The sequence below is a fragment of the Paenibacillus liaoningensis genome (genome assembly GCF_059609455.1).
In genome coordinates, this window is record NZ_JCAALU010000004.1 from 230687 (window position 1) to 287908 (window position 57222).

Genomic DNA, 57222 nt, shown 5'->3' on the forward strand with positions numbered 1-57222 from the left:
GCACAATATACCGTTACTGGCGCTGGAGCCGGACTCGTTGCCGCTTCGGGGGACGGTCCGACCATCGAATGCGCGACGATCGGGAAAATCGTCGATCTCGGGATCACCGATCCATTTAATATGGGCGCTGCGATGGCACCTGCGGCTGTCGATACGATTCAAGCGCATTTTAACGATACAGGACGTTCCCCAAAAGATTATGACTTAATCGTAACAGGCGACCTTGCTGGTGTCGGGCATCCGCTTGCCAATGAGCTGCTGCTGCAAAATGGCGTGCCGATGGATGACACGGTTTTTGGCGATTGCGGCCTAATGGTGTACGATGTGAACCGCCAGAAGGTGCAGGCGGGCGGCAGTGGCTGCGGCTGCTCGGCAGTTGTCACCTATGGCCATTTGCTTAAGCGGCTCGCAAGGGGCGAGCTGAAGCGGATATTAGTCGTTGCGACGGGAGCGCTGCTGTCACCGCTGTCATTCCAGCAGGGCGAGAGCATTCCCGGCATTGCGCATGCTGTCGCGATTTGCGGAAAGGAAGGGTAAGGCGATGATTTTTTTATGGGCATTTCTAGTAGGCGGCGCTATTTGCGTCCTAGGGCAAATTATGTTTGATGTGTTTAAGCTGACCCCGGGGCATACGATGGCGACGCTGGTCGTTATTGGGGCAGTGGTGGATGGCATCGGCTTATACGAGCCGCTCGTTGCCTTCGCCGGAGCGGGAGCGACGGTCCCGATTACGAGCTTCGGCAATGCGCTTGTGCACGGGGCTCTGACCGAGCTGCATGACCAAGGCTGGATTGGCGTTATTTCCGGCATCTTTAAAGTGACGAGCTCGGGCATATCGGCTGCGATCATCTTTTCGTTCCTGGCGGCATTGGTTATTCGGCCTAAGGGGTAATATAGGGGAAATAGATTGGAAAACTGGAGGGTCCTGTGGGATCCTCCAGTTTTTTTTGGAAATTGATGCATTTGTACTTACTTGCTGGACTACTGTAAAATGGAACTATATGCCTTTATTCATCTTGATACGCTGCGGGAGGTTATTCATATGGAAACGCGACAGGTTGACATGCAATTATGCGCATCTATTCTTACTAATCTAAATTATAGTATTTTGGGAAAACAAGAGCAAATCGAAAGACTGATGATTGCAGTGATCGGCGGCGGGCATGTACTGTTAGAGGATGTTCCCGGCACGGGAAAGACGCAGCTCGTAAAGGCGCTGGCTCGTTCAATCGGCGGCCAGTTCAGGCGCATTCAGTGCAATCCGGATTTGCTGCCTACTGATATAACAGGCGTGTCCATTTATCATCCGAAGCAGGAGGAGTTTTTGTTCAGGCCGGGTCCGGTCATGACCAATTTGCTGCTGGCTGACGAGATCAATCGGGCGACGACCAAAACCCAATCTGCGCTGCTGGAGGCGATGGAGGAGGGCCATGTGACGGTAGACGGCGACACCTACGCGCTGCCTCATCCGTTTATGCTGCTTGCCACGCAAAATCCAATCGAATTCGAGGGCACTTATTTGCTGCCGGAAGCGCAGCTTGACCGTTTTATGATGAAGCTTTCGCTCGGCTATCCTAGCGAGGAAGATGAGCAGAAGATGATTATGGGCGGCGAAGTTCGGCTGCAGCCGGAGAGCCAAATTGCCCAAATCGCCGATGTGGACGATATTATCCGCATTCAGCAGCAGGTGCAGGCTGTTCATATGGATGAGGCGGTGGCCAAATATTTGGTCAGCATTGTCAGAGCTACACGCGAGCATCCCGGTATCCAGCTTGGCGCCAGCCCGCGTGCTGCCCTTTCGTTTGCCCGGGCGGCCAAAGCAGCCGCTTATTTGGAGCAGCGCAGCTTTGTTACGCCTGATGATGTGAAGAAGCTTGCTTCGCATGTATTGTCTCACCGGCTCTCTCTGCATACGGAGGCCAGAATGAACGGCCTCAAAGCGAGCGAGCTGGTCGATCAAATCATGGAACAGGTAAGAGTGCCGGTGAGATTGGAGCGCTGATATGGGAATGCGGACGCTCAGCTTGCAAGGCAGACGACTGCTCATTAGCGCGTTTCTGTATGGAGGAGCGCTGCTTTACTTGTTATTTCAAGGCGGCAAAACGGCCGTCATGCTGTTCGTCATTATGAATGCGCTGCTGCTTTATTTGCTGCTAGGGCGCTTTAGCGGCATTAGCAAAGTAAGCGGCAGCCGCAGCTTGCGCAAATCGGATGGCGGCCATGGCGATTATGCGCTGGCGGCCGGGAGCTCGCTAACGGTCAAGCTTTCGGTGAAGGTGCCCGGGTATTATCCGATACCGTTTGTGCTTGTCCGCGATCAATTGCTGCGCAACAATGGACAAGCGCTGCAATTCGAATCATCCTTTGTGCCGAATTTGAAGCGTTCCGGCGAAGTACTGTATACGACACCTCCGCTGCAGCGCGGTGAATATCGCTTCGGGGCTACCGCCTGCTCCTCCCATGATGTGTTTGGGTTGTTTGAGCATTCGGGCAGCTTTACCGAGGAGTCGGTGTTCAGCGTCATGCCTCAAATCGTCCCCCTTCGCCAGCAGCGCGGTTTGCAGCTTGGCGCGCGCGGGCCATACTCGCACGCTATTGCTTCACGCTCGGCGAAGGAGACGACCCAAATCAATGGCGTGCGCGAATATGTGCCTGGCGACCGCTTGTCGCGGATTCACTGGCATGCGACGGCGCGCACGGGACATTGGAAGTCCAAGGAGTTTGAACGGGAGTCGCTGCCCCGAACGCTTATTATTATCGATCGCGATGCCAAGGCTTACAGCGGGGCGCAGGCAGACCGCTTTGAACTCGCGGTATCAGCGGCAGCTTCGCTCATTGAGAGCGGCGGGCGAGGAGAGACGGCTATGGGGCTGCTGTCGGCCGGATCGCAGCGGGCCATCTTCCCTCCCAAGGCGGGTGCCGAGCAACGGGGGGCGATTATGCAGCATTTAACGGCGGTGAATGCCGATGCGGAGCAGCCTTTATATCAGACGCTGCTTGCATCGGAGTCGCTGCTTGATTCGGGCTCAATTGCGCTTGTTATTTCTACAGCTTCGGGCAAGGAGGCGAGCGCCAGCTTGGAATGGCTCGCACGCAAAGGGCTGCAGCCTTGCCTGCTCCATATTGCGAATGTGGACGGGCGGGCCGCCGTGATGAATCAGGACTGGCAGAAGCTGCTGCGCGCCCGAGGCTGGCCGGTATTTACGCTCACGCAGCTGCCTGAGCTGCCGGCTGTGCTTGAAGGAGGCGGCGGAGCATGAAAAATACTTTAAAAAGATTGAAGGAATATGCCGCGTTTGAGTGGTACAGCCGAATATCCCGTATCATTATTATTTTTTCGCTGCTTAATTCGATTGCGGTTTTTGAAAACTACTGGTGGCAAGCTACATTTACCTCCATTTATATGGCGCTGCTGCTTGCGGGGGCAGTTGACGTCTTGCTTCCAAGGATGAGGCGCAGGCTGCGGCTGCCGCTCCAATTGCTGCTCGTCGTGGTATCAACATGGTTAGTAGTAGGCGCATCTCCCAGCTTAACCGGCTCAGAGGAAGGCTTGCGGAAATTCGCCGCTATGATATGGAGTCTGCTGATCCAGTTCAACCCGTATATTTGGTTTAGCCTGGCTATGCTTGCCACGTACTTGCTGTTCAGTGCCTGGACGACGTCGCGCATTCGGCTATTCGGATTTATTGGGGCGAATTTGCTCGTTTTGACGGTTGCCGATTCATTCACGCCGATCTGGCTGTGGGACAATGTGGCGTGGGTCGTATTGCTAGGGCTCATATGGCTCGCAGCGGGGCATTTGCACCAATTTCAGCGTCACCATCCAGGAAGCTGGAAGGAGCTGCTGCATTATCCTTTGCAATTATTTATGCCTATTGCGGCGGTGCTTGCGCTGCTGATGGCGGCAGGCCTGTTCATGCCATCGATTTCGCCTGTGCTTCGTGACCCGTATACGATTTGGAAAGAATCGAAGGGTGAGAAGGTCAATGTTTTTTTAGGTGAAAAAGGCTCGGACCCGGGTGGTGTAACGCTGGACACAAGCTCCGGCTATGGGCGTGATGACGACCAGCTTGGCGGCGGCTTTAACTTCGATTATTCGCCAGTCATGACGGTTGCAAGCTCCCATCGGAGCTATTGGAGAGGGGAAACGAAATCATTTTATACCGGCAGCGGCTGGCTGGAGCTGGATGAAGGAACGGAGCCGAACAACGTCAATCAGTTGAAAAAGGAGCAGGAGCTTTCCCTGCCGTATGATCGCAAGCTGGCAGACACGATTGAAGTGGAGCAGACGGTGACGATGATTCGGAAGGACCAGTATCCCGTTTTATTTGCTGCCGCTCCGATTAATCGCATTCACTGGATTAATGATCCGGAAGCGAATTTATCCTACCGGCTCACCTGGGCGCCTGACGACCAAGAGCTGCGTTTTCCTTTGCAGGGAAGGGGAAGGCAGCCCTATCCGGAATCATACTCCGTCGTGTCCACCGTTCCCGTGCTGGATGAAGCGAAGCTCCGCAGTACGCATGCGCGCTTGTACAGCTCGAATGAAAATGATCATTATACACAGCTGCCCGATAATTTGCCAGGCGAGGTCAAGCAGCTTGCTGAGGAATTGACCAAAACTGCGACCAATGACTATGATCGGGCGAAAATGCTGGAATCGTATTTGCGTTTGAATTTTGTCTATACGAATGAGCCTGATCTGGGCAAGCTGACGGGAGAGTCCGATGATTTTGTCGCCCAGTTTCTGTTTGAAATCCAGGAAGGCTATTGCGATTATTTTTCTACAGCTATGGCGGTGCTGGCCCGTTCCGTTGACCTGCCTACCCGCTGGGTGAAGGGTTTTGCGCCAGGCGCATTGCCTGCCCTCGGTGTTGATGCAGCAGATCGCTTTGATATCGATACGTTCTTGCAAGGGGAAGGCACGTATACCGTGCGCAATTCCGATGCCCACTCTTGGGTGGAAATTTATTTTGAAGGTTATGGCTGGGTTTCCTTTGAGCCGACAGCAGGATTTTCATTCCCTTATACGGTTGCCGGAGAAGATGCAGCGGCGCCTACACCGGAAGTAGAAGAGGACACAGACGAGGCGGTTAAGGCGGCAGCTGCCGAGAAAACCGACGTTTCGTACAAAGGCTTTTATATAGCTGGCATTTCCCTGCTTGTATTATTGCTCGCGGCTAGCTTGATTGTACGCCGTCAAGCGCTCAAGGCGGCATGGCTTCGCTTCCGGTTCCGCTCTTATACGGCGAATGAGCGCATCGTATGGGAAACGGAGCGCCTGCTCCGTGTGTGCCGGAGGAAGGGGCTAAAGCGCTCTGAGCATGAGACGCTGCGGGAAGCGGTACAGCGGTTTGCCCAGCATCGCACAGATATTCGCAGCGAGCTGACTCAGGTGCTGAACGATTTTGAACGAGCCAAATATAGTGGCGCCGAGGCAGCGCCAGAAGAGGCTGAGCAATTTGTGAACAAAGTCAAGCATGTTATTTCGCTATTATAATGAATAGCTTTTATCCGACTATATATAGAAGGAAAAATTCAGCCTGCCGCTGTCCAAACAATGGACGGCGGTATTTTTTTGCAACAAAATCGTTTTTTATGTTATAGTTTCGTAAGATAGCAGGAGAAAAGCAAAGGGGTTTAACGCTTATGTTCAAGAAACTGTTGCCACATATGCGTGTGGATACGGTTTATGATATTCAATTAGATGAGCTGCATAAGAAGGGAATTCGCGGCATTATTACGGATCTGGATAATACGCTTGTGGGAGCGCGGGTGCCGCTTGCAACGCCCGAACTGGTCAAATGGCTGGACGATGTCCGTGAGCGCGGCTTTAAAGTCGTTATCGTATCGAATAATAATGTAACCAGAGTGTCCAAATTTGCAATGCCTTTGAACATTCCGTTTATTCATGCTGCGCGCAAGCCGGCTAATACGTCGTTTCGCAAAGGGCTAAAGGTATTGGAGCTGAAAGCGGAAGAGACGGTAGTCATTGGCGATCAGATGCTGACGGATGTGCTGGGCGGCAATCGAATGGGATTATATACGATTCTTGTAGCGCCAATTGCTCCTGCTGATGAAGGAATCATGACTCGGGTCAACCGCCGAATTGAGCGTATCGCCAAATCGAGCCTTGGCAAAAACGGGTTATGGAATGAGGGGGAGAAGAAGTGAAGGAAGAGCAGCTTAGTCTGGCCGCGCAGTCTTGTGCGGGCTGTGGCGTAAAACTGCAAACGGAAAATGCAGAGCTTCCTGGCTTTGTGCCAGAGCAGGCAGTAGTTAGGGAGCCGGCTATATGCCAGCGTTGTTTCCGTATTCGCAATTATAATGAAGCATCGTCGGTGACGGTGGATCAAAATGAGTTTCTGAAGCTGCTGAGCAGCGTAGCAACAACCGACAGCCTCGTTGTGCATATTGTCGATTTGTATGATTTTGAGGGCAGCCTGATTTCGGGCTTGCAGCGTTTTGTTGGCAACAATCCCGTGCTGCTCGTCGTCAACAAAGTCGATTTGCTGCCAAAATCAATGAACCTGAACCGACTGCGCAACTGGGTGCAGCAGCAGGCGAAGAGCGAAGGGCTGCGTACGCTGGATATCGTGCTGTGCAGCGCGAAGCGCAACATCGGTTTCGAGCATGTCATTGAGGCGCTTGATCGTCACCGTAAAGGGCGCGATGTGTATGTGGTCGGCGCCACCAACGTTGGCAAATCTACACTCATTAATCGCTTGATTAAAGATTACAGCGATTTGGAGCGCGAGCTGACGACGTCCCGCTATCCGGGAACGACGCTTGATGCGGTTCACATTCCGCTGGATGATGACAAGTTCATCATCGATACGCCCGGCATCGTCTATCCGACGCGGATGACGGAAATTGTGCCGCGCGGATTTCTGCAGTCGCTGCTGCCGGACAAGCCGATCAAGCCGCTTGTGTATCAGCTCAATGACCAGCAGACGCTGTTTATCGGCAGCTTAGTCCGGTTTGATTTTGTAGAGGGCGAGCGCCAATCGTTTACGCTGTACATTTCTAATGCGCTCAATGTGCACCGGACGAAGATGGAGCGCGCGGATGCGCTTTATGAGGACCATCAGGGCGAGCTGCTCGGCGGACCATCTCGCGAAGAGCTTGCGGAGATGCCGGCATGGACGCGCCACTCGCTGCGCGTGCCGCGGGGAGCGAAGAAGGATGTATTCATCTCTGGCCTAGGCTGGATTCAGGTGAACGGAGAGGCAGGCGCCTTGCTCGATCTATATGCCCCGAAAGGCATCAAGGTGCTGCTTAGGGATTCATTGATTTAACGGCCATGATGGGAGAAGCTCATCATTGCGTTTTACACTTCATAGCAGCTGAGAGGGGATATTGGCGGAAATGAGTGCGGGAGAAATCCATAAAGCTATGCAGCGCATAGACAGCCATACAGTGCTTTACGGTGTAATTGGTGACCCCATTCATCATTCCAAGTCACCCATTATGCTGAATCGCGCTTTTCAGGAAACGGGCATTAACGGCGTTTATTTGGCTTTCCACATTACGGCAGGCGAGCTGTCCTCTTTCGTTAGCGGCGTTCGGGCGATGGGCATTCGGGGAGTGAATGTGACGATTCCTCATAAATTGGATATGATGAAGGAAATGGATGAAATCGACGAAAGCGCGCGAGCGGTAGGGGCGATGAATACCATTGTCAATGATAACGGCCGCCTGATTGGCTACAATACTGACGGCATCGGCTACGTCCGTTCCCTTAAGGAAGAGGCGGAGCCGGACCTTGCCGGGAAGAAGATCGTCGTGATCGGAGCAGGCGGAGCTGCGCGCGGCATTGTTTATGCGCTCACAGGCGAGCAGCCGGAGCGCATCACAATCGCTAACCGGTCACTCGGCAAGGCTGAGGAGCTTGCAGCAGCACTGCGCCACCGTGCCGATATTGCAGCAGTCACGAATGATGAGCTGCGCACGGTATGCGCGGACGCGGATGTCGTAATCAATACGACCTCTCTAGGCATGTATCCGAATGTGGACGAAAGTCCGCTTGATGCTTCATGGCTGAAAGCGGGCTGTGTGGCCAGCGATTTAATATACAATCCGCTGCAAACGAAGTTTTTGCAGGAAGCTGCGCTTCATGGCTGCCGGACGCATGGCGGTCTGGGCATGTTTATTTATCAAGGCGCGTATGCTTTCGAATATTGGACAGGGCAGCCTGCGCCTGTTCAAGCGATGCGCGAGACGGTACTCGCTGCCCTCCAGGGCTAGCAGCATTTTTCTTATTACTATTTGAAAGAAGGAACATAGAGCGATGCTTACAGGGAAACAAAAACGTTATTTGCGCGCGATGGCGCATCATTTACAGCCGATTTTTCAAGTCGGCAAAGGTGGAACGAATGACCATCTTGTACGTCATATTAATGAATCGATTGAGCTTCGCGAGCTGATCAAGCTGTCCGTGCTGAACAATTGCATGGATGATCCGAAGGAAATCGGGGTTGAAGTAGCAGCAGCAGCTAAAGCCGAGCTGGTACAGGTTATCGGCAAAACGATTGTGCTTTACAAACGCGCATCGGAAGAGAAAAACCGCAAAATCGAATTGCCAGCTGTCAAAGCGGGACGCTAAAGGCTTGCGAGGAAATGAGTGCCCGCAATTTGTTCAAATATAGGAAAGATATTTCTCGGACTGAAACGCGCCGCGCCGCCAGACGGCGGCGGAAGCCGTTTCACCTTGCCGCTTTTGCTGGCAAGTATCTAGCGGTACTTATTTCGCCGCAATGACTAAGTGTGAAGTCTACAGATAAGGAGGACTGCGGCTATGCGTAAAATCGGCATTATGGGCGGAACGTTCGACCCGATCCATCTCGGACATCTCATTGCCGCAGAAACAGCGCGCACAAGCTGCGGGCTGGATGAGGTGTGGTTTATTCCCTCGTTTTTGCCTCCGCTTAAAAGCCATGAGCCTGGCGAGCACAGCGAGCTGCGGCTGCAGATGGTGCAGGAAGCTATAAAAGGCAATCCGCATTTTCGGGCATTGGATATAGAGCTTGCAAGAGGCGGGCTCAGTTATTCGATTGATACGGTTCTAGAGCTGAGGCAGCTGCATCCGCACGATTCCTTCTCCTATGTTATTGGAACTGACCGGATCAATGATTTGCCCGGGTGGCACCGGATTGAGGAGCTGGCGGAGCGGGTTGCTTTCATCGGGCTTAATCGAGAAGGCACGGAATCGGAAGCCGGCGAGCTGCCGGACTACTTGCAGCAGCGGCTGACGTATATCAATATGCCGCCAATCGGCATTTCATCTACGGCGATTCGCGAAGCGATTCAAGCTGGCGGCAGCTTCCGCTATCTCGTACCGGAAGCTGTGTTTCATTTTATTACAGGGAGGGGCCTTTATGGAGCGCGATCAAATGATTGAGTCGGTGAAAGCGCAAATGCCCGAGAAACGCTGGAAGCATACCGAAGGCGTGATGGCAACGGCGGTTCAGCTGGCGGTAAGGTTCGGGGAAAACCCGGAGCAGGCTGAGCTGGCGGCGATTTTGCATGATGTGGCGAAATATTGGCCGGCCGACCGCATGGAGAAGGTGCTGCGCGATCAGCAGCTGGCGCCTGAATTGCTTGATCAGGATAAAAATTTATGGCATGCCGAAGTGGGCGCCTGGGTGGCGGAGCATGAATATGGCGTGACAGATACGCTGGTGCTGGATGCCATTCGCTTCCATACTTCGGGACGCCTTGCGATGACGCGGCTGGACAAGGTCGTATGCCTCGCGGATTATATGGAGCCTGGGCGCGATTTTCCCGGTGTTGACGACATTCGCAGGCTGAGCAAGGAGAGCTTGGAGCAAGCGCTGCTTGCGGGGTTTGATTCGACCATCCTGCTGCTGCTCAAAAAAGGCAAGGCCATTTTTCCACTGACAATAGAAGCGCGTAATGGTTTAATAGAAGAGTTAAAAACAGGAGGCTGAGTTATGACGGTACATTCGGAGGAGCTTCTGCAAGCAACGGTTGCTGCAGCGGAAGATAAGAAGGCTATGCGTATTGTAGCTTTGAATTTGCAGGAAATTTCCCTGGTAGCTGATTATTTCGTAATCTGCTCGGGTAATTCGGATACACAGGTACAGGCGATTGTGACGGAAATCCGCAAATCCGCGGAGCTGCGCGGCGTACGCGTACGCGGCATTGAAGGGATGGATTCCGCGCGCTGGGTGCTGATTGACCTTGGCGATGTTGTTGTTCACGTATTCCACCGCGATGAGCGTGAGTATTATAACATTGAAAAGCTGTGGTCTGACGCCAAAGTTGTGGAGTTCGCATGAGCTTGATCGCCGGTACGACAATAACGCTAAGGGTGGCACGCGAAGTGTCGCCCTACGGCTATTTTTTGACCGATGGCGAATCCGAGGTGCTGATGCATTATACGGAGCTGGTCGGCAGCAAGCCTAAAGTTAACAATGAGGTTGAAGTATTTATATTTTTTGATACCGAGGATCGGTTGGCGGCGACGATGAAGCGTCCGCTGGTGAAGCTCGGCGAGATGGCCCGGCTTAAGGTTGCCGATGTCCATCCGCGGCTGGGCTGCTTCCTCGAAATCGGTCTTGGCCGTCAGCTGCTGCTGCCGCTTTCGGAGCTGCCGGAAAATATCGATTATCGTCCGCTGCCGGGCGATGAGGTTCACATCGTGCTGGGCCATGACAAAAGCGGCAGGCTTATTGCCCGGCTTGCGGGCGAGGATGAGCTTGGGCCGCTCGTATTTGCTGCACCAGATTCCTGGCGCAACCAATGGATCGAAGGCTGGGTAACGAAATCGCTGCAAATGGGGTCGTTTGTCCTAATTGATGGCGGTGTTGTCGGCTTCGGCGCTTACGGTCTTATTCCGGCACCGGACCGCCTGCGCCCGCTTCGGCTTGGCGAGCGTGTCTCGGCCCGGATTACCTTTATCCGCGAGGATGGACGGGTGAATTTGTCGATGGGCCAGCAGAAGGAAGTGGGCCGCCTTGAAGATGCCGATCGCCTGCTTGCCTTTTTGAAGGAGCGTCCGGGCGGCGGCATGCCTTATTCCGATGAGACGGAAGCGGGCATTATTAAGCAAAAATTCGGCATTAGCAAATCGGCATTTAAGCGTGCGATCGGCAAGCTGATGCGCGAGCGTCTGATTACCCAGAAGGGCAACTGGACCTATCTAGTGGAAGCGACAGGAGACAATGGCGCAGCAGGCGATGCTGCCAAGTCGAACGATGGCGAAGCTTCTGCTTCCGAAGGCTCATCAGAGGATTAAGGAGGGGCTTTCTAGGTGGAGTCATATGGCGAGTTCGCTGCGGTATACGATGAGCTTATGAGCGACATGCCTTACGAGGATTGGCTGTGGTTCACTAAGCAATGCTGGGAGCGTTATGGCAAGCCTTCTGTTATTGCCGATCTTGGCTGTGGGACAGGCTCTATTGCGATACCGCTGGCTTTGGCCGGCATGCAAGTGTACGGCATCGATTTATCTGAGGATATGCTGACTGTGGCACGCAGCAAATGGGATGAGGCGTTATCTGCCGTCCAAGGCGCACGTGCAGGCACAGCAACCTGGCTGCAGCAGGATATGAGGGAATTGGATCTGGGCGCGCCTGTGGACGCGGTTATATCGTTCTGCGACTGCGTCAATTACTTGACGGAGGAAGCGGATGTAATCGCCGCTTTCGAGGCGGTATACGCGGCGCTTCGCCTTGGCGGCGTATTTCTGTTCGATGTGCATCCGAAGGCACAGCTCATTCGTTATGCGGAGGAGCAGCCATTCGTGCTGGACGAGGACGGGGCTGCCTACATTTGGACATGCGAGCTGGATGAGGAGCGCTGCGAAATTGAGCATCATTTGACGATTTTTGCGCATGAAGGCGGCGAGCGGTTTCGCCGCTTTGAAGAAATGCATGTGCAGCGGGCTTATGAGGCGGACTGGATAGCGGAGCAATTGCACGCAGCCGGATTCAGCAAGGTCGAGCGTTTTGCCGATTTCAAGCTGCAGCCCCAAGGCGAGCACTCCGAGCGGCTTTTTTTTGCAGCGGTAAAATGATAATACGGCGTTCTGCTGGAACGCCAAAAGGCTTGCGCGGCCGTCATGCTCAACAGGAGCAGAGCGGCCGTACAAGCCTTTTTTGTGCTCGTATTACAGTTGCTGGGAGATCGGCTGTCGCATTTTCGCTACAGTATGTTTCCCTGCAATCAGAGCTGCGCAGCAGCGTCTGTATGCTCTTCACTCGCTTCTTCCACCGCTTTATGCGGAGGGACGAAGCAATGGCGGCAGCGGGGCTCGTAGCTCTCCGTATCGCCGATTAAAATGACTGGCCCCAGCGTCGCTGGCTGGCCGTTAATGACGCGCTGCGTGAACGCTGCGTTCGCATCGCCGCATACTGCGCAGAAGGAAGTCAGCTTTACGATTTCGTCTGCAATGGCAAGCAGCCCGCCGATATAGCCGAAGGCTTTGCCGCGGTAATCCATGTTAAGGCCGTCTACAATGACCTGTTTGCCGTTATAGGCAAGCTCCTCTACAAGAGGGATGATCGTTTTGGAGAAAAACTGCACCTCGTCGAAAGCGACGACGTCGGCATGCTTCGTATCCTGCAAAATGCGCTCCGCCATCTCGGGCGTAAGCTCCTTCGGAATGTTGAAGGCTGGCAGCCGGTAGCCAATGCGGCTTACAATTTCCTCGCTGCTGAACCGATTATCTTCCGCAGGCTTATACGCTCTTACTTTTTTGCGGCCATATTGCAGCAATTTATGACAGCGCCGTATGAGCTCGCCGGATTTTTCCGAGAACATTGGGCCAATAATGACCGTAATCCAACCTCTATCCATATGGCCTATTTCTCCCTTACACTTGAGTCCATGTGTGCCTGTATCATTTTAGCAGGATTACCCTGCGATGCAATGTGAAGGATGTATGCTTTTTGAATTGCTTTATCAAAAATTATTCTCGAAGCGCGTCCTTCAAACGGCTGTTCATGGAAGTGCCTGCGGCTGCCCCACGTGCAGCAGCGAGCCGCCATTTTTTAACTTCCTGCTTCAAGCGATCGTTCTCTGCCGCTAATAATTCGATGCTTTCCAGCAGCTCGGGATTCGTATATCCGGCATCCTTAAATAGCTTATGCACTGCCTCGCGGAGCTGTTCAGGCGTTAAAATTTCGTTCATATTAACCTCCGTATCAATTAAAAATGACTCTACCACATCATATCCGTATCTGTTAAAATAGTCGAGTGGCCTAAAACCGGGTCTCATAGATAGGCGTATTTTTTCATTTGACTCCACCTATATATTGATGTAGAATCAAATTCAGCAACTACATCTTGTTGTGTAGCACGGAAATCGACACTTTAAGTCTACTAGCGCATTTGACGCTTTTTCAGGGTCAGAAGCGCTTTTCTATTGCTGATATCCGGTAGGGGAGAGAGAAATATATGCTGGTTGTCTATGATTCCAAGACGGGCAACGTCAAAAGATTTATCAACAAATTGAATATGCGCGTTATGCCGATTGAAGAGCAGGAAGCGGTCCAAGAGCCGTTCGTTCTCATCACGTATACAACAGGTTTCGGACAGGTGCCAGAACGGGTCATGTCGTTCCTGAAGCGCAACAGCAAACATCTTCGCGGCGTATCCGCCAGCGGCAACCGCAATTGGGGAACGGGCTTTGCCAAAAGCGCAGATACGATTGCCGAGCTATACAATGTCCCTGTTATTTCTAAATTTGAGTTGTCCGGAACGAAATACGATACGGAAAACTTTGTTGAAAGGGTGCGAACCATTGAAGCATATTGAGTTGAATAATGAGCTGATGCAGCGCGGAGCTGACGGCTTTTACCAGTTGGACAAGGATAAAGAGGCAGTAGCAGCATTTATGGAGGAAGTTGAGCAGAAGAGCGTGAAGTTCGCCTCGCTCCAGGAGAAGCTTGACTACTTGATCGGCAATGACTACTACGATAACGTTTTTGACCATTATACATATGAGCAAGTTGAGGCTGTATTTGATTTAACGGCAAACAGCAGCTTCCAGTTTCAGTCGTATATGGCAATTTCCAAATTCTACAAAGACTATGCCATGAAAACGAACGACAAGCTGCAATATTTGGAGCAATATCCAGACCGCGTTGCGATTGTTGCGCTTCATTTGGGCGAAGGCGACGCAGCGAGAGCGCTGCGCATTGCTGAAGCGATGATTGAGCAGCGGCTGCAGCCGGCAACGCCAACCTTCCTTAATGCGGGCAAAAGCCGCCGCGGCGAGATGGTATCCTGCTTCCTGCTGGAAATGGACGATTCGCTCAATTCCATCAACTATGTCATTGGCACGTGCATGCAGCTGTCCAAAATCGGCGGCGGCGTAGCGGTCAACCTCTCGAAGCTGCGCGGACGCGGCGAGCCAATCAAAGGCGTCGAGGGTGCGGCGAAAGGCATTATGCCTGTCCTTAAGCTGATGGAGGATGCATTCTCCTATGCTGATCAAATGGGACAGCGCAAAGGTTCTGGCGCAGGCTATTATAATATTTTTGGCTGGGACGTTATTGAGTTCCTCGATTGCAAAAAAATTAACGCCGATGAGAAAACGCGGATCAAAACGCTGTCGATCGGCCTTATTATACCGAACAAGTTTTATGAGCTTGCTGCGCAAAACAAGCCGTTGTACGTCTTCGGACCACATTCCGTCCACAAAGCCTATGGCAAATATTTGGACGATATGGACATGGATGAAATGTACGAGGAGCTGCTTGCGAACGATTTAGTGAAAAAGAAAATCGTCATGAACGCACGCGACATGATGACCAAGATCGCTTCGATCCAGCTGGAATCCGGCTATCCGTACATTATGAACAAATCGAATGCGAACCGCGTTCATGCGCTTAAAGATGTGGGCGGCGTCAAGATGTCGAACCTTTGCACGGAAATTTTCCAACTGCAGGAGACATCGGTTATTAACGACTACGGCACGGATGACCTGATTCAGCGCGATATTAGCTGCAACTTGGCATCGCTGAACATCGTAAACGTCATGGAGCTTAAGAAGATCAAGGAATCGGTTCATGTTGGGATCGAGGCGCTTACGACAGTCAGCGATCTTTCGAAAATCGACAACGCTCCAGGAGTACGCAAAGCGAACGAAGAGCTTCATTCCGTCGGCCTTGGCGCGATGAACCTGAACGGCTATCTGGCGAAAAACCACATCGCTTACGAAAGCGACGAGGCGAAGGAATTCGCAAGCACGTTCTTCATGATGATGAACTACTATTCGCTAGAGCAAAGTATGGAAATTGCCAAAGAACGCGGCGAAACGTTCAAAGATTTTGACCGTTCCGAATATGCGAAGGGCACTTACTTCTCGCGTTATGAAGAGACGGATTTCCGTCCGGTCAGCGCTGCGGTGAAAGCTTTGTTCGAAGGTATGGAAATTCCATCCCCTGAGGACTGGACTGCGCTTAAGGCGAAAGTACAGCAGCACGGCCTTTACCACGCTTACCGTCTGGCTATCGCGCCAACGCAAAGCATTTCGTACATTCAAAATGCGACATCGAGCGTTATGCCGATCGTTGAGCATATTGAGACGCGGACGTATGCGAACTCGACAACTTATTATCCAATGCCGTTTTTGTCGCAGGACAATTTCTTCTATTACAAATCGGCTTACAATATCGATCAGTTCAAGCTTATTGACCTGATTGCAGAAATTCAGCAGCATGTGGACCAAGGCATATCGACGGTTCTGCATGTCAACAGCAACGTGACAACTCGGGAGCTTGCCCGCTTCTACATTTATGCAGCGCATAAAGGATTGAAGTCGCTCTATTACACAAGAACGAAACGTCTATCCGTAGAAGAGTGCACAAGCTGCGCGGTTTAAAAAAAGAAAATAGATTTGCGCAAAAAGATAAGGTTGTGGGGCGGCCGCTCTATGTGCCGTCACGCAGCCTTTTACAAAGGAGCCTAATATATAATGAAGGCAGTTAACTGGAACCGCCCGGATGATGATTTTACGCTGACGTTCTGGCAGCAGAACGTAATGCAATTCTGGACGGACGAAGAAATCCCTCTATCCGATGATAAAATGGATTGGATGGAAATGAGCGATGCCGAGCGCAGCTTATATAAAAACGTGCTTGGCGGATTGACGCTGCTGGATACGATTCAGGGCGGTATTGGCATGCCGAAGATTTTGGAGCATGTGGATGGTTTGCAGCGCAAAGCGGTGCTGTCTTTTATGTCGATGATGGAGCAAATTCATGCGAAATCGTACAGCAGCATTTTCACAACGCTTGCGTCTACGGAGGAGATCGACGAGATTTTCCAATGGGTAGAGAAAAACGAGCAGCTGCAACGAAAAGCGGAGCTTATTTCCTCGTGGTATGAAGGCATTAGCACGAAGCAAGAACTGTATAAAGCAATGGCCGCTTCCGTATTTTTGGAAAGCTACTTGTTTTACAGCGGCTTCTTCTATCCGCTTTATTTGGCAGGTCAAGGCAAAATGACGAGCAGCGGCGAAATTATCGACCTTATTTTGCGTGACGAGAGCATCCATGGCTTGTACGTTGGCGTGCTGGCACAGGAGCTGTTTAACACCTTTACGCCAGAGGAGCAGACTTCGCTTAAGCAGGAGCTGGATCAATTGCTTAACGATCTGTACGAGAACGAGGTTATTTATACCGATTCGCTGTATTCACCGCTTGGTCTGGAGGAAGAAGTAAAAACTTATGTGCGTTATAACGCGAATAAGGCGCTAATGAATCTTGGCTTTGACGGCGTGTTCCCGGATGAGCCGGTCAATCCAATCGTATTCAACGGCATCAGCACCCACACGAAGCAGCATGATTTCTTCTCCAAAAAAGGCAATGGCTACGTACGGACGATTCACGTCGAGCAGCTCAATGACGATGATTTTGTTTTCAATTTCTAAGCCTATTCCTATCATTTATCAAGCATTCGGTTATTGCAACCGAATGCTTTTTTTCATTGATTAATTAACTAAATAGCATGGCCAGAACAATGACGTCGAGAAAATTTTTAGTAGCCTCATGCATTAAGTACTGCCGCAGCACGCCCTCCTGCTGAAAACCAAGCTTTTTCAAAACGTTCAGCGAAGCAGCATTTTCAGGATGGACCTCGGCTTGAATGCGGCGTGCGTGAATATGCTTGTTATTGAAATGCATAACAGCCTGAAGCGCTTCGGACATAATGCCCTGATTCCAATAAGCGGGATTCAGGTCATAGCCTAGTGTGAGCGGATAACGGGGCGCTTCCTCAAACGTCCCTCTTGTCGGCATCAGCATCACCGTTCCCAAAATAGGGGAGCTGTCTTGCAGCGTAATGCCCCATGGAATGAGCTTGCGCTCTGCGTAGGCTTCGTTCCAGGAGTCTATTAGCATTTTGGAGGCTTCAATGGAGTCTGGCCCGGGCCAGTCCAAATGCCGCGTCACCTTCGTATCGGAATAAAAAGCATGCAAATCCTCAGCGTCCTGCACAGCCATTTGGCGCAGCGTTAATCGTTTCGTATGTAGAAAAGGGAATGAGGAAAACAAATCGTCGAAGCCCATGCGGTTCACACGCCTTTTCATAGAGGGTAGGGGAGCGTGCCTATCATATACTAGCTTGCTTAAACGAAAATGAAAAAGCAGCTGCAGCCAGATTGCTTTTATGATATATTAGGCAATACCTAATAATATAAGCTGTTGCCTACATTTATGCACTCATAAAAGGAGGAGAATCATATGCTAGAGTGGATGCTTCGGGAGGTCATGGCAGAGCGGGGCATTTGGTCTGGTGCGGCATTGGCGCGACTGCTTGAGGAGAAAGCGGACTATCGCTTGTCTGCCCCTTCGATTAGTGCGCTGCTCACCGGGCAGCCGAAACAAATGAAGGCGGATACGCTGGATGCGCTTTGCACGGCGCTGGATTGCTCGCCGAGTGTGCTATGGGTGCATACGCCGCCCGCCAAAACGAAAGGAGCTTGACCAAATGACCATTAAAGCTATTTTGCCGTTCGGTGACCCGATATTGCGAAAAAAAGCGCGCCCTGTTGAAGCGGTAGATGCGAGAATACTAAAGCTGCTCGGTGATATGGCAGATACGTTATATGAAAGTGAAGGACGGGCGGGATTAGCTGCTCCCCAGATCGGCATTTTAAGAAGAGTCGTTGTTATGGATTGCGGGGACGGACTGATCGAGCTCATTAATCCTGAAGTTATAGCGATGGAGGGCGAGCAGACGGGAGCGGAGAGCTGCTTGTCATTTCCAGGCTACTACGGGCGGGTGAGCCGAGCGGAGAAGGTTGCGGTGCGCAGCCTAAACCGAGCGGGCGAAAGTATTATTTTTCACGGTGAAGGCTTTCTCGCCCGCTGCATGCAGCATGAAATAGACCATTTGGACGGCGTGCTGTTCATCGACCATATGAAGGAGCGATGGCTGGTGCACGAGCATACCCAGGAACGGATAGAGCTGCTGCCTGTGCTGCAGCTGAGCCATGCTGCCCATTTGGGATAAAGGGCTACCGCTCTCTAGGGCAATCATGTTACACTATTGGCGGGTGAAAGCTCATCCTAACGCAACTGTTCTGACCGATGAAAAGGGGGAATTCGCGTGGACAACTGCTCAATTATTACGAAGCCAACGCTTCATTTAGTAGGGATTAGTTATTGTGGTCCGTATTCTACTTTTCCAGATGAGGCGATTCGCCTGCAAAGCGAGTTTCTAGCCCGCAAGCATGAGCTGAATACCACGTCGAAGGCGCCGCTGCTGTACAGCCCGTATTTTGGCAACGAAGTATTTGCCACTTATTGGGCCTGCTACGAAATGCCGCCGTCAGAGGACGTGCCCGCTGGTATGGTGCAGTTCACCATCCCAACCCATCGTTATGCGATGGTTGCATCAACGAACAAGAGAATTGGAGAAGCCTACGAGCAGCTATTCGCCTGGATGAACGAGCAGGAGCTTGAGAAGCATCAGAGCGCTGTCGCACTTGAAGTCTTTTATATTCAGGAGCAGCATTTGGAGGAGGAAGCGGTTGAGCTTCTTATTCCGCTTGCCGATTAGAACAAGCTGTGCCGCACAAATTAGATGCGTTATAATAGGAGAGGAGTCCTCAGCGGGACGCCTCCTTTTTATTTGGTGATTAAACACGAGCAAGAAGGGGACTGAGGCGTACATGGTACCTATTTATATAGTAGATGCATTTACGAGAGAAGCATTTGGCGGCAATCCGGCAGCGGTATGCTTGCTGGAGGCGCTGAGTGATGAACGGTGGATGCAAAAAGTGGCGGCGGAGATGAATTTGTCCGAGACGGCTTTTGTGGCCCCGCGCGAGGGCGGTTATGAGCTGCGATGGTTTACGCCTGCGAGCGAGGTCGATTTATGCGGGCATGCTACGCTCGCTGCAGCTTTCGTATTGTGGAAGACGGAGCGGCTAAGTCCGAATCAGGCGGCAGCCTTTTGGACGAGAAGCGGCGTGCTGACTGTAGAGCTAGGGGAAGATGAGGCGGAAATGACGATGGACTTCCCTTCGGAGCCGCCAGTTCCGGCGAAAGCGCCCGAGGCGCTTATTGAGGGGCTTGGGCTCATTCCGCGATATACGGGACGCAACCGTATGGATTATGTCGTTGAAGTAGACAGCGAGCAGACCGTGCGCGCACTGAAGCCGGATTTCTCACAGCTGCGCCTGCTGGATGGGCGTGGTGTTGTTGTGACAGCTCGCGCTGAAGGCCAGGCAGCATACGACTTTGTATCGCGGGCTTTTTATCCGAAAGGGGGCGTGCAAGAGGACCCAGTGACAGGTTCGGCGCATTGCGCACTGGCGCCTTATTGGGCGAAGCGGCTGCGCAAGGACGAGCTGGTCGGTTATCAAGCGTCGGCTCGAGGCGGTTTTGTAAAGGTGAAAAATACAATGGATCGCGTTCAATTAAGCGGACAAGCCGTTCTAATGATGCGCGGTGAGCTGGAGGAGATTTAAGCGATGATGAAGCTAAAATGGCAAAGAGAGCAGAAGCAGCAGCTGATTGAGCAGGTACAGCACTATTTTGAGCTGGAGCGTTCGGAGGAAATCGGCTCTATAGCAGCGGAACAGCTGCTTGACCATATGGTTGCGCTGCTCGGTCCGCATGTCTATAATCAGGCGATTCAGGATGCGAGAAAGACGGTTGTCGAACGAATGCAAGCGATGGAAGACGAGCTGTATGCGCTGGAGAAAAATGTTTCCGCTCCCCGCGGCGGCTCCCGCTAACAAGCCGAAGGAGTGTTTATGCAAGTGGAAATAAGCAAAGCGAATATGAAATACGATATTATTTTGTTTGATATCGACGATACGCTGCTCGATTATGGTCAGGCGGAGGCTCATGCCTTCACAAGCTCCTGTCGGGACTATGCCATTACTCTGGAAGGCAGCGACTACGTAGAACGCTATCGCATGATTAACCAGCAGCTGTGGCTGGATTTTGAGCAGGGCAAGGTGACACTGGAGGAGCTGAAACAGGAGCGGTTTAGACAGCTTTTTGCTGAAAATAATCCTCACATCGCAGCAGATGAATTCAGCGCCTGTTATTTGGACTATTTAGGCGAGGGCAGCTTTCTGATTGAAGGTGCTGTAGAGCTGTGCAGCAGTCTACATGGGCATTGCCGAATGGCGGTTATTACGAACGGCATTCTCGAGGTGCAGCTGTCGCGTATTGGCAAAGCGGGGCTGAATCCTTTTTTTGAGCATATTATCGTATCGGAGGAGACGGGATATCAGAAGCCGCATAAAGGCATTTTTGACTATGCGTTTGCGAAGCTGGGTGCAACTGACCCGTCCAAAATTATCATCATCGGCGATTCCTTGACCTCCGATATGCAGGGAGGCATCAACAGCGGCATTGCTACGTGCTGGTTTAATCCGCACCAGAAGAGCAATATGACCGCGGTTAAACCGGATTTTGAAATTCAGCAGCTGTCTGAGCTCATTTCAATTGTAAATGGATAAATCAAACGACAGATTTTCAGAGGACTGAGGTTCCGCTATTCTGATTTATGAGATGATTTGAGGCTGTATGCGGACAGGAAAGCCGTTATAGCCCTCATTATTCCGTCAAAATGGTCATTGACAGCGCATTAGCGTCTCCTGAGTCCGCAGCCCCTGCCATAACCCTTAATTCGGTTGAAATAGCGGCTGCTGTGTCCGCCAGGACTATGCAAGAAGCTGTCTTTCGGTAGAGGCTCCTATTCATGATGATAAAAATCCAGAAGAGAGTGCCAGGGGAATGGCTGAAAATGGTTATCCTATTTGAATCCTGAAAATGATGATGAAGAACTCTAACGTCAGGCTTAACTACGTGATTACATTGAAACAAAAAAACAGCAGCGGAGTAGGACACAAGTTTCTGCCCTACTCCGCTGCTGTTTTTTGTGCATTTATATCCATTATTTTGTGAAGATTTATCAGAATTAACTTGATTATATTAAAAACGAACGACCTTATATTCATATCTTCCCACCGTAAGCGGGCCAGCGGCAATGGCAGCCTCAGTCAAGGCGTCTACGCCTGCACGCGGCAGTGTAACGGTACCGCCAGCACCATCCATATTAATAATGACCCAGATGACATAGCCATCCCCCTGCCTAGGTGCGACAATGGTGCCTTCGGTAGCTTCAAACCGCAGCGTGACACCCGCTTCATCGGCATAATGCAGCAGCATGCGTCGCAGCATCGCATCCCCTTCATCGCCCTGCGGCATGGAGCCAAGCATGACAAGCTTGCCTTGACCGATGCGGCGCTCGGTAATAAAAGCGGCACCGGGCGTTAGTCCGCTCTGAACGCAGCCGATTGCGGTTGCCCGGCCATCGCTTTCAGAATCGAAAGCGTCGCCGGAGAGGTCGTTGCCTCCCCGTGGCTCAAACACCGAGCTCCACATGCCAAGCGGGGCCTGGAGGCCGAATGCTTGTCCATACGCATTCGTTCCGTCCATCGGATAAACGAACGTAGCCTCCACGCCAGCCAGCTCCTCCAGCTTTCCTAAAGCGGCATCGGTATGCCAAGTATGATGCTCCGTCCGGCCGCCCGTAAGCGGGCCCGCGATCCAAATGCCGCCTTCCCGAACGAAGGCGAGGGCACGGTCGATGTAGTCCGGCGGCAAGTAGGGCATGAATGGCGTAAGCAGCAGCTTGTATCCGCCGAGCTCGCTGCCTTCCATAATTAAGTCGCGATGAATGCCGAGCGCGACCAGCCGGGCATAAAAATCGGTGACGAGCCCGCGATGATTCAGCTTGCGCAGCGGCTCGGTACGCAAGTAGGCTTTGGCGCGATCCGAATAGGTCATCGCTAGCTCAGCCTGCATGGGCGAGGTTGCCAGCAGAATGTCCTCCAGCTCGCGCCGCGCCTGCTCAACCTGCTCGACATTGGCATAGCCAATCGTCTTTTTGCCCCAAGCGCTTACGACTGAGCCATGCGGCTGCTCGCTGCCTGCGTGCTGCTGTCGCCAAGGCCAATAACAGAAGCCTCCCGCGCCCAGTGCATAAGCGGCGACTGCTTCCACCTTCACATAACCATCCGGGTGAGGTGTCGCATAGCTCTCAAGCGAGCCGCTGTAGCTGGCGCTCGTCTCCATAACCCAGAACGGCTTGCCGCGCTTGACGCTGCGCCATAAGTCGCAGTTGATCAAGTAGGCCGGCCAATTGATGCTGGACGCATACGTATCATAGGCGCCGAAATCCAGCTGCTGGAACAGCCGTTCAATATCCACATGGAAGGCGATGCTGCTGTTGTGAGTAATCGGCAGCTCCGAGTGGCGCCGGATGACGGCAATTTGCTCCTCGGCAAATTCCGCAAGCTTCTCCATCGAGAACAGCCGATACATCGTTTGCAGCGATGCATGATGCAGAAACGGCGTTGCGCCCGGCTGTGGAATTTGATCAAAGCGATTATAATATTCGCTCCAAATATGAGTGCCCCACGCTTCATTCAGCTGCTCAATCGTTCCATACCGCTGCTCCAGCCAGCTATGCCACAGCTGCAAGCATCCTGCGCACATGCATTCGGCTACATGCGCCTTGAACTCATTGTCGAGCTGCCAGCCAATCAAACCTGGCAGCCTGCCAAGCTCCTGAGCGAGCTGCTCAATAATGATCGCCGAGCGTCCGCGAAAGTAGGCGTTGTTCGTACACGCATGCTGCCGCGACCCATGTCCCAGCGTCTCGCCTTTCTCATTGACGAACAGCCGCTCCGGATGTCCATGCGATAGCCAAATCGGTGGTGTCGCTGTCGGTGTGCATATGATCGTATCGATTTCATTTTCATACAGCGTCTGGATGATTTCAGCCAAAAACCGAATGTCAATCCGATTTTCCTCAGGCTCCAGCTTGGACCAAATAAATTCGCCCATTCGCACAACATTAATGCCAGCCTGCTTCATTAAAGCCATATCCTCCGCAAGCACATCAGCATTCCAAAGCTCAGGATACAGTGCCGCCCCATGATACAGCTTTCCTTCCAGCGGTCCCTTCATCTAAACTCACGCCTTTCCGTTGATCTTACTTTGTACTTTAATAGGCGCTGCTGCCGACTGGCAATCGGACTTTTTAACAGGGCTAATATTCGGGTTTAATACCTTTTGCACAGGTTTGCACTTTCTTGGCGAAACGCCCAAAAACCCCATAGCAGCGCGGTTCAAGAATGTCTAATTGCGGGAAAATGCGAGCTGCCCGCATACTAAGGCTACACCGCAAATGAGTGAGGCCGATTGAGATTAGTGTGATAAGTGAGGCCAACGACGCGGCAGGACAAAAGTAAACGAATGAAAGCTGGAGGTGAGCGAGGATGAAACAAATGGCGGTTATGCCGGAAGCTGGCAAGCAGCCGTCCCGGGACTATCGTCCAAGCGTGCTGGGGCGGCTTAAGAAAGACAAATGGCTGTACATATTGCTGCTGCCAGGCTTGCTTTATTTTATCGTATTTAAATATGTGCCCATGTGGGGCGTACTGCTGGCGTTCAAAAATTTCCAGCCGTTTACCGGATTTTTGAAAAGCGAGTGGGTGGGAGTGGAGCATTTTAAGCTGTTTTTTGCCAATCCCGAGTTTTTTATGCTGCTGCGCAATACGCTGCTGCTTTCCTTATACAATTTAGTATTTTTCTTCCCGGCACCGATCGTGCTGGCGATATTGATGAATGAAATACGCTTCGCGCTCTTCAAACGCACGGTGCAGACGATGATTTATGTGCCGCATTTCATCTCCATGGTTATTGTGGCGAGTATGACGTATGTATTTTTGACGACGGCCGGAGGCCCAGTCAACGAAGTGCTGGAGCAGTATACCGGGCACAAAATCGAATTTCTCGCCACACCCGAATGGTTCAAGCCGCTGATCATTATGCAAACCATTTGGAAGGAATGCGGCTGGGGAACGATTATTTTTCTCGCTGCGCTTGCAGGTGTAGATATGGAGCAATACGAGGCCGCCACGATGGATGGCGCGAATCGCTGGCGTCAAATTTGGCATATTACGCTGCCGGCAGTGCGCAGCACGATTGTGATTTTGCTTATTTTACGCATGGGCAACATTCTCGAAAATGGCTTTGAACAAATTTATCTCATGCTGAACCCGCTCAACCGGCAGGCGGCAGAAGTATTCGATACGTATGTGTACATGATGGGAATAACCCAAGGCGCATTCAGCTACAGTACCGCAGTTGGGCTGTTCAAATCGCTGATCGGCGTCGTGCTTGTCGTCGGGGCGAACTATTTGGCGAAGCGCTTTGGTCAGTCGGGGCTGTACTAGCTAAAAGCATGGTGAAAAAGGAGTAGCGGAATGAAAAGATTGAACCGGAGAAGCGACAGCGATCGGAGGTCAATCTTTTCATGCAGCGCAGCCTCTTGAACACCAAGATATTATACAGTATGGAAGAAGGGGGCCTTGAAAAAATGGCCAAGCATTACAATACCGTATCCAGCAGAGTGTTTGATACTGCGAATTATATCGTGCTCAGCGTCTGTGCGCTGGCGGCGGTGCTGCCGTTTATTTTCGTCATATCGGGCTCGTTCGCAACCGATGCGGAGCTGACCCAGCGTACGGTGTTTCTCATACCAAGGACGTTTTCGCTGGCGGCATATGAATTTATTTTTTCTACGAATACGATTATGAAAAGCATTGGCGTTTCCTTGTTTATCGCATCGTTCGGGACGCTGGTGAACCTGTTCTTCACGGTCACGATGGCTTATCCGCTGGCACGCCGCAATTTGATGGGCCGCAATGTCGTGCTGAATCTCGTTATTTTCTCGATGCTGTTCAGCGGCGGCATGATCCCAACGTATTTGGTCATTCGCGAGCTGGGGATGCTCGATTCCTACTGGGCGCTGATTATACCGGGGGCGATTAGCGCCTTCAACCTGATCATTATTAAAAACTTTTTCCAGGAGCTGCCGCCGGGGCTGGAGGAAGCGGCCCGCATTGACGGCTGTACGGAGCTGGGGCTGCTGTGGCGCATCGTTTTGCCGCTCTCAAAGCCAGTGCTTGCGACCTTCACGCTGTTTTATGCGGTAGGGCATTGGAATGATTTTTTCGCGGCGCTGCTGTATATAAATGATCCGCAAAAATGGCCGCTTCAAGTGCTGCTGCGTCAAATTGTTCTGCTGTCACAGGCTGCGGCAGGCGACGTTAATGCGATGGACCCGTCTTTCGTCAAGCCGCCCGACCAATCGATCAAGATGGCGGTTATCGTCGTCGGCACCGTGCCGATTTTGCTCGTGTATCCGTTTTTGCAAAAGCATTTTGCCAAAGGCGTGCTGATTGGCTCCATTAAGGGCTAATGGCGAAGGCACGTCAGAGCTGTTTCCTTGAGGCAACACAAACAAGCCGATTTAGCGCGCAAGTAGCTGGCGGTTTGGTATTTTACCATATATGATAAATGATTAAGGGAGGCGTCAGCGATGAGAAAGAAAGAAGGAAAGAGAAAGCGTTTGCTGCCTATGCTGCTCGTTGGTTCAATGGCGGGAGCCGTAATTGCAGGCTGCTCGCAGCAGGGAGGAAATGCGGAAGGCAGTACGGGAGGTTCGTCTGCTGCACCGACTGCAGCAGGTGAGAGCCCGGCAGCCGAGAAGGCGCTGCAGCTCAATATTATGCTGCCGATTTTTAAAACGAATTTCCCGAAGGATGATAGTCCGGTAGCAGCCGAAATCGAGAAACGGACGAATACCGACATTCATTTTGAGTGGGTGCCGAACGCCTCTTATACGGATAAATTTAATATTACGCTCGCCTCGGGCAAGCTGCCGGATATTATGTATGTGCCAGATGTGAAGTCACCGAGCTTCGTTAATGCCGCGAAGTCCGGCGCGTTTTGGGAAATCGGGCCTTATTTGAAGGATTACAAAAATTTGAGCCAGGCGAACCCGGTTATTTTAAACAACTCCTCGGTTGATGGCAAAAATTACGGTCTGTACCGCGGACGCGCCCTTGGTCGCAATGGGGTATTTTTCCGCAAGGATTGGCTCGATGCCGTTGGCCTCCAAACACCGCAAACGATTGATGATTTTTACAATATGCTGAAGGCGTTCAAGGAGAAGGACCCGGACAAAAACGGCAAGGACGATACGTACGGCATGGTCATGGTCAAATGGACGGGACAGTGGGCAAGCGGCTTCGATACGATTAAGCTGTGGTTTGGGTCACCGAACAAATGGGGCGAGCGGGATGGCAAGCTCGTTGTCGATTATGAAACGCCCGAGTATTTGGAAGCGCTTAAATTTATGAAAAAGCTGTACGATGAAAAGCTGATTAATCAGGATTTTGCCATTATGGATTCGGCGAAATGGAATGATCCGCTTGTTAATAATCAGGCTGGCGTCATTGTGGACGTCGTGGACGGCGCGGCGCGGGCCGATGATAAAATTCATGCTGCGCTTGCGGCAGCGGGCAAAGACCAGCCGGATGTGCATTATATGGATGTATTTGGCGGGGTGAAAGGAACGGATGGACAGGTTCATACGCTGCCAACGTCCGGCTTTGCCGGCTTGCTGGCCTTCCCTAAATCGTCCGTTAAAACCGAGGAGGAGCTGAAGCAAATCCTCAAGTTTATGGATCAACTGAGCGAACCCGAAATGCAGACGCTGCTAGGGTATGGCATTGAAAACAAGCATCATACGATCGTGGATGGTGCGCTTGAGCCGAGCAAGGATGCAGCGCTGCTGGAATCCGAGGTTGAGGGGCTCAATCAGATGCTCAGCTTTATTCCAGAGGACAAGTCGACGAAAGTGAAGCAGACGCCGCTGCGCATTAAGCAGACTGAGGTGCAGAAGGAAAATGAACAGCTTATCGTGACGAATCCGGCAGAGCCTTTCATCTCGGATGTTTATACGCAAAAAGGCGCACAGCTGGACAATATTATGAATGATGCCCGGATTAAATTTATCGTCGGTCAAATCGACGAGGCTGGTTTTAAAGACGCGATCAAGCTGTGGAAAACGAGTGGCGGCGATGATCTGAGCAAGGAAATGAACGAGCTGTATGCAGCAAGTAAATAAGAGCTTTTATGAAATATAAGCATTTATAAGTTACACCCTTATAACGGGCTTATATTTCAGCGCGAAACGCTAGCTTTGCCGCCAGAGGACGGCGACAGCCGTTTACGCTTGCCGCGCAAGGCTGATAGCCTGATCGGGCAGGGCAATAGGCAGAGGAACCGCATATAGCAGCGGTCTTCTGTCTATTCCTGTTCCATGCGATTCCATTATATGTAACAAATAAATAAATTGAAGCGTGATTGGCAGGAAATTCAGCCTGCTTAGCGAATGCGTTTACAAAGGGGATTCGTTGCAATCGCCTAATTTTCAGCTAGTGGGTGAGCTCATGATCAAAAGAATGAAAGCCAGGCTTATGCCGGGGGCGGGGAAAGCAGCGGGTCCGAAAGGAAGATTTTATCGCAAAAATCTTATTTTGCTGCTCGTCGTTTGCAGCATTCCGGGACTGATTACCGGGGCGCTCGTTTATTTTTTGGCTGGGGGCATACTGGAGGACCGCTTGCTGGAGCAGCATAATGAGCAAATTAAGCAGCGGGCGCAAAGCATTGACGAGCAGCTGACGAATTTGGAGCTGATGCTGTCGCACTGGGCATTCGATTCCAAATTCGATTATACGCTCGGCAATCGGGACTATGTGCAGCAGTTCGAGAAGGCGCGTGACATTACGAAGACGCTGCTGGTCATGCAAGGCTCCAATACGATGAACAAGCAGGTCGGGCTGTATCTTGGCGGGGATCAGCATGTGCTGTTCGGGCCGGAATATGGCGTGCTGCAAGGAGATGGACAGGCAGAAGCCTATGAAGGGCTGCTCCAATCGGATAAAGTAGCTTATTGGACACAGGTGGCCTTTGACGCGGCTCGTCCGTCCCAAAAAGAGCTGACACTTGTGCATTACGTTCCTGGAGGCAGCTTGCATCCGTTCGGAGCGCTGCTTATTAGGCTTGATAACGACAAGGTTAGCGATATGCTGCGGACGATGACGCCCGGTGAAGGCGGAGAAACGTATTTAATGCAGGATAATGGGGAGCTGTACGCATCCACGAGCGGGAATGACAGGAATTCTGAATTTGTAAGCGCTTTAAACGAGGCGGTTGCTGCTGAGAGCTCGAATAAAGGTTCATTTTTGTTTCGGTTCAGCGAGAGCGGCATGACGTACGCGGTTTCCTATGGCAAGCTGTCACGAATTTCAGACAATTGGACTTATGTATCTGCTTCGCCGATTACGGGCATTACAGAGCCGGTTATGGTCGTCTCGAAAAGCATTGTTGCGGTCAGCCTTGGCGCACTGCTGCTTGCGGCCATTCTAGCGTGGCTTGCCTCGCGCAGCATATATTCCCCGGTCAATCGCCTGATGACGGTGCTGCGGGAGCGAAGCGCGCCAGCAGGCAAGCCGGATTGCGAGTTTACGTGGATCGAGCGGGAGTGGCAGCATTTGCACCGGGAAAGCGAGGAGCTGCATGCGAAGCTTTCGGAGCAGCTGCCTCATGTGAAGGAGAGCTTTCTGCATCAGCTGCTGCAAGGCTATTTGGCGGATTACTCCGAAGGGGAGCTGCTTCGCCGAATGGAGCGTTACAAATGGCAGATAGAGCCGGGCACACATTATATGGTGCTATATATGAAGCTGACCGGCATCGCTAATTTGGAGGGCAAATTCAAATACGGCGATGAGGGGCTGGCGACGTTTGCGGCGGTCAATATGATGGAGGAGCTTGCGGCCACCTATTTTGAGCAGAGCAATACGATTAACTTTCATAATTTGGCAGCGGGCTTGCTCATTATTGTGCCGGAAGGGCGCTCGTATCGCGAGGAGCTGCATGCATTCAGCGAAGCGGCGATGCAGGCGTTCAACCAAATTCTTAATATGCGGGCGACGATTGCGATCAGCCCGGATACAGCGAGCATAACAGAGATTCCGCATTTGTTTGAAGAGACGAAGCATGCGGTCAGCTTCAGGCGCTACGATCAGGAAAATCAAATCATTGATATGGAGCAGCTGGAAGAGCAGGGCAGCGCAGCAGCGGAGCCTGCCTATCCGTTTACGCTGGAGCGGGAGTTTATACAGGCGCTCCGGACGGGGCGTGAAGCAGAGGCTTACGAGCTGCTGGAGCAGTTTCTGCAAGCGTTGTCCAGCGCCGAGGCCAAGGAAATGGATGTGCAGCAGGGCATGCTGCATTTGCTCGGCGCCGTCCAGCATGCGATTATGGTGTCGGGCATCGCCCCGAACCGCTTGTTCAAGGGTGCGAACCGCTACGAGCAGCTGTCGCAAATTCGCGAGCCAGAGCTGCTATTGGACTGGTTCCGCGGCATGATTGCCGCTCCGTTTCTCAGGGAGCTGGGCGAGCGGACGAATGCCCAGGTGAAGCGGCAGATCGAGCATGCGATGCTGTATTTGCAGCAGCATTATATGAGCGATATATCGCTCGACAGCTGCGCGGAGCATATCGGCATGAATCCTTTTTTCCTGAGCAAGTCGTTTAAACAGGTGACGGGTAAAAATTTCATCGATTATTTGACTGGGCTGCGCATGGACAAAGCGAAGGAGCTGCTGCGCGAGTCCGTTCTGAAAATTAATGACGTCGCTGAGCGCGTCGGCTATCAGCACAGCTATTTCAATCGCATCTTCAAAAAGCTGGAGGGCATGACGCCAAGCCGCTATCGCGAGCTGAGCCAAGCGGAGTAGCAAGGCAGGAGCTCTGCAAGAAAAGCAGCAAGAGAAGTAGCTAGGTAGCGGCCGCAATGCTGAAACTGGCATCAACTGCTGCCTATAGCTAAAGCAATAAAGTTCAAGCCTTTGCAAGAAAGTGCAAGCCTTGAAAGGTCCGCATTTGATACCTGATCTAGGTCGCTTAAGTGGCGTTTACTGCAAAAGGATCTTGGAGCAAAAAAGTGTCATTGCCCGCAAACGATCATCCTTCTAGTATAGAAAGCAGCTTAGAAGAAAGAGGTGCTGGCAATGAGTGTCAAGCTTAAATGGCTAGGTAAACAGGCGGCTGCGCCTGTCGGTTTAACATGGGGTGTTCCTTGGAAGGAAGGCGAATTGCTGCGCGGCGATTCGCTTGTTCTGCATAGCGAGGCAGCAGGCATGGAAAAGGTGGCAAGCGCTTCAGCGCTGCCGATGCAAAGCTGGCCTACCGCCTTTTGGCCGGATGGCAGCATCAAATGGTCCGCCCATGCGGCGGTCAGCTCCGGCGCTGCGGACAGCTTTCAGCTGGCTAAGCTGGCAGCGGCAGCAAGGCAGGAGCTTGATAGGGCTGCTGATGCGGCTGCGGAAGGCGAGCAGCCCGTCCTTAAAATCGTGACAACCGATGAGTCGATCATCGTAGATACAGGTGTTATCGTTTGTACGTTCGCGCGAAGCGGCAGGGGAGTCATCCGCAGCATTAAGCGCGGGGAGCAGGAGCTGTGCAGCGGCGGCGATCTGGTGTGCTTGAAGGAAAGCCGTAACCAGCTGCACGGCGCTTTAACGCTGCGCGAGGAGCCGTTTCACGGCTTTGTTCATGCGGCGGCTGTTGAGCAGGACGGCCCGGTCAGGGCGGTCATTAAGCTGACGGGCAAGCATCGCGCGAGCTACAATTTAAGCCAAACGGCTGACCCGAACAGGCCCAATCAGCAAAATGTAGTCAGAGTCAGTCCAAGCAGAGAATGGATACCGTTTACGCTGCGCTTTTATTTGTATGCGGGGCTTGATGCAATTCGCCTTGTCCACACGTTTTTCTATGACGGCAATCCGCATGCGGATTACATAAAAGGGCTGGGGCTGTCGCTCGCTGTACCGATGCGGGGGCCGCTTTACAATCGGCATGCCCGGTTGGCGGGCAATGACGGCGGTTTTTTGCGGGAATCGCCGAAATCGCTGCATACGCGGCGGACGAAAGGCAAATACCGCGAGCTGTTTGAACGGCAAGCAGCGGGGGAAGCCGTTGCTTTTGATGCGGACGAGGATGCTTATTTTCTCGGGCTGCTGGAAAATTCGGCGGTCTGGGATGATTTCAAGCTGGTGCAGCATTCAGCGGATCACTATGTGGCGACGAAACGCACGAAGGCGGAGTGCAGCTGGCTGAAGGCGGGTGAGGGAAGCCGTGCGGAAGGGCTTGCCTATATCGGAAGCGAGGGCGGCGGCCTAGCTGCAGGTATGCGGAATTTTTGGAAAAAGCATCCGGCCTCGCTGGAGCTTCGCCATACAGCTTCGACTTCGGCCGAGCTAAATGTGTGGTTCTGGTCGCCGGATGCGCCGGCGATGGATTTGCGGCATTACGATACACAAACGTATGTGGAATCGGCTTATGAGGGCTCGGAGGAGCTGCGGGCAACGCCGTACGGCATTGCCAATACGAGCGAGCTGACGCTTTGGTGCACGGCGGCAACGCCAAATGAAGAGGGGCTGGCGCATATGCTGGCGGAAATTCAGTCGCCCTCCCAGCTTGTATGCGAGCCGGAGCATTTGCATGAGGCACGTGCCTTCGGCATTTGGAGCTTGCCGGATCGCAGCACCGCTGCAAAGGCGCAGCTAGAGGAGCGGCTGGATGGCATTGTCGCCTTTTATCAGGCTGAGGTGGAGCAGCGCCGTTGGTACGGCTTTTGGGATTTTGGCGATTTCATGCACAGCTATGATCCGGTCCGTCATGTGTGGAACTATGATCTTGGCGGCTGTGCATGGCAAAATTCAGAGCTGGTGCCGAATATGTGGCTGTGGCTTATGTTCATGCGCAGCGGGCGCGAGGATATTTTCCGTTTGGCTGAGGCGATGACGCGGCATACGAGCGAGGTGGATGTGTATCATTTTGGCGAATATGCCGGGCTTGGCTCGCGGCATAACGTGGTTCATTGGGGCTGCGGCTGCAAGGAGGCGCGCATTGCGATGGCGGGGCTGCACCGCTATTACTATTATTTGACCGCCGATGAGCGCATTGGCGATATGCTTGATGAGGTAAAGGACGCCGATTTCAGCACGGTGGTGCTGGACCCGATGCGCGCATATTTTCCAAAAGACGAGCATCCGGCCCATATTCGCGTCGGGCCGGATTGGGCCGCGTTCAGTTCAAACTGGATGACGCGCTGGGAGCGCTTCGAGGATACGGTGTACCGGGATAAAATAGTAACCGGCATTAACAGCGTCAAGCAGGCGAAATATCGGCTCATCTCCGGGCCAACATATGGCTATGACCCGACGACCAATGTGCTTACGCCGTTTGGCGAGGACAATTATGGCCGCCATTTGGCCATATGCATGGGTGCGCCGCAGGTGTGGTTTGAGCTGGCGATGATGCTGAAGGACCCGGAATGGGAAGATATGATGGGTGAGTTAGGCGTTTATTACAACTGGACGCAGGAGCAAAAGGATGAGCTGACGGGCGGGGAAATCAGCGACAGCCGTTTTGAGCATCCGGTCCTCAGCATTGCGATTACCGCTTACGGCGCTTTCCGCCGCCAAGATGCGGCAACGGCAGCCTTTGCCTGGAAAACGCTGCTGGGCAATGCTTTTGCCCGCACGGACTTGCTGGGCGAGGCTGCCCTTGTCCAAAACATCCGCAGTATGAAGGAAATCGATTGGATCAATACGAATGAGGCGTCGCAGTGGTCGCTGAATACGATCATTAGCCTGGAGCTGATCCCAGAGGCGCTGCCTGCTATGGAGTTGGCGCCTCCAGGGACAGGCGGCGATGGCCAGGCCGATCAGATCGGTGCAGCGGCAGAGCAAGGACAGCAGGAGCAAAAGCAGCAGGTTGATGCAGCGGCACAAGCGCAGGCCCGACAGCAGCAGGTCGGTGAAGGAGCAGAAGCGCAGGAGCAAAAGGAGCTGAGCGGGCGATGATACCAGCTCACTGGAAGCTGATCTATGACAATCCGCTGAGCTGTGCGGAGGATATGAACGGTTTCCGCGCGGAGGGGGATGCTGTCCTCTCCTTTCCGCAGCAGCGGCTGCGTCTAGCCAGTGCCCGGGATGCGGCAGAAGGCCAGCAGGCGAACTTTGTATTATGGTGCCCGCATCATTTTCCGGCGGATGTGGCGATTGCTTGGGATTTTCGCCCGATTGCGGAGCCGGGGCTGGCGATCTTGTTTTTTGCAGCGGAGGGGCGCAGCGGGGAGGATTTGTTCGATTGTGCGCTTGCTGCGCGAAACGGCCCCTATGAGCAATATCATCACGGCGATATAAATGCGCTGCATTTGGCTTATTTTCGCAGACGCTGGCCGGAGGAACGGCAGTTCCATACTTGCAATTTGCGCAAAAGCTACGGCTTTCATCTCGTGGCGCAAGGCGCCGATCCGCTGCCGGGGACGGCAGACTGCGCAGAAAGCTATCGCATGCTGCTTGTGAAGCGGGGCGGGAGCATTTATTTTTCTATGAATGAGCTGCCTATTCTGGAATGGAAGGATGACGGCGTAGCTTATGGCCCGCTGCTCGGAGCTGGCAAAATCGGATTTCGGCAAATGGCGCCGCTCGTTGCGGAATATACCAATTTGAAAGTATATGGGGAGGAATGAAGATGCCGTCTATACTGCTTTGTTTTCCACAGGGCAAGCATAAAGCATTGACAATGAGCTATGACGATGGGGTGAGCGCAGATAAGCGCCTCGTAAATATTTTTAACCAGCATGGCATTAAAGGCACGTTTCATATCAATGGCGGGCTGTTCGGCACGGGGCGCAGGCTGACGGAGCAGGAGGCGGTAAAGCTTTACGACGGGCACGAGGTTTCCGCTCATACGCTGACCCATCCGACGATTGCACGATGCCCGGCTGAGCAGATTGTGCATGAGGTGATGGAGGACCGCAAACGGCTGGAGCAATTGTTCGGGTATGCCGTTAGAGGGATGTCTTATCCGAATGGTTCGTTCAGTCCAGCGATTAAGACGATGCTGCCCTCGCTGGGCATTGAATATGCGCGGGTTGTACAGACGACAGGAGGCTTTGGCCTGCCAGACGATTGGCATGAATGGAAGGCGACCTGCCACCATAATGATCGTCTGATGGAACATGCGGAGACGTTTGCGGGACTGCACAAAACGCAATATTTGTATCTCATGTACGTATGGGGCCACAGCTACGAGTTTGATGACCAAGGCAATTGGGAGCTGATGGAGCAGTTTTGCGAGTACATCGGGGGCCGGGATGATATTTGGTACGCAACGAATAAGGAGATTGTTGATTATATAAAAGCGTATGAGCGGCTGCAATTTTCAGCTGCTTTAACGTTTGTGGAAAATCCGAATGCGCAAAGCATCTGGCTTAGCGTAGATGGCGTAAAGCTCGAAGTTGCAGGCGGCAGCCGCGTATCCCTTATAGGAAGCAAGGAGGAATAACGATTATGTCAGGAACGGAATCGGTATATACGCTCGGAAGCATCGACATTAGGGAGGCAGGGCCGCGCTGCAAAATGCTGATCGGCGATTTGGATGGTGATGGCCGCATGGAACTGCTGCTCGTACAGCCGGACAATCGGCAGGATGTTCGCTATATTCCCCATCAGGTACAGTGCCTGACCGCCTATGATTTGCAGGGCAGGCTGCTGTGGCAGCATGGCAAGCCCGATCCAGAGGCAGGCAAACAGGGCTCGGATTATCCCGTACAAATTTATGATTTGGATGGGGACGGCAGGTTGGAGGTGCTATGCATTATGGAGGACCGTTTTTTGCTGCTGGATGGCGCGACTGGGACGGTTAAGGAAAGCTATGACCTGCCGGATCCGCATGCCCATGACTGCATCATCATTGCGAACTTATCAGGCGGCGAGCACGCCTCCGACATTATTTTGAAAGACCGCTACCATAAGCTTTGGGCGCTTAATCGGCATTTTGAGCTGTTATGGACGCATGAGGGCAACCCGGGGCATTATCCATGGGTGTACGATTTGGATGGCGACGGCAAGGATGAGGTAATGGCGGGCTATGATTTGCTGGATGCGGCGGGCAAGCTCCGCTGGAGCTGTACGGATCTGGATGACCATGCCGACTGCATCTGGGTTGGCGATGTGAATGGCGACGGAGAGCCGGAGCTCGTCATTGGCGGCAGCGTTACGGTCATGTACAGCCGCAGCGGCGAGGAGTTATGGCGTTATGAAGGCTCCATTGAATCGCAGCACATCGCACTAGGACGTTTTCGCAGCGACTCGCCTGGTCTGCAAGTGGCCGGGCTCGACCGGCTCGTACGCGAGGATGATGGCAAAGGCCTGAAAGGGAAAGACGCGCTGTTCTTGCTTGATGCCACAGGACAAGAGCTGTGGAAGGAGGACCGCAGTACGGCTGGCTGGCTGACGATCATTGAGACGGTGAGCGTCTGGCGCGAGCAGGCGCCTGACTATATTCTTGGCTACCGCCGTGGGGGCGGCGTATTTCCTGCCCTGTATGACGGTTATGGAGAAGTCGTTGCAGAGTTTCCTATGGAAGGCTACGCGGTACATGCGGATTTGCTAGGAAGCGGGACGGAGCAGGTTGTTATTTATAACGATGAGCTGGCGACTATTTATGCAAGCAAGCCGCTATCGCTAGAACGGACAGCTGGAGCAGGAGAAGCACTGCCGCAGCAGAAACGGCTGTACAGCTCGACGCTGTATCCTGGCGGAGAAGTCGATTTTGACAGGACGGAAAGCGTCGGCTAACTGAATGATATGCAGCGGACAACCAGCTCTCTCAAAAGGTGTCAGATGAAAATAAAGTGTTAGACTTACGATTCGTTATTAGGCTAGAGGGCAGAATGCTTCCAATGAACGTTTTTACAATATGGTGAAGGGTTGGCAGGTGAAATTGTCTTTGGTATAATGACTAAAGTTCACTAAGGAGAGATTTTTTTGTCTGGAGTTATTCTTAACTAAACCAGTTCCATATGATGAGGTTTTCATGTACCTACTATCCGTCTGCCCGATTTTTGTTATGCGGGTGGGGATTGAAAGCTTCGGAATTAGTTAAGAACAACGGATATAACCAGATCCTTAGGGATACCTGTTATAATGAGTTCATGTCCGTGCTGATTCAGCGCGGATTTTTTTGTTGCTCAATAGCAGGTAACATGAGGGTAGGGATGACGTATGTTCATCTCTACCCTTTTCTATTTTTTGGCATAGGGGGTGGAATCGAAAAATTTCAAATATTGGTCAAACCAAATCGAATGTTTTGGATCCAAAATCAGTAAGAGAAAGGCGGACAATACATGAAACTTCAAACGAAACGGCTCATATTAAAAACACTGGATCTTGATTTGATCGACGCAGCAGCTCGTCATGATACCGGCGCTATTGAAGCTATGGGTTACAAATCTAACGGAGAATGGCCAGGTCCTGATTTTTTTGAGGCATTACCTTACTTTCGAGAACGACTGATCAAAAATAACGGCTCCAGAGGATATGACTCATGGATCATATTGGAAAAAGATACTCAAGAAATTGTTGGAGGGATTGGTTTTTTAGGAGATCCCGATCAAAACGGTATGATTGAAATTGGATTTGCAACGAATGATAGCCACCGTCGCAAAGGTTATTGCTTTGAAGCCGCTCAGAAATTATTAGAGTGGGCGCTAAATCACGATGATGTCAAAATCATAACAGCGAGATGCGAACATGACAATATTGGTTCTAAGAATGCGTTATTGAAATTAGAATTTCAAATGGACAACGAAGATCAAGAGTTGATTTATTGGAAATATCCTATTAAGAAAGTAAAGGAGACTCAAATATGAATAAACGGGACCTAGGTAACGTTGATTTCATAAGAGCAAATTTAATGGGGCCTAGTTCAATTGTAATAATCGAGGAATTAACGGCAAATTTGCCTTTGCAAAAAGGAATGCGAGTTTGATGGGGGCGTACCTGAGGCGTTGCAGCCGTTCTTTTCACCTAGTACGGATGATATTCATTGGCATACTTGCGATTGGTGGCAGAAATTATGGGAGCAGTCGCCAAATGTTTACGTGGAATCGGTAAGAGAAATGAATTTCTTTTCTAAAGCGTGGCACGAATGGCTTCAGTGCGACAACGACCATGCACGCGATAATATCGCGCTGCTGAATGCTGACGACGGGAAATATATGAACTTAATCTCAATTAGTGCCACAAAGATCTAGTGACCCGGCCCTTTGGGTCACTAGACTTTAACCTAATCAGGTAACAAAAGTACAATAAAACGGTGCCAGTCTTGTAATGCGACAGCCAAGCTCATCTAGAAAGACAAAACAAAGACGCACTTGCGAATCAGTTAAACCTCCGCAGGTTCGTCTTTTTTTAAACCAAGGCATATCATTTTGTTTCGCTACATTTCAGATTCTGAATGAACAGAATTTTAAACAAATGGCTGAAAATCATCATGAGCCGAGCTATCTCTAAAGCGACTGCTTCATAGCCGCAGAGGCGGGAGCTATGGTGACGCGGTTTTTACCGCTTTTTTTGGATGTATACATCGCTTCATCAGCGGCTTTCACCAGCTCCTGAATGTCTGCGTTTTTCTTCGCGATGCATACGCCGACGCTGATCGTCACAATCGTCTCCAGCTCTACGCGCTTGCGGATCGATTCAGCTACCCGCTCCGGCTTCACCTTGTCGAGGGTAATGCAGGTGAGCAGCTCTTCGCCGCCATATCTTCCGGCCGTTCCAATTCCCGCCGATTCCTCTTTCAAAATTTCCGACACCTGCTTCAGCACAATATCCGCCTTATGATGGCCTTGCGTATCATTAAGCTGCTTGAAGTTGTCAATGTCGCAGAAAATAACGGCCACGCCTTTGCCGCGCTTCATCAGCTGGCCCGCCTTCATATTGAAAGTGCGGCGATTATACAGCCCCGTCAAACCATCGGTAATCGACGATTGATAGGTTGCAATAAGACGCTCAATAACCCAATCAAACAACAGCAGAAACAGCTGGACAAAATAGACGACCGACAGCAAATAGGTGAAAATTTGCATCCCTGGCATCGTGCCGTGAAAAGCGTACGCATCAGCCAAATGAGCGAGCTCATAGACGAAATAGGTGACGAGGCTGGCGAAATATTTCGTATTCATATCGATACCCTTCGTATCGAGCAAAACCAGAAACGTAACGATCAGGGCGTAAAAATCAAGGCCGATAAAGTTGCCTGCTCTGCCTGAGGCAGCCTCTGCTCCAGTGAAGGACATATACGTAATGTGCAGCCCAGCGATCACAAAAGTGAGAACGAGCATGACGACAAAAGGCGTCACTTTCAGGCGGGTTCCCCGATGAGTATATAATTTCATGAAAACAAGGTTTATAATGATAAAAGAAATGATTTGCAATGTTGTAGCCAGCAGATGAATCCACGGCGGAATAGCGGTGCCTGCATAAGCAAGCATGGCCAGCAGCGCCTGATGAATCATGAAGAAGGGCAGCGTTGCATTGAGCAGCCCATACGTTCGATTGTTCTTGTAGCTGGCGCTAAGGCGCACAGACATGAATAACATAAGAATAAGGATGAGAATAACGCATGAAGATGCGAGCAGTTGACCATTAGGTCCTGCTAACCAGGAAAGGATTGTCATTGTAAGACCACCATATGCTCAAAATATAAAAATTAAAAAAATAATTGCGCTTGTCAACATTCGTCTTGTTTACAGAAACATATGTTCTACTATATCATGTTTGATGGCAGATGAACAACGCCAATATAAGTAGTATCGGCATCGTTGCCCAAAATGTGTAATCCGTTGCAAGCAATCGAATACGGGTAATTGAGGCTTTGAGCGCAAATTTGGAGGAGATTGAAGTTATGAACATCTTACAAGCTTTATTTTTCCCGCCGGAGCAGCCGGGTGGTGTTTCTTCCATGATTCCCTATATTCAGGACCGCTTTCAGCAAATGGGATGGGAAATGGAGCTATTCTCGATTCCGAAGCGAGTAAGAGGAAAAGGGCAGGAGGAAGTGGTATTCGAAACATTCGATTACCACGCTTTTGAAGGGGATCCGCTTGTCGATAAATATATTCAAACGTACCGCGATTACGTCTGGTGGACGAAGCTGCGGCTGAAGAAGTCCTATGATATTATTCATGCGCATCATCCGATTGCGGCGCTGGTTATGAAGCAGCTTTATCCAGACACGCCCGTCATGATGACGATTCACTCCAGCTATGAACGCGAGCTAATATTGAATGGCAAAATCGAAGAGAATGGCAAGGTGCATCAATTTTTGACCGCTATTTACGGCGAGCTGGAAGCGCGTGTTGACAAGCTGCTGACGGTGTCGGAATCATTCCGCACGTATATTTCTCCTTATGTGTTGGACGCAGCGGCGATTAAGGTCATTCCGAACGGATTTGATGAGAAGCGCTTTAAGCCGATTGCCCATGAAAATGAAGTTCCACAGCTCATTACCGTATGCCGCCTAGTGCCGGCCAAAGGCATTGACATTCTTCTTCATGGCTGTGCCGAGCTGAAGCGCAGGGGTCATCCCTTCGTCCTGCATATTATTGGAGATGGGCCGATTCGCCTTGAGCTGGAGCAGCTTGCAGTCGAGCTGGATTTATATGACGATATTATTTTTTACGGTTACATGCTGCATCCCGAGGAATTTATGCCGTTTTTTGATATTTTCGTGCTGCCTTCGCGGGCGGAGGCGTTCGGTTCCGTATTTGCCGAGGCCGCGCTCTGCTGGTTGGCGCTTGTCGGAACGAATGTCGGGGGCATTTCGGAGCAAATTGATGATGGCGTCAATGGATTGCTCGTACCCCCAGAGGACCCGATTGCACTTGCTGAGGCGCTGGAGAAGCTGGTTACGGATTCCTCTTATCGCTACAACTTGGCGCGTTCAGGCTGGGATAAAGCAAAGCAGGTTTATTCGCTGACGCGGGTTATTGCGCAGTTGAAAAAAGTGTACGTCAATACGCTGCGTCAAGCGGAATAATCAAATGCTGTCATTTCGGAGTGGGCTGGAGCAGAAGGCCAAGGGCAGAAGCTGCCTAAGCCTCGCTCCGGTCCATTCGCTTGCGGATAATTAAATACAGCCAGCCGAGACTGATCAGCCCGAATATCGGGTAAAGAGTGGATAGAAGCGGCCCGAATCCGATCTGGCTTGCCATATAGCAGAACAGCAGGATGATCGTTGTAATAATGGAACGTGACCATTTCAGCCGCTCTTGCAGCTGGAGGGTAAGGCCGTAAATGTCGGCGATCAAAGTGGTGAAGATTTCGGCGAAAATCAGGAATACATAAATAAATTGCACGCTTTGCCCAAGCTGCTTGGCGATGCCTCCCATTGGAATGGCATATTGCTGAATGCCAGGCATATGTACGGACAAGGCAATATGGCCGGCAAGAAGCATGAAGCCAATGCCAATGCCGCCGAGCCAAGAGCCGATGATGATCACTTTACGGTCGCGGATTTCGGCTCCGAGCGGGACAAGTACCGCTTGGGACATCGACAGGTTGAAGGCGGCATACAGGAAAGGCGCAGCCCATGCTGCCCAGATCGAATGATCGCTGGCAAGCGAGATAAAGCGCCCGGCGCCTGGCGTATTGAATGTATCAATAATAATGAGGACGGTAAACAGCAGCATGACGGGAACGACGATCGCATTGACCATCAAAATCGACTTCATCCCTTTGCGCAGCAGGAAATAACAGCCGACAATCGTAATGAGCAGGCCGGTTTGATAAGAGATATTCCAGTTTTCATAAAAAATCGTTCCGGCTCCAGCTAGCATAACGGCGGTAACCCCGAGCAAAATAACGAACATAAAGTGGCTGATCCAACGGCCATATTGCTCGCCAAACAGCGCTTTATTCAGATCTTCATACGATTTGGCGCGAATATCGCTGGCAATCAGCATCATTTTGGTACCTAGCCATATGAAGAGGAAGGTCGCTAAAGCGATCGTCAGCGTCCCCCAATAGCCGAAACGGGTGAAAAATTGTAAAATTTCCTGCCCTGTCGCAAAGCCGGCTCCCACAACAGTACCCATATAGGTAGATGCAATTTGCAGCACCTTACCTGTTCGTTTCATTATCATGATTTGCCCTTCCCCCGTTTCCGAACTCTTCTGCACATGCTTTATAGAAGGTATGTCCAAAACGGGACGGGCATGACTGCAAGTTCATCTGACTAAAGGCAGGTTGGCATAAAGGCTATGACTATGATTATTTCCATTATCGTATTTATTATCACGCTGGCGCTTATACTGGTGAAGCCAAAAGGCATGAATGAAGCTTTAATTGCGCTTGCCGGAGCTATTATTTTATTTGTTTTACAGCTGCTAAAGCTGGAGGATGTCGTATACATCTGGGGATTTGTGTGGAATGCGACGTTTTCATTGATTGGCATTATGATTTTTACGTCTTTGCTGGATCAAAATGGCTTTTTCCGCTGGGCGGCGCTGCATATTGTCCATCGCTTTAACCGACTGCCGCTGCTGCTGTTTACAATGCTGTCGCTGCTCGCTGCGGGAATTACGATTTTTTTCAACAACGATGGAACGATTTTGATTATGGTGCCGATTGTGCTCGAAGTAACCGCGCTGCTGAAGCTGTCCCGTAAAGCAAGGCTCGCCTACTTGCTCGGAATCGGGCTGATGGCAGATACAGCAAGCGCTCCCTTGATGATGAGCAACTTGACGAATATATTGACGGCCGATTTTTTTCATATTCCTTTTGATCAATATGCCTCGCAAATGCTGCTGCCTGGACTTGCGGCAATTAGCGCGACCATTGCAGTTACTTTAACTTATTTTGGCCGGATCATTAAAAATGACAAGAGCAGGGGCGACATGCCAAAGGTATTTCCGAAGCCTGCAACCGTGCTGGGCCATGTTACGCTGTTCAGGCTTTCCTGGGTCATTATCATCATCATGATGGCCGGTTATTTGATGTCGGAGCATTTCGGGCTTCCAGCTTGTGTGATTGCGCTTGGTTGTGCGGGGCTCCATTGGGTGGCGTCGGCTATTTTTAAACAAGTGGATGCCAAACAGACGGTGCTGCGGGCACCGTGGCTCATTATCGTATTTGCGCTGGCGATGAATTTGGTTGTGTACAGTTTGCATGTGCATGGGGCTGTTGCGTGGTTTCCGGACTTGATTGCTGCGGCTTCCAGCGGCTCGCCAATGGCTGGCATATTTGGTTCGGGATTGTTGTTTGCGCTGCTGGCGGCAGCTATTAACAACCTGCCCGCGGTTCTCATTTCGTCGCTTGCGATTACTCAGGTGAATGGGGCAGATTATTTGCCTTACGCCAGCCTGCTAGGAACGGCGATTGGGGCGAAGCTTACGCCCATCGGTTCGCTTGCTACGCTGCTGTGGCTGCAACTGCTGAGTCAGGGCGGCGTAAAGGTTTCATGGCGGGAGTATACGAAATATGGGCTGCTGTTTACGTTTCCGATTTTGCTCGTTGCTTTACTCATGCTGTGGTTGACCGGGGATTACTAAAGCTAGCTGCGGGCAAGCAGCTTGATGGACACGATCTCGCTTAAATCGGGATCAAGATCGAGCTTGAGCAGCGTCTTTGTTCCCTCGTATGCGATAATAAAGCCGCTTTGTGACGTAGGTTTGCCAAGCGCCTTAACGGCAGTTTTGGAATGGTCGCCGATTTTAACGCCGCTCAGTCCGGTTTTTACTTTTTTATCATACACTTCGATGTATTGAATCGTATTTTTGTCGCTCAGGCCAATAGCGAAGCCATCATATTCGTGGACTTCAATTTTAACCTGATTTTCTTCCTCCAGCGTGTAGGAATCGAGAGCGGTGCCAAAAAGCTTCGTCATGGCTGCTTTAGAATCGCCGATTGCAAGGCCGAGAAGTGCCGGCTTGGCGGCATTCCATTTTCCTTCTTCCGTTGTTTTGGCTGGTGTTGTTTTATTGCTCGACAAGCCGTTTGCAGCATTCACTTCGGTACTGGCGTCTACATGATCTTCAATCGCCTGATTTTGCACAGGGCTTTGCTGTTGCTCCAGAACGTTTTCCAAATAGGTTTTTTGCGGGCTGTCCGACTGAGTGAGCAGCTGGTCTGCTGTCAAGGGAGTACTTGCGCTTTGAGCCGTTTCATTTGGCCCGGCCATGCTTTGACAGCCAGCTGTTGCAACGGCAATGGCTATAACTGCGGCATGTTTTGCAAATCGATAAGGTGATTTCTTCATGTTCGTCACTTTGCAGCGCTCCTCGCTTGTCATCATTGTGATGATGCTTTTATTCTACTATAAGGTAAAACGGATGATATTGGGAAAAAGTTTCTGTTAAAGGGCAAAAAAGTTGGGGAAACGACCCATTAATTCCTATGGGCGGAAACGAGGAGGCAAGTTATGCGTTTCTTATTGCGCTGCTGGCTATACCTATGGTAAGTTATCCAAAAGGAATTTTTGGTGGGGGGAATGGCATACGATGGATATTTTAAAACAACGAATTTTGGAACAGGCTTCGGTACTGTCAACGGATGTGCTTAGGCTGGATTCTATTATCAACCACCAGGTCGATCCTGCATTAACGATGGAAATGGGCCATGAGTTTGCAAACCGCTTCGCTGGGGAGCAAATTACGAAGGTCATCACAATAGAGTCTTCAGGCATCCCGTCTGCTTTTGCAGCTGCTTATGTGCTTGGTGTACCGCTTGTTTTTGCAAGACGCAAAAAGACGCTAATCGCAGATAATGACGCTTATTGTGAGCGTGTCCCTTCGTTTACGAAAGGGATGGTTACCGATATTATGGTATCCAAGCAATATTTGACAAGCGAAGACCGGGTGCTGTTTATTGATGATATTATTGCCAATGGCGATGCAGCACGAGGACTTCTCAAAATTATTGAGCGCTCTGGCGCAAAGCTTGTGGGCATGGGTGTTGTCGTGGAAAAATCGTTTCAGGCAGGCTCGCGCACGCTGCGTGAGCAAGGGGTTCGCGTGGAATCGCTCGTTAGCATCTCGTCGCTTGAAGGCGGCCAAATTACATTTGAGTAAGATGTTCCAGAACAATTGCTCTTTCCCCGCAAGTGAAATTGGCTTATAATAAAACGTAAGTGATCGAGGGGAGGCAGAAATAATGGGAAATTGGTCAGCAGAATTCATGGATGTCAAATTATCCGATGCGAAAAATCATTTTGAGCGTGCATTAGATTGCAAACATACGGAATTTGATGATTTGTACCCTTATATGATTGAGCATCCGCAATTTTTCTGGTACAAAAGATATGTAGCATGGTCAGAGCTGCTTACGATCGTGAAGCTGTTTGAAGAGCTGGATCTGGAATGGCGTGAGCCGTTTAGCGAGCGTCAAGCCGAGTACATTGGTAAGCGTGTCATGTCCTCGCGCGTATTGGATGAGTGGTATGAAACGAATGATTCCAAGGAACATGTTGGCTAAGGCATACGCAGATCAATAGCATATATCAGCCTCAATAAACGGTTCTACAGTTTATTGAGGTTTTTTTTCACCATATACGGGAGTACGGCTTGAGGGGAGGAGTGTTCGTGCATGGTTAGTGAGGAATTGCTGGATCAGTTCCGAATAAGCGGCGAGAAAGTGCGCGTTGTCCGCGATGGGCTGGAGATGAATGACGTCATTGGCATCGTCGTAGCTTGGGATGATGCTTCCGTCGTCATTCGCAGAGCAAACAGGCGGGTCGTCAAGCTGAGCAGGACGTATTTGTATGAACCGGCCTCTCAGGAACGTGGCAGCATTTTGGAAGGGGAAGTATGACGGATGGAGCTTTTGAAGCAGAAGATTAGAGAAGAGGGCATCGTGCTAGGCGAGCAGGTGCTTAAAGTAGATTCGTTTTTGAATCACCAGATTGATCCGAAATTGATGTTTGCCATTGGGGAGCATCTTGCAGAGCTGTTTGCTGCTGCGGGTGTGACGAAGGTGTTAACGATTGAATCATCAGGAATTGCGCCTGCCGTCATGGCGGCAATGAAGCTGGACGTTCCGCTGATTTTTGCCCGGAAACGCAAGTCATTGACGCTTCAAGATGATTTATACACGCATAAGGTATATTCCTTTACGAAGCAGGAGGAGAGCGAGGTTAGCGTTGCCCGCAAGTTTGTACAGGCGGACGATGTGTTTCTCGTCATCGATGATTTCCTGGCAAATGGGGAGGCGGCACTTGGCATGGCGCGCATCGTAGAGCAAGCTGGAGCCAAAGTTGCAGGAATCGGCATCGTCATTGAAAAGTCTTTCCAACCGGGCAGAGAACGATTGCTTGAGCTGGGATACCGAGTGGAGTCGCTGGCAAGAATTGCTTCACTTTCGAATGGACAGGTTGCATTTGTCGAATAGAAAGCAGGGTGGTCATCGTGACTAGCAATCGGTTTGCAGTAGCCATACACATCATGAGCCTGCTGGATTTGGATAAGGACGAGCGTTTGACGTCCGACCATATTGCAGGCAGTGTGAATACAAACCCGGTTGTCATTCGCCGCATCATCGGCATGCTGGCGAAAGCGGGTCTTGTACAGACTAGTCCGGGAGTGGCTGGAGCGAGCATTACCCGTCCGCTGGACGAAATTTCGCTGCTCGATATTTATCGGGCAGTTCAATCGCAGACGCAGGAGGAATTGTTTGCGATTCATGACAAGCCGAATCCGGCTTGTCCGACTGGACGAAACATCCAGTCGTCGCTCGAAGAGGTGTTTGCTGAAGCGCAGCAGGCGATGGAGGATAAGCTTGCATCCATACGGCTGTCGCAGGTAACACAGAGTATTGCGAGTAAAATTTAACAAACAAGAAGAGCTGGGCCTTCATAGGCCCAGCTCTTCTTGTTTGTATTTGCTTCAGCTCAAGGGAGCAAAGGAGCATGGCGATTAACGGTTGCCGCCAGTGCGGTTGCCGCCAGTGCGGTTGCCGCCAGTGCGGTTGCCGCCAGTGCGGTTGCCGCCAGTGCGGTTGCCGCCAGTGCGGTTGCCGCCAGTATGGTTGCCGCCAGTGCGGTTGCCGCCAGTACGGTTGCCGCCAGTACGGTTGCCGCCAGTGCGGTTGCCGCCAGTACGGTTGCCGCCAGTACGGTTGCCGCCAGTACGGTTACCTTCAGAACGGTGTGAACTTTCGATGTTAGGCATATGCATTCCCCTTTCCACTTCATAAGATAATATATGAAGCGAACCTAGTGTTTGTAACGAGACAATTGATTGTTTTATAGATTAATAGGCTCATAAAGGAATAGAGGGGAAAGCTGGCGAGAATAGGCTGGTAAAATAATGGAATCGCCGTTATACTATAAAAAATTTATTTCCTTAACCTTCAGGAGGTGCTGTATGAAATGAGCGAAAATCCAATTTTAATTTCTTTCCCTGAATCGTTTGAAACCGAGCGCTTGCTCATTCGGGCTCCGCAGTGGGGGGACGGTGTTTTTAGCAATGAGGCTATTGTTGAAAGCCTGGAGCAGTTGAAGCCGTGGATGCCATTTGTGCAAACCATGCCTACTGTAGAGCAATCGGAAGCTTATGTAAGGAAGGCTCGGTTGAATTTTTTGGAGCGTACCGATTTGCCCCTGCATTTGTTTGATAAGCAGACGGGTGAATTTGTCGGCAGCAGCGGATTGCACCGATTTGACTGGGATGTGCGGAGGTTTGAAATCGGCTATTGGCTGAGAACGTCGCGTTCCGGCCAAGGTTTGATGACGGAGGCGGTAAATGGAATTACCACCTTTGCCATTCAGGAGCTGAATGCCAGCCGAATCGAAATTCGCTGTAATGAGATGAACCACGCCAGTGCGCGGGTAGCGGAGCGGGCCGGTTTTACGCTGGAGGGCATTTTGCGAAAGTCCGCCCGTGAGCAGACAGGCGAGCTTGCTAATACTTGTGTTTATGCGAAGGTGAAAGGGTATGAATATTAATTCATCATTGTACACGGATGTGATATAACCGAAATGATAAAGAGGGGTGTTATTATGGCGAGCTATGAATATACATCCAAAAAAGAGCTGTTGGAAGTTATCCACTCCAATTATTTACTGCTCGACAAGGAGTTTGATGAAATCAGCAATGATCAAAAGGATGACAGAATACCGGACGTGGATAAAACGCCTGCTGAAATAATCGCTTACCAACTGGGCTGGCTTGGTCTAGTTATGGGCTGGGATAGGGATGAGGAAGCAGGGCGCCGTGTCATTATGCCAACTCCAGATCATAAATGGAACCAGCTCGGTAACCTGTACCAATCTTTTTACGAGAGGTACGGTACATATTCCCTATCTGAGCTTAGAGACTTATTTCGGAAAGAGGAGCAGCGCTGGCTGGAATGGATTGACACATTAACCGAGGACGAGCTTTTTATACAAGGCGCTCGCCACTGGACGGGTAGTAAGGAAAACTGGCCGATGGCCCGGTGGATTCATATTAATTCGGCGGCTCCATTTAAATCATTCCGTGCGAAAATAAGGAAATGGAAAAAATATAATATAAAGCATAAATCATTAACTCCATAGTAAATGATACATATGGAAGCCATTAAATAAGCCGGATCAACGGCATAGCTTATTTAATGGCTTCCAACTGACCAGCTCCTATTTTTTGAAAACATCCAGATGTTCAAGGGATTTTCATCAGTGTATCGAGATGCTGGATAACGATGCTTTTCATCCTTTCCTTGCTGAATCGCTGTGGATAGGTGACGCCATGCACGACAAGTCCGTCCACTAGGGCATGAAGCCTTGCCGTTTCGTATTCGGCATCTATATTTGCTATCGTTACGCCTTGCTGGATAAGATGCTCTAACGACCTTCTTAGGCCGTTGTATATTTCCTCATAGGTGCTGAGGCTTATCGCTCGTATCGCTTCGCTTACGGACGCTCTTCCTGCGAAGGCGAGCCAAATTTGCGCTTCTTGCATACTCACTTCCTCCAGCGGCATCAGCTCCCAGATGATCAGCTCCATATCGTGGCGGACCATTCCGGTAAAGGGCAGCGCTTGTATACGCTCATTGACACGCTGTGAAACAAGCTGCATGGAAAAGACCAGCAGCTCGTCCTGCGAAACAAAATAATGTCTAATGGATCCGAGCGACATGGCCATCTCGTCGGCAACGCGGCGCACGGAGACGCTGTCCAGCCCTTCCCTAACGATAATGCGCCATACGGCTTCGGCAATTTCTTCTTTTCGTTTATTGTGATCAACTATTTTTGGCATGAGTGTATTATAGCGCAGTTGTTTTTTTAATACAATTGAGCTATAATAACAACGGTATTTAAATAATACATTCGTACTAAAAAAGGCGGAGGATACAATGGCCGTGTTTATTATTGGCTGTGAAATGGCTTTCTGGGTGTTTGTGCTGGCTGGTCTAATTAGCCGCTATATGCTGCGCGCCCCTAAGCTAGGAGCGTTTCTGCTGTACTGCACCCCTGTCATCGATCTGGTGCTGCTTGCCGCTACAGTTATTCACCTTCGTGGCGGGGCAGAGGCGAGCTTCGTTCACGGGCTGGCTGCCATATATATCGGCTGTTCGATCGCATATGGGCATTCGATGATCCGTTGGGCAGATGTGCAGTTTGCCCATCGCTTTGCCGGAGGCCTTGCACCACAGAAGAAAGCGAAAACGGGTGAAGAGCATGCCCGCAATGAGCGGTTAGGCTGGCTTCGCCATCTCGCTGCTTGGGCTATTGGATGTGCAGTGTTGTATGGCATGATTATAATGGTTAACGAGCCGCCCCAGACAGTGGCTTTAAGGCAAGTCATGGAGTGGTGGACATGGGTGCTCGGCATTGATTTTGTGATCAGCTTCAGCTATACGATCTGGCCAAGAAAGGCTAAAGCAGCTAATGAGAAAGCCAGTTGACTAGCAAGTAGGTTAATGGTGTACAAAAAGAACGAAGCGAAGGCGCTTCTTCCCTTTGGAAGAGCAGCTATGCTTCGTTCTTTTTGCTATATGGTTATGCAGCACGACCTATCTCCTCAAACTAGATTGGGTATAATAGATAAGATCGATCTGCTCTGAGCGGATTGGGCACATAAAAGCCATAGTCGATTGTTAAAGTAAGGATCATTATGGATAGAAGAGGAACTCAAATAATGAATAAAACGTTATTGCTAGTTGAAGACGAAAGCTTGATTCGGGAAGTGATAGCCGATTATTTCAAGATGAGCGGCTGGCGCGTATTTGAGGCGGAAAATGGCAAGGAAGCGCTGCTTTGGCTGGGCACTGTGCAGCCCGATCTGATCATTCTCGACATTATGATGCCGCAATTGGATGGCTTCGAGGTATGCCGGCAGGTACGGAGCAGCTTGGCTATTCCGATTATTTTATTGACGGCTAAATCAAGCGATGAAGATAAAATTATGGGGTTTGAGCTAGGTGCCGACGATTATGTGACGAAGCCCTTCAGTCCTAAGGTGCTGCTGGCGCGAGCAGCCGCCTTAATGAAACGGGTGGAGGGCAGCGTCGTGCTGCAGCCGAATATATTGAAATTTGGCGATGCGATGCTTAATTTGACCGCTCACCGTTTGGATGTAAGCGGCGCCGAGGTGGTGCTCGCGCCTAAAGAATACGATTTGTTATTGTTTTTAATTAAAAATAAAGGGATTGTTTTGCGCAGAGACGTCATTTTGAACCAAATTTGGGGGATGGATTTTGAAGGGGATTCCCGTGTCGTTGATTCCCATATTAAGAAGCTCCGGAGCAAGCTCGGCTTTGAGGCCCGGCATATTCGCACCGTTATTGGTACGGGTTATAAATTTGAGGAGGAGCCATGAAGAAGCGGGGAGTTACTTTTAAGCTGTTCATTATGACCGTTGTCTTTTTTCTTTGTTTTTACGGCATGGTCATCCTCTGTCAGCTGCTGCTGTTTGATCAATTTTATGAAAATCAGAAAATAAGCGGCAATGAAAAGCAGCTGGCGAAATTTGCCCAAAACTATGCCCAGACCGGCTGGAGCTCCAGCAAAACGTCTAATGAAGCTGCCCGTTTTATGCTTCAAAATAAAATCCAGCTCGCCATTTTAACGCTGGACGGCAAAGTGAGAATGGATGATCCTTATCACATTACATTAAAAACGGATGATCAAAGCTTGTATGTTGTTCCCTTGTCCTTGTTCTTGAATAGCTACGAAACGGAATTCCGGGCAGCCGGCATTCAGTCGGGGAATGTTGTAACGGTGGAAGGGGAGATGGAGCCTGGGGCAGAATCGATGAATCAGGTGCTTTATCCGTTAAGCATTCACAAAACGGGCCGCCCAAGTGTAGGCTACACCTCCAATGTGACGATCGGAGGCGAGTATAAGAAGGTTTCCGGCATCGTCACCGAACTGATCCAACCCGTTTCGAGGACGTATACGACGCGGCAAGGCATTTTGCTGGATGCGATCAGCGAGTGGTTCCCACTCAGTCAGGAGCGGAAGGAAAAGCTCGAAAACATGGAGGTTGTAGAGGAAAAGTGGACGCAAACATGGTCAGGTGTTCGCAATTCGATCATGATTTATCCCGTTGAGCAGCAATCGGGGGAAGTGGATTTGCTGTTTTCCGTCACCTCTCTGCAGGAAATCGGCGAAACGAATGAAGCTTTGCGTTGGTTTTACGTCTATTTAGGTGTAGGTGGATTTATCCTCATCATCATTTTATCGTTCTTTTTTTCAAAAATGGTTACCCGTCCGCTCATTTCGATGAACAATGCAGCCAAAAGGATGGTGCAGCTCGATTTCAGCGTGCATGAGCCAATTCGGCAAAACGATGAGCTGGGAAGCTTATCAAGCAGCCTCCATACCCTTTCACGCAGCTTGGACACTGCACTAGGAGATCTGAAGAAGGCCAATCAGCAGCTTGTAAAAGATATTGCGGAAAAGCAAAGGATGGAACAGGCTCAGCAGGAATTTTTCGCAAATGCTTCTCATGAGCTGAAAACGCCGCTTAGTATTGTGAAAAGCTTCAGCGAAGGGCTGCAGGATGGCGTAGGAGCGGGAAAGCAGGATCACTATTTAAAGGTGATTGTAGAGGAAGCGCAGAACATGGAAATGCTTGTGGAGGACATGCTCAATTTGGCCACGCTGCAATCCGATACGTTCAAGCTGCGTAAAAGCACATTTATGCTTAGCGAGCTGCTTGAGGAAGTGACGGGAAACTATGTCCATATGCTGCAAGCTAAGCAGCTTGAGGCTACCGTCATGACGAGCAATGAGCTCCCGCTGCATGCCGACGCGAGGTGGATGAAGCATGTGCTATCAAATTTCATAGGCAATGCGATTCAGCACGCGCAGGAAAACAGCGCCATTACGATTCAGATTGAGGGCAGAGGGAGCAGGCTGATTTTCTCCATAGAAAATGTTGGCGATACGATTCCCGAGGAAAAGCTGGAGCAAATATGGCAGCGTTTTTACCGCGTCGAAAGCTCGCGCAATCGGCGAACAGGAGGCACGGGACTGGGACTCTCTATTGTGAAACGGATCTTGGAGCTCCATGAAAGTGAGTACCAGGTTGAAAATACCGAGAAGGGCGTGAAATTCACGGTCATTTTTAAAGGCTGATGCCCGCTTTGTAGTCACCCGGCAAGCTTGACTAGCTAAGCTAATAACCGCTAATATAGATAAATGAAGTCTTGTATTGAGGGGAATGACCCGCATGAAATATTCAAAAGCTACTAACTATGCTCTTCATACGATGCTGTTTCTTGTGGCGACCAGCCCGGATAAGCCAGTTGGGGTTCAGCAGTTGGCAGAGAGGCAGCAAGTATCGCCTACCTATTTGTCCAAAATATTGACCAAGCTCGTTAAAGCGGGCATGATTGAATCCGCTTCAGGCGCCAACGGAGGCTACAAGCTAAAGCGCAATTGGGAACAAATATCGTTTCTGGATATTATTCATGCCATCGAAGGCACGGCCTCCTTGTTTGATTGCTCGCTGAATCATAGTTCCACTTGTTTAATTCAACAAGTGATGGTGTCAGCTGAGGGGAAGATGGAGGAGCATCTAAGAAATCAAACGATATTTGAGCTTGCTCAAAAAATGCCGGAACATTAGCATAGACGGATGCCCATAGACTGGACGCTTGGAGTAGAAGCGTCCAGTCTATGGGTTTCTTTTTCATAACATTCGCTAGGAAAGGACGAGGGCTGATGAGAACGGATATGATGTGGATGGAGCTGGAGCTTGCCAAGCAAAGGTGGTTATTGCTTGCAACCGAGCGGGGGCTGTGCCGTGTAGTATTCCCACATGAGGAGCTGGAAGGCTGGCGCAATTGGATGAACAAAGCAGCGCCTGGCAAGGAGCCGCGGGAAGATGCAGAGGCGATTAGACGGACAGGCATTGTGGAATGGCTGGAGCGTTATTTTGCCGGGGAACGCAGCTCCTTTGCTGAAATACCGCTCGATTTAATCGGGACGGCCTTTCAACAGCAAGTATGGACCGCGCTTGGTCAGGTGCCTTATGGTGAGACTCGAACCTATGGCGATATTGCGGCTGCCATCGGACGGCCTACGGCAGTACGGGCTGTCGGTGCTGCGAATGGCGCCAACCCGATTCCGATTTTGCTGCCCTGCCACCGAATTGTTGGGGCGGACCGCAAGCTGACTGGCTTTCGCGGAGGTCTGGAGATGAAGCGCAAGCTGCTGGAGCTGGAGCGCATTGAAGGCATAGCAGACGGTGGGCATGCAAGATTTCAATTTTAGCGTGAAGCTTGGACACTCGTATTTCGTCCAAGCTTCACGCTTTTTTTGCTTAAGGTTTATTAGGTTATGCCGCTTTCAAAAGCTGTTACAAGCTTATTTCTCATGGTCCACCTGCGGGAATGCACGCAGCTTGTAAGTATCCACTAAATGATTAATTCTCTTAATAAGCTCTAAACGCACATGTTCAGGCTCCAGGCACTCGCATTTATCGCCAAAGCCAAGTAAATAACCGTATCCAAGGTCATTTTCATTGAATGGAAAGGAAACGACAAAATTATTTCCTCCATGAGGCTCGACGTTTTGCTCCCCGCAGTACTCCACCATAAAGTCGCGAAGCGACTCATCAATTAGAAGCTTAATGGTAATCGTATGTTTTTCAGCCATTTCGAATAGCTCTGGCCCAATTTCCCTAGGCACAAAGCTTTCATTAAGAGGTTTAAGAGCTGAAATGCGAGATAATTTAAATGTGCGAAAATCCTGTTTGGCCATACAATAGCCCTGTAAATACCAGTTTGAATTTTTCAGTACCAAACGGTAGGGCTCGATTTTTCTCAGCGTCCGCTTGCTGTTATGGTCAGAATATTTAAACGACAATAGCTTCTTCTCATGAATCGCATTTTTCATTTCCTCGAAATTCGGCTTTACGTTACGGTTGCCTAGCCAGGGCGTATGGTCAATAGAAATTTGACTTTCAAAATCCTTCATTTGCTCTTCGGAAACGAGCCCCTTTACTTTCGCAATCGTAGTTAAAATTTCTTCACTGGACATTGAAGCTTGAATGCTGTTAAGCCCAATTAATAAGGCCGTTATATCCGAAACGGTAAATAGCTTTTTTTCTATTTTGTAGGCTTCCATAATGCCAATACCGCCATGAACACCCGGATAAGAAATAATGGGAATGCCGGCTCTATTTATCGCTTCTATATCTCGGAAAATCGTGCGAGGAGTGACTTCAAACATTTTGGCAAGGGTAGAAGTACTGACCTTATTACGCTCAAGCAGCAGCATAACGATGGATAATAGTCGATCAATCTTCAAGGGATTCATCCTTATTTTTTATTTTTTTTTGCAAAAAAACTATGACATACTGTTGTCATAATTCTATATGATAACTTTAATTATGTCGATGGACATAAACGAACAAATCCAAATTTATAAGGGATATGGAGGTATTAAAAGATGAAATTAATGGTAACCGGAGCAACGGGTCAGCTTGGATCATTGATCGTCGAATCATTGCTGCAGCTAGTTCCTGCAAATAGCTTGGCTGTAATCGAGAGTGACGACCCGCCAAAGCTGCTTGGCCGCCGCATGATTCCGCTCCATGAAGTGATCCGCAAGCTGATTTCCTAGATAAAGATGCTGGTATTGGGGGAATTTCAGGCAGCTTCGAGGTGCTGATGACAGCCCGTATTTTCCAGGCGATCGGAACAGGACTTCTGCTCCCGCTTATGTTCAATACGGTGCTTATTATATTTCCGCCCCATAAGCGTGGCTTTGCCATGGGACTTGTGACACTCGTATTTACGGCTGCACCTGCTGTAGGTCCAACCGTCTCCGGATTGATGATTGCCCATTTAAGCTGGCACTGGATTTTCTGGCTATCCCTCGTTCTTATGCTAATTGCATCGCTTGTTGGGTTCATATATATGCAAAATGTATCTGCCATTACCAAACCGCGCATCTTTCACTCGTATTGTTCGTCATTCGGCAATTGATGATGAAGCAGCCATTAATGAATTTAAGAGCATTCAAGCACCCGATGTTTGTTGTTTTGGCCGTCTGTTCGACCAATTCGGCCCTCGATGGCACGTGATACCGGGCATCTTTTTAGCGGCGGTTACGATTTGGTTCTTCTCGGCTGTAACGGCTGTATCCACGATTGCGTTCATTGTCATGCTGCATATTTGTCTCATGATCGGTGTTTTATTAGTGTGGATGCCAGCCCAGACGAATGGGATGAATCAGCTACCTCGCCATATGCATCCGGATGGAACAGCGATTATGAATACGCTCATCCAGATTGCAGGCGCGATTGGCATGGCTGTAGCGGTTAGCGTCATGACATCCGGTGCCAATCACTATATGCAAAATGCAGCTGGGGAAAGCGGTTCGACATTTACACCAGCCGCGCTTACGGCAGGCATTCAGGATGCCTTTGTGTTTGTCCTATTCATTGCAGTCGCAGGGGCCATCGTTGGACTGTTTATTAAACGTGTAAAAGCTGCCTAGTTCATTCGAGATATAAATGATATAGAGACTTAATCAACGGATATCCAGCTTTAGAGAGCTATCCGTTGATTTTTTTCATGAACAGACGCCGCAGGCGGAAAACGGTTATTTGAGCTTTTTACAACCTGCTTGAGTCATTTAGGAGGTTAGCAGATGGAGCATTTTATACAGGTTAGTGGTGCGCGGGAAAATAATTTAAAAAACATTAGTATTCAAATTCCCCGTGATCAAATCGTCGTATTTACTGGAGTGAGCGGCTCTGGCAAATCCAGCTTGGCGTTTGATACCCTTTATGCGGAGGGCCAAAAACGTTATGTAGAGTCATTATCTGCGTATGCCCGGCATTTTTTGGGACAAGTCGGCAAGCCGGATGTTGACGCCATAGAAGGGCTTTCGCCAGCGATTGCCATTCAGCAAAAAACGACCTCCAACAACCCGCGTTCTACCGTCGGGACACTTACGGAAATTTATGATTATTTGCGTTTGCTGTGGGCCAGAGTCGGAACGCCGCATTGCCCCGTTTGCAACGATGAAATTAGCCGGCAATCTGTTGATGAAATCGTTGATCAAATTTATAGTTTGCCGCAAGGAACGAGGTTTGCAGTGCTTGCCCCTATCGTGCGAAAGCAAAAAGGCGAGCACCGTAAAATACTGGAGCACGCCAAGGCTAGCGGTTATGCGCGTGTCCGGGTGGACGGCTCCTTTTATCAGCTGGATGATGATATTCCATTTCATAAAAACGAGAAGCATACGGTGGAAATTGTCGTTGACCGGCTTACGGTGAAAGCAGATGATGCACAGCGGCTGACCGATTCCCTTGAAACCGCGTTTTCGCTAGCTGGGGATATCGTCCTTATTTATCAGTATGACAGCGGGGAAGAGACTTCCTTCTCACAAAGCTACAGCTGTCCACGCTGCGAGGTGTCATTAGCCGAGTTAACGCCACGCATGTTTTCATTCAATAACCAAGAAGGGGCATGCCGGACCTGCTCCGGGCTAGGCTTTCAAGTCAAAGCGGCCTCTTTTAAGGGAGCTGCTGGGATGCAGCAGGAGGCTGTGGATGAAACGCTTGCGCCGCCATGCCCAGATTGCCACGGAGACCGTCTTGCGCCCATGCTGCTTGCTGTCTCGGTTGGCGGTATGAACATCGCTGAATTTTGCAGGTTATCTGTTTCTGCTGCCCTTGATTTTATTGCGAATTTGAGGCTGCCTGGAACGAAGGCGGCGATTGCTGAATTGATCGTTGCGGAAATTGGTTCCCGGCTTCAGTTTATGAACAATGTAGGCTTGGAATATTTACAGCTTTCAAGGACATCTGGCACTCTTTCCGGGGGTGAGAGCCAGCGCATTAGATTAGCTTCGCAAATCGGTTCGGGCTTAACGGGCGTATTATATATTTTAGATGAGCCCTCCATTGGCCTTCATCAACGAGACAATGCGCGCCTGTTGTCGGCATTAGAGGACATGCGTGCAATGGGGAATACGCTCATTGTCGTTGAGCATGATGAAGAAACGATTAGACAAGCAGATTGGATTGTAGATATTGGGCCCGGCGCTGGAAAAAATGGCGGATATGTTGTTGCGCAAGGAAAGCTCGTCGACATTGCGAAGGAACCAAGCTCGATAACCGGACAATATTTATCTCGTAAAAAACAAATTGCCGTCCCGGAATACAGGCGTAAAGGCAATGGGAAATCTTTAACGATTATCGGTGCGGCAGAAAATAATTTGAAAGCTATTGATGTTTCCATACCACTAGGCACCTTTACATGTGTGACGGGCGTTTCGGGTTCAGGAAAATCAAGCCTAATCAATGAAATCGTCTATAAAAGGCTAGCTGCGGAGCTCAACCGCTCCCACACGAGTGCGGGAAATCATCAGCAAATGCAGGGAATCGATTTTTTAGATAAAATCATTAACATTGACCAAAGCCCGATAGGACGTACCCCACGTTCGAATCCGGCTACGTACACCGGACTTTTTGACCAAATTAGATCTCTTTACGCCCTGACAA

The 57222-nt window shown here is 50.6% G+C and carries 58 protein-coding genes and 1 pseudogene (2 of these 59 only partly in view); 49 read left to right on the forward strand and 10 right to left on the reverse strand.

Annotation, left to right across the window (positions count from 1 at the left end; all coding sequences use genetic code 11):
* The 14 genes from spoVAD to AC6B99_RS07205 form a co-directional block, all read left to right on the forward strand.
* A protein-coding gene (gene spoVAD / locus AC6B99_RS07140; protein ID WP_056041955.1) for a stage V sporulation protein AD crosses the window boundary here: on the forward strand, positions 1–537 show its 3' portion. Its footprint begins 477 nt before the window's first position; 537 of the gene's 1014 nt are visible here — the last part of the coding sequence; its start codon lies beyond the left edge, outside the window; it ends in the stop codon at positions 535–537.
* 4 nt (positions 538–541) lie between these two features.
* Entirely contained in the window at positions 542–892 is a 351-nt protein-coding gene (gene spoVAE / locus AC6B99_RS07145; RefSeq protein WP_056041954.1) for a stage V sporulation protein AE, read from the forward strand.
* A gap of 150 nt (positions 893–1042) precedes the next feature.
* Complete coding sequence (locus AC6B99_RS07150; protein WP_494862053.1) at positions 1043–2002, forward strand: AAA family ATPase; 960 nt, start codon at positions 1043–1045, stop codon at positions 2000–2002.
* 1 nt (position 2003) lies between these two features.
* Positions 2004–3260, forward strand: coding sequence for a DUF58 domain-containing protein (locus AC6B99_RS07155; protein WP_155973519.1), 1257 nt, complete (start codon positions 2004–2006; stop codon positions 3258–3260).
* Positions 3257–5500 carry a DUF4129 domain-containing transglutaminase family protein gene (locus AC6B99_RS07160; protein WP_496663089.1) on the forward strand — a complete coding sequence of 748 codons (2244 nt, stop codon included), beginning with the start codon at positions 3257–3259 and terminating at the stop codon, positions 5498–5500. Before AC6B99_RS07155 ends, AC6B99_RS07160 begins: the two co-directional genes overlap by 4 nt.
* 149 nt (positions 5501–5649) lie before the next feature.
* Positions 5650–6174, forward strand: coding sequence for a YqeG family HAD IIIA-type phosphatase (locus tag AC6B99_RS07165; RefSeq protein ID WP_056041947.1), 525 nt, complete (start codon positions 5650–5652; stop codon positions 6172–6174).
* Entirely contained in the window at positions 6171–7298 is a 1128-nt protein-coding gene (gene yqeH, locus AC6B99_RS07170) for a ribosome biogenesis GTPase YqeH (RefSeq protein WP_046229654.1), read from the forward strand. Before AC6B99_RS07165 ends, yqeH begins: the two co-directional genes overlap by 4 nt.
* 70 nt (positions 7299–7368) lie before the next feature.
* Positions 7369–8247 (forward strand): shikimate dehydrogenase, encoded by an 879-nt coding sequence (aroE, locus tag AC6B99_RS07175; RefSeq protein WP_494880562.1) that lies wholly within the window; start codon positions 7369–7371, stop codon positions 8245–8247.
* Between the two features lie 43 nt (positions 8248–8290).
* Positions 8291–8605 carry a ribosome assembly RNA-binding protein YhbY gene (gene yhbY / locus AC6B99_RS07180; RefSeq protein WP_099521038.1) on the forward strand — a complete coding sequence of 105 codons (315 nt, stop codon included), beginning with the start codon at positions 8291–8293 and terminating at the stop codon, positions 8603–8605.
* A gap of 192 nt (positions 8606–8797) precedes the next feature.
* Positions 8798–9400, forward strand: coding sequence for a nicotinate-nucleotide adenylyltransferase (gene nadD / locus AC6B99_RS07185; protein WP_496663090.1), 603 nt, complete (start codon positions 8798–8800; stop codon positions 9398–9400).
* A complete protein-coding gene (gene yqeK / locus AC6B99_RS07190; protein ID WP_496663091.1) occupies positions 9378–9950 on the forward strand; it encodes a bis(5'-nucleosyl)-tetraphosphatase (symmetrical) YqeK in 573 nt (190 codons plus the stop codon). The genes nadD and yqeK overlap by 23 nt, the downstream gene beginning before the upstream one ends.
* A 3-nt stretch (positions 9951–9953) precedes the next feature.
* Positions 9954–10301 carry a ribosome silencing factor gene (rsfS, locus tag AC6B99_RS07195; RefSeq protein WP_056041940.1) on the forward strand — a complete coding sequence of 116 codons (348 nt, stop codon included), beginning with the start codon at positions 9954–9956 and terminating at the stop codon, positions 10299–10301.
* On the forward strand, positions 10298–11260 hold the full coding sequence (locus AC6B99_RS07200; RefSeq protein WP_056041938.1) for a CvfB family protein: 963 nt from the start codon (positions 10298–10300) through the stop codon (positions 11258–11260). The genes rsfS and AC6B99_RS07200 overlap by 4 nt, the downstream gene beginning before the upstream one ends.
* Positions 11261–11275: 15 nt before the next feature.
* Positions 11276–12040 carry a class I SAM-dependent DNA methyltransferase gene (locus tag AC6B99_RS07205; RefSeq protein ID WP_496663092.1) on the forward strand — a complete coding sequence of 255 codons (765 nt, stop codon included), beginning with the start codon at positions 11276–11278 and terminating at the stop codon, positions 12038–12040.
* A gap of 149 nt (positions 12041–12189) precedes the next feature.
* On the opposite strand, the gene AC6B99_RS07210 is transcribed toward AC6B99_RS07205, so the two are convergent.
* Both AC6B99_RS07210 and AC6B99_RS07215 read right to left on the reverse strand, forming a co-directional pair.
* Positions 12190–12822, reverse strand: coding sequence for a thymidine kinase (locus AC6B99_RS07210; RefSeq protein WP_056041933.1), 633 nt, complete (start codon positions 12820–12822; stop codon positions 12190–12192).
* 112 nt (positions 12823–12934) lie between these two features.
* Positions 12935–13156 carry a hypothetical protein gene (locus tag AC6B99_RS07215; protein WP_056041931.1) on the reverse strand — a complete coding sequence of 74 codons (222 nt, stop codon included), beginning with the start codon at positions 13154–13156 and terminating at the stop codon, positions 12935–12937.
* A gap of 266 nt (positions 13157–13422) precedes the next feature.
* Between AC6B99_RS07215 and nrdI the strand changes: the two genes are divergently transcribed.
* The 3 genes from nrdI (at position 13423) to nrdF (ending at position 16903) form a co-directional block, all read left to right on the forward strand.
* Entirely contained in the window at positions 13423–13782 is a 360-nt protein-coding gene (gene nrdI / locus AC6B99_RS07220) for a class Ib ribonucleoside-diphosphate reductase assembly flavoprotein NrdI (RefSeq protein WP_056041929.1), read from the forward strand.
* Positions 13769–15853, forward strand: a complete 2085-nt coding sequence (gene nrdE, locus AC6B99_RS07225) for a class 1b ribonucleoside-diphosphate reductase subunit alpha (protein WP_056041927.1) — start codon at positions 13769–13771, stop codon at positions 15851–15853. The genes nrdI and nrdE overlap by 14 nt, the downstream gene beginning before the upstream one ends.
* A gap of 93 nt (positions 15854–15946) precedes the next feature.
* Entirely contained in the window at positions 15947–16903 is a 957-nt protein-coding gene (gene nrdF / locus AC6B99_RS07230) for a class 1b ribonucleoside-diphosphate reductase subunit beta (protein ID WP_494862039.1), read from the forward strand.
* 64 nt (positions 16904–16967) lie between these two features.
* On the opposite strand, the gene AC6B99_RS07235 is transcribed toward nrdF, so the two are convergent.
* Complete coding sequence (locus AC6B99_RS07235; RefSeq protein WP_494862037.1) at positions 16968–17540, reverse strand: GNAT family N-acetyltransferase; 573 nt, start codon at positions 17538–17540, stop codon at positions 16968–16970.
* Positions 17541–17714: 174 nt separating this feature from the next.
* Here AC6B99_RS07235 and AC6B99_RS07240 point away from each other — a divergent pair, with 174 nt between their 5' ends.
* From AC6B99_RS07240 to AC6B99_RS07265, 6 genes are all read left to right on the forward strand, one after another.
* On the forward strand, positions 17715–17957 hold the full coding sequence (locus tag AC6B99_RS07240; protein ID WP_056041921.1) for a helix-turn-helix domain-containing protein: 243 nt from the start codon (positions 17715–17717) through the stop codon (positions 17955–17957).
* A gap of 4 nt (positions 17958–17961) precedes the next feature.
* A complete protein-coding gene (gene def / locus AC6B99_RS07245; protein WP_494862033.1) occupies positions 17962–18486 on the forward strand; it encodes a peptide deformylase in 525 nt (174 codons plus the stop codon).
* Positions 18487–18582: 96 nt separating this feature from the next.
* Positions 18583–19035 (forward strand): GyrI-like domain-containing protein, encoded by a 453-nt coding sequence (locus tag AC6B99_RS07250; RefSeq protein ID WP_430162988.1) that lies wholly within the window; start codon positions 18583–18585, stop codon positions 19033–19035.
* Positions 19036–19147: 112 nt separating this feature from the next.
* The gene (locus AC6B99_RS07255; RefSeq protein ID WP_056041915.1) at positions 19148–19948 is read left to right on the forward strand and encodes a PhzF family phenazine biosynthesis protein; all 801 of its coding nucleotides are present in this window, start codon (positions 19148–19150) and stop codon (positions 19946–19948) included.
* A 3-nt stretch (positions 19949–19951) separates the two neighbouring features.
* On the forward strand, positions 19952–20218 hold the full coding sequence (locus AC6B99_RS07260; RefSeq protein ID WP_056041912.1) for a DUF2164 domain-containing protein: 267 nt from the start codon (positions 19952–19954) through the stop codon (positions 20216–20218).
* 45 nt (positions 20219–20263) lie between these two features.
* A complete protein-coding gene (locus AC6B99_RS07265; protein ID WP_494862327.1) occupies positions 20264–20953 on the forward strand; it encodes a YjjG family noncanonical pyrimidine nucleotidase in 690 nt (229 codons plus the stop codon).
* A gap of 475 nt (positions 20954–21428) precedes the next feature.
* On the opposite strand, the gene AC6B99_RS07270 is transcribed toward AC6B99_RS07265, so the two are convergent.
* Complete coding sequence (locus AC6B99_RS07270; RefSeq protein ID WP_496663093.1) at positions 21429–23471, reverse strand: beta-galactosidase; 2043 nt, start codon at positions 23469–23471, stop codon at positions 21429–21431.
* A gap of 329 nt (positions 23472–23800) precedes the next feature.
* Here AC6B99_RS07270 and AC6B99_RS07275 point away from each other — a divergent pair, with 329 nt between their 5' ends.
* From AC6B99_RS07275 to AC6B99_RS07315, 9 genes are all read left to right on the forward strand, one after another.
* Positions 23801–24742: an ABC transporter permease gene (locus AC6B99_RS07275; protein ID WP_235533315.1), complete on the forward strand. Its 942-nt coding sequence runs from the start codon at positions 23801–23803 to the stop codon at positions 24740–24742.
* 143 nt (positions 24743–24885) lie between these two features.
* Positions 24886–25770 (forward strand): carbohydrate ABC transporter permease, encoded by an 885-nt coding sequence (locus tag AC6B99_RS07280; protein ID WP_056042092.1) that lies wholly within the window; start codon positions 24886–24888, stop codon positions 25768–25770.
* 120 nt (positions 25771–25890) lie between these two features.
* Positions 25891–27483, forward strand: a complete 1593-nt coding sequence (locus AC6B99_RS07285; RefSeq protein WP_494862027.1) for an extracellular solute-binding protein — start codon at positions 25891–25893, stop codon at positions 27481–27483.
* 325 nt (positions 27484–27808) lie between these two features.
* Positions 27809–30160 carry a helix-turn-helix domain-containing protein gene (locus AC6B99_RS07290; protein ID WP_494862026.1) on the forward strand — a complete coding sequence of 784 codons (2352 nt, stop codon included), beginning with the start codon at positions 27809–27811 and terminating at the stop codon, positions 30158–30160.
* Between the two features lie 273 nt (positions 30161–30433).
* A complete protein-coding gene (locus AC6B99_RS07295; RefSeq protein WP_496663094.1) occupies positions 30434–33292 on the forward strand; it encodes an exo-rhamnogalacturonan lyase family protein in 2859 nt (952 codons plus the stop codon).
* Positions 33289–33963, forward strand: coding sequence for a DUF1961 family protein (locus AC6B99_RS07300; RefSeq protein ID WP_494862022.1), 675 nt, complete (start codon positions 33289–33291; stop codon positions 33961–33963). Before AC6B99_RS07295 ends, AC6B99_RS07300 begins: the two co-directional genes overlap by 4 nt.
* A gap of 2 nt (positions 33964–33965) precedes the next feature.
* Positions 33966–34781, forward strand: a complete 816-nt coding sequence (locus tag AC6B99_RS07305; protein WP_056041898.1) for a polysaccharide deacetylase family protein — start codon at positions 33966–33968, stop codon at positions 34779–34781.
* A gap of 5 nt (positions 34782–34786) precedes the next feature.
* A complete protein-coding gene (locus AC6B99_RS07310; RefSeq protein WP_496663095.1) occupies positions 34787–36076 on the forward strand; it encodes a rhamnogalacturonan lyase family protein in 1290 nt (429 codons plus the stop codon).
* A gap of 548 nt (positions 36077–36624) precedes the next feature.
* On the forward strand, positions 36625–37149 hold the full coding sequence (locus AC6B99_RS07315) for a GNAT family N-acetyltransferase (RefSeq protein WP_496663096.1): 525 nt from the start codon (positions 36625–36627) through the stop codon (positions 37147–37149).
* A gap of 639 nt (positions 37150–37788) precedes the next feature.
* On the opposite strand, the gene AC6B99_RS07320 is transcribed toward AC6B99_RS07315, so the two are convergent.
* Complete coding sequence (locus AC6B99_RS07320; RefSeq protein WP_496663097.1) at positions 37789–38958, reverse strand: GGDEF domain-containing protein; 1170 nt, start codon at positions 38956–38958, stop codon at positions 37789–37791.
* Between the two features lie 227 nt (positions 38959–39185).
* On the opposite strand from AC6B99_RS07320, the gene AC6B99_RS07325 reads away from it, so the two are divergent.
* Positions 39186–40319, forward strand: a complete 1134-nt coding sequence (locus tag AC6B99_RS07325; RefSeq protein ID WP_056041890.1) for a glycosyltransferase family 4 protein — start codon at positions 39186–39188, stop codon at positions 40317–40319.
* Between the two features lie 55 nt (positions 40320–40374).
* Here the strand turns inward: AC6B99_RS07325 and AC6B99_RS07330 are convergent, their stop codons facing one another.
* Positions 40375–41418, reverse strand: coding sequence for a YkvI family membrane protein (locus tag AC6B99_RS07330; RefSeq protein ID WP_056042087.1), 1044 nt, complete (start codon positions 41416–41418; stop codon positions 40375–40377).
* A 123-nt stretch (positions 41419–41541) separates the two neighbouring features.
* Here AC6B99_RS07330 and AC6B99_RS07335 point away from each other — a divergent pair, with 123 nt between their 5' ends.
* Entirely contained in the window at positions 41542–42831 is a 1290-nt protein-coding gene (locus tag AC6B99_RS07335) for an ArsB/NhaD family transporter (RefSeq protein ID WP_494880585.1), read from the forward strand.
* Between the two features lie 2 nt (positions 42832–42833).
* Here AC6B99_RS07335 and AC6B99_RS07340 read toward each other — a convergent pair whose 3' ends face one another.
* Entirely contained in the window at positions 42834–43547 is a 714-nt protein-coding gene (locus tag AC6B99_RS07340; RefSeq protein ID WP_496663098.1) for a hypothetical protein, read from the reverse strand.
* Positions 43548–43779: 232 nt separating this feature from the next.
* On the opposite strand from AC6B99_RS07340, the gene AC6B99_RS07345 reads away from it, so the two are divergent.
* The 5 genes from AC6B99_RS07345 to AC6B99_RS07365 all read left to right on the forward strand — a co-directional run bounded on the left by AC6B99_RS07345 (position 43780) and on the right by AC6B99_RS07365 (position 46104).
* Positions 43780–44349 (forward strand): xanthine phosphoribosyltransferase, encoded by a 570-nt coding sequence (locus AC6B99_RS07345; RefSeq protein WP_056041884.1) that lies wholly within the window; start codon positions 43780–43782, stop codon positions 44347–44349.
* Between the two features lie 82 nt (positions 44350–44431).
* Positions 44432–44752 carry a hypothetical protein gene (locus tag AC6B99_RS07350; protein WP_046229684.1) on the forward strand — a complete coding sequence of 107 codons (321 nt, stop codon included), beginning with the start codon at positions 44432–44434 and terminating at the stop codon, positions 44750–44752.
* 111 nt (positions 44753–44863) lie between these two features.
* Complete coding sequence (locus AC6B99_RS07355) at positions 44864–45088, forward strand: hypothetical protein (RefSeq protein WP_056041882.1); 225 nt, start codon at positions 44864–44866, stop codon at positions 45086–45088.
* A gap of 3 nt (positions 45089–45091) precedes the next feature.
* Positions 45092–45664, forward strand: a complete 573-nt coding sequence (locus tag AC6B99_RS07360) for a xanthine phosphoribosyltransferase (protein ID WP_494862007.1) — start codon at positions 45092–45094, stop codon at positions 45662–45664.
* A gap of 14 nt (positions 45665–45678) precedes the next feature.
* Entirely contained in the window at positions 45679–46104 is a 426-nt protein-coding gene (locus tag AC6B99_RS07365; protein WP_099521865.1) for an Rrf2 family transcriptional regulator, read from the forward strand.
* A gap of 59 nt (positions 46105–46163) precedes the next feature.
* Here the strand turns inward: AC6B99_RS07365 and AC6B99_RS07370 are convergent, their stop codons facing one another.
* Positions 46164–46466, reverse strand: coding sequence for a hypothetical protein (locus AC6B99_RS07370; protein WP_496663099.1), 303 nt, complete (start codon positions 46464–46466; stop codon positions 46164–46166).
* Positions 46467–46643: 177 nt separating this feature from the next.
* Here AC6B99_RS07370 and AC6B99_RS07375 point away from each other — a divergent pair, with 177 nt between their 5' ends.
* Entirely contained in the window at positions 46644–47219 is a 576-nt protein-coding gene (locus AC6B99_RS07375; RefSeq protein WP_494862003.1) for a GNAT family N-acetyltransferase, read from the forward strand.
* A 54-nt stretch (positions 47220–47273) separates the two neighbouring features.
* A complete protein-coding gene (locus AC6B99_RS07380; RefSeq protein ID WP_494862001.1) occupies positions 47274–47810 on the forward strand; it encodes a ClbS/DfsB family four-helix bundle protein in 537 nt (178 codons plus the stop codon).
* Between the two features lie 103 nt (positions 47811–47913).
* Here the strand turns inward: AC6B99_RS07380 and AC6B99_RS07385 are convergent, their stop codons facing one another.
* Entirely contained in the window at positions 47914–48510 is a 597-nt protein-coding gene (locus AC6B99_RS07385; RefSeq protein ID WP_494861999.1) for a TetR family transcriptional regulator C-terminal domain-containing protein, read from the reverse strand.
* A 97-nt stretch (positions 48511–48607) separates the two neighbouring features.
* Between AC6B99_RS07385 and AC6B99_RS07390 the strand changes: the two genes are divergently transcribed.
* From AC6B99_RS07390 to AC6B99_RS07410, 5 genes are all read left to right on the forward strand, one after another.
* The gene (locus AC6B99_RS07390) at positions 48608–49159 is read left to right on the forward strand and encodes a hypothetical protein (protein WP_494861997.1); all 552 of its coding nucleotides are present in this window, start codon (positions 48608–48610) and stop codon (positions 49157–49159) included.
* A 233-nt stretch (positions 49160–49392) separates the two neighbouring features.
* On the forward strand, positions 49393–50073 hold the full coding sequence (locus AC6B99_RS07395; protein WP_056041870.1) for a response regulator transcription factor: 681 nt from the start codon (positions 49393–49395) through the stop codon (positions 50071–50073).
* Positions 50070–51836, forward strand: coding sequence for an ATP-binding protein (locus AC6B99_RS07400; RefSeq protein ID WP_494861995.1), 1767 nt, complete (start codon positions 50070–50072; stop codon positions 51834–51836). The genes AC6B99_RS07395 and AC6B99_RS07400 overlap by 4 nt, the downstream gene beginning before the upstream one ends.
* 94 nt (positions 51837–51930) lie before the next feature.
* On the forward strand, positions 51931–52329 hold the full coding sequence (locus tag AC6B99_RS07405) for an Rrf2 family transcriptional regulator (RefSeq protein ID WP_056041866.1): 399 nt from the start codon (positions 51931–51933) through the stop codon (positions 52327–52329).
* A 95-nt stretch (positions 52330–52424) separates the two neighbouring features.
* Entirely contained in the window at positions 52425–52976 is a 552-nt protein-coding gene (locus AC6B99_RS07410) for a methylated-DNA--[protein]-cysteine S-methyltransferase (protein ID WP_056041863.1), read from the forward strand.
* A 93-nt stretch (positions 52977–53069) separates the two neighbouring features.
* Here the strand turns inward: AC6B99_RS07410 and AC6B99_RS07415 are convergent, their stop codons facing one another.
* The gene (locus AC6B99_RS07415) at positions 53070–54014 is read right to left on the reverse strand and encodes a helix-turn-helix transcriptional regulator (protein ID WP_056041862.1); all 945 of its coding nucleotides are present in this window, start codon (positions 54012–54014) and stop codon (positions 53070–53072) included.
* A gap of 141 nt (positions 54015–54155) precedes the next feature.
* Between AC6B99_RS07415 and AC6B99_RS07420 the strand changes: the two genes are divergently transcribed.
* The 3 genes and pseudogenes from AC6B99_RS07420 to uvrA form a co-directional block, all read left to right on the forward strand.
* On the forward strand, positions 54156–54329 hold the full coding sequence (locus tag AC6B99_RS07420; RefSeq protein WP_442952561.1) for a hypothetical protein: 174 nt from the start codon (positions 54156–54158) through the stop codon (positions 54327–54329).
* Between the two features lie 14 nt (positions 54330–54343).
* A pseudogene (locus AC6B99_RS07425) lies at positions 54344–55208 on the forward strand (MFS transporter); the annotation flags it as partial.
* A gap of 153 nt (positions 55209–55361) precedes the next feature.
* Positions 55362–57222: the 5' portion of an excinuclease ABC subunit UvrA gene (uvrA, locus tag AC6B99_RS07430; protein ID WP_496663100.1), read on the forward strand. The gene runs 716 nt beyond the window's last position; 1861 of the gene's 2577 nt are visible here — the first part of the coding sequence; it begins with the start codon at positions 55362–55364; the stop codon falls past the right edge of the window.

Coding starts and splice junctions, on each gene's coding strand:
- spoVAE (WP_056041954.1), top strand. CDS start 542: ATGATTTTTTTATGGGCATTTCTAGTAGGCGGCGCTATTTGCGTCCTA.
- AC6B99_RS07150 (WP_494862053.1), top strand. CDS start 1,043: ATGGAAACGCGACAGGTTGACATGCAATTATGCGCATCTATTCTTACT.
- AC6B99_RS07155 (WP_155973519.1), top strand. CDS start 2,004: ATGGGAATGCGGACGCTCAGCTTGCAAGGCAGACGACTGCTCATTAGC.
- AC6B99_RS07160 (WP_496663089.1), top strand. CDS start 3,257: ATGAAAAATACTTTAAAAAGATTGAAGGAATATGCCGCGTTTGAGTGG.
- AC6B99_RS07165 (WP_056041947.1), top strand. CDS start 5,650: ATGTTCAAGAAACTGTTGCCACATATGCGTGTGGATACGGTTTATGAT.
- aroE (WP_494880562.1), top strand. CDS start 7,369: ATGAGTGCGGGAGAAATCCATAAAGCTATGCAGCGCATAGACAGCCAT.
- yhbY (WP_099521038.1), top strand. CDS start 8,291: ATGCTTACAGGGAAACAAAAACGTTATTTGCGCGCGATGGCGCATCAT.
- nadD (WP_496663090.1), top strand. CDS start 8,798: ATGCGTAAAATCGGCATTATGGGCGGAACGTTCGACCCGATCCATCTC.
- yqeK (WP_496663091.1), top strand. CDS start 9,378: ATGGAGCGCGATCAAATGATTGAGTCGGTGAAAGCGCAAATGCCCGAG.
- rsfS (WP_056041940.1), top strand. CDS start 9,954: ATGACGGTACATTCGGAGGAGCTTCTGCAAGCAACGGTTGCTGCAGCG.
- AC6B99_RS07200 (WP_056041938.1), top strand. CDS start 10,298: ATGAGCTTGATCGCCGGTACGACAATAACGCTAAGGGTGGCACGCGAA.
- AC6B99_RS07210 (WP_056041933.1), bottom strand. CDS start 12,822: ATGGATAGAGGTTGGATTACGGTCATTATTGGCCCAATGTTCTCGGAA.
- AC6B99_RS07215 (WP_056041931.1), bottom strand. CDS start 13,156: ATGAACGAAATTTTAACGCCTGAACAGCTCCGCGAGGCAGTGCATAAG.
- nrdI (WP_056041929.1), top strand. CDS start 13,423: ATGCTGGTTGTCTATGATTCCAAGACGGGCAACGTCAAAAGATTTATC.
- nrdF (WP_494862039.1), top strand. CDS start 15,947: ATGAAGGCAGTTAACTGGAACCGCCCGGATGATGATTTTACGCTGACG.
- AC6B99_RS07235 (WP_494862037.1), bottom strand. CDS start 17,540: ATGGGCTTCGACGATTTGTTTTCCTCATTCCCTTTTCTACATACGAAA.
- AC6B99_RS07240 (WP_056041921.1), top strand. CDS start 17,715: ATGCTAGAGTGGATGCTTCGGGAGGTCATGGCAGAGCGGGGCATTTGG.
- def (WP_494862033.1), top strand. CDS start 17,962: ATGACCATTAAAGCTATTTTGCCGTTCGGTGACCCGATATTGCGAAAA.
- AC6B99_RS07255 (WP_056041915.1), top strand. CDS start 19,148: ATGGTACCTATTTATATAGTAGATGCATTTACGAGAGAAGCATTTGGC.
- AC6B99_RS07260 (WP_056041912.1), top strand. CDS start 19,952: ATGATGAAGCTAAAATGGCAAAGAGAGCAGAAGCAGCAGCTGATTGAG.
- AC6B99_RS07265 (WP_494862327.1), top strand. CDS start 20,264: ATGAAATACGATATTATTTTGTTTGATATCGACGATACGCTGCTCGAT.
- AC6B99_RS07270 (WP_496663093.1), bottom strand. CDS start 23,471: ATGAAGGGACCGCTGGAAGGAAAGCTGTATCATGGGGCGGCACTGTAT.
- AC6B99_RS07275 (WP_235533315.1), top strand. CDS start 23,801: ATGCCGGAAGCTGGCAAGCAGCCGTCCCGGGACTATCGTCCAAGCGTG.
- AC6B99_RS07280 (WP_056042092.1), top strand. CDS start 24,886: ATGGCCAAGCATTACAATACCGTATCCAGCAGAGTGTTTGATACTGCG.
- AC6B99_RS07285 (WP_494862027.1), top strand. CDS start 25,891: ATGAGAAAGAAAGAAGGAAAGAGAAAGCGTTTGCTGCCTATGCTGCTC.
- AC6B99_RS07290 (WP_494862026.1), top strand. CDS start 27,809: ATGATCAAAAGAATGAAAGCCAGGCTTATGCCGGGGGCGGGGAAAGCA.
- AC6B99_RS07295 (WP_496663094.1), top strand. CDS start 30,434: ATGAGTGTCAAGCTTAAATGGCTAGGTAAACAGGCGGCTGCGCCTGTC.
- AC6B99_RS07300 (WP_494862022.1), top strand. CDS start 33,289: ATGATACCAGCTCACTGGAAGCTGATCTATGACAATCCGCTGAGCTGT.
- AC6B99_RS07305 (WP_056041898.1), top strand. CDS start 33,966: ATGCCGTCTATACTGCTTTGTTTTCCACAGGGCAAGCATAAAGCATTG.
- AC6B99_RS07310 (WP_496663095.1), top strand. CDS start 34,787: ATGTCAGGAACGGAATCGGTATATACGCTCGGAAGCATCGACATTAGG.
- AC6B99_RS07315 (WP_496663096.1), top strand. CDS start 36,625: ATGAAACTTCAAACGAAACGGCTCATATTAAAAACACTGGATCTTGAT.
- AC6B99_RS07320 (WP_496663097.1), bottom strand. CDS start 38,958: ATGACAATCCTTTCCTGGTTAGCAGGACCTAATGGTCAACTGCTCGCA.
- AC6B99_RS07325 (WP_056041890.1), top strand. CDS start 39,186: ATGAACATCTTACAAGCTTTATTTTTCCCGCCGGAGCAGCCGGGTGGT.
- AC6B99_RS07330 (WP_056042087.1), bottom strand. CDS start 41,418: ATGAAACGAACAGGTAAGGTGCTGCAAATTGCATCTACCTATATGGGT.
- AC6B99_RS07335 (WP_494880585.1), top strand. CDS start 41,542: ATGACTATGATTATTTCCATTATCGTATTTATTATCACGCTGGCGCTT.
- AC6B99_RS07345 (WP_056041884.1), top strand. CDS start 43,780: ATGGATATTTTAAAACAACGAATTTTGGAACAGGCTTCGGTACTGTCA.
- AC6B99_RS07350 (WP_046229684.1), top strand. CDS start 44,432: ATGGGAAATTGGTCAGCAGAATTCATGGATGTCAAATTATCCGATGCG.
- AC6B99_RS07355 (WP_056041882.1), top strand. CDS start 44,864: ATGGTTAGTGAGGAATTGCTGGATCAGTTCCGAATAAGCGGCGAGAAA.
- AC6B99_RS07360 (WP_494862007.1), top strand. CDS start 45,092: ATGGAGCTTTTGAAGCAGAAGATTAGAGAAGAGGGCATCGTGCTAGGC.
- AC6B99_RS07370 (WP_496663099.1), bottom strand. CDS start 46,466: ATGAAGTGGAAAGGGGAATGCATATGCCTAACATCGAAAGTTCACACC.
- AC6B99_RS07375 (WP_494862003.1), top strand. CDS start 46,644: ATGAGCGAAAATCCAATTTTAATTTCTTTCCCTGAATCGTTTGAAACC.
- AC6B99_RS07380 (WP_494862001.1), top strand. CDS start 47,274: ATGGCGAGCTATGAATATACATCCAAAAAAGAGCTGTTGGAAGTTATC.
- AC6B99_RS07385 (WP_494861999.1), bottom strand. CDS start 48,510: ATGCCAAAAATAGTTGATCACAATAAACGAAAAGAAGAAATTGCCGAA.
- AC6B99_RS07390 (WP_494861997.1), top strand. CDS start 48,608: ATGGCCGTGTTTATTATTGGCTGTGAAATGGCTTTCTGGGTGTTTGTG.
- AC6B99_RS07395 (WP_056041870.1), top strand. CDS start 49,393: ATGAATAAAACGTTATTGCTAGTTGAAGACGAAAGCTTGATTCGGGAA.
- AC6B99_RS07400 (WP_494861995.1), top strand. CDS start 50,070: ATGAAGAAGCGGGGAGTTACTTTTAAGCTGTTCATTATGACCGTTGTC.
- AC6B99_RS07405 (WP_056041866.1), top strand. CDS start 51,931: ATGAAATATTCAAAAGCTACTAACTATGCTCTTCATACGATGCTGTTT.
- AC6B99_RS07410 (WP_056041863.1), top strand. CDS start 52,425: ATGAGAACGGATATGATGTGGATGGAGCTGGAGCTTGCCAAGCAAAGG.
- AC6B99_RS07420 (WP_442952561.1), top strand. CDS start 54,156: ATGAAATTAATGGTAACCGGAGCAACGGGTCAGCTTGGATCATTGATC.